The sequence below is a fragment of the Corynebacterium cystitidis genome, assembly GCF_900187295.1.
In the GTDB taxonomy this organism is placed as follows: Bacteria; Actinomycetota; Actinomycetes; order Mycobacteriales; family Mycobacteriaceae; genus Corynebacterium; species Corynebacterium cystitidis.
This window is the reverse complement of record NZ_LT906473.1, coordinates 230,685-288,355: the sequence shown is the minus strand read 5'-3', so window position 1 is coordinate 288,355 and position 57,671 is coordinate 230,685. Positions and strand designations below refer to the sequence as shown.

The window sequence follows — 57,671 nt, the reverse complement described above, 5'->3', positions numbered from 1 at the left end:
CCCGCGACCTGCGGATTAAAAGTCCGTAATCAAGTCGCGGAGGTTCGGTAACCACGGGAAACACGGGATAACAGATCGCGATAATCGCGACCGGTATAGACCGTGCCAGTCCACCGCCAGTCCATGCAGGGTATGTCTCCCGAAAATAGGAAGCCGCCACGCCTCGCGGTGTGACGGCTATCCGGGAGGGCATTCCCGATGTCAGCTTATCCAAGAGCAGCAACAGTAGGCCAGATCGCGCTCGCTTTTAGTGGGAGCGCTGGTGAGTGCAGGCCGGCCGGCGGGGGTCCGAGCACGGCGCCAGCCGCGCGCAGGGCCCCCAAAGGCCGGCAAGGCGCCCGCCAGGGCGCCGCCGTTCAGAGAGATACCAGTAATGCTTCCGCCCCAGGTCGGCGAGCAAATTCGCTAGGACTGTCTCATGAGCAGCTCATTGCGCTGAATGAAGACCAGAAACGCGGCTATGACAGAGTGGGGAAAAAGGAGCGAGTTAAGCAGTGCGGAACACAGCCCGTGGTCAATGGACAGGTTGCGCTAGGAATAACCGCAGCCGGGGGTATGCAGGTGGCGGGTCTGGCGCGATGTGGCTCACGATGGTGCCCTGATTGCTGGGGGAAGGTCGCGTCGTACCGCACTGGTGAAATTGAACAGGTTGCAGAGTGGGCACAGGATCAAGGACATCAGCTCGCGCTTGTCACCTTGACGGCAGCGCACGTTACCACTTCGGTTCTAGCATCTGCTGGATTCGATCAGCAAAAAGCACTGGAACAGCAATCCATTAAGGAGCTGTTTACGCGTCTTTCTGGTGCGTGGCGACGCATGAACGCAGGACGCCGAGGAAAAGCCTTAAAGGGCTCCCGCATCGGCTACGCGCGAGCGTTTGAGTTGACAGCGGATGCCATTGGAGCAAGTAGGTTGAGCGGAGTCCATGGGCATTTTCACGTCCTGCTTGTCCTAGATGAGGACGTCGATGCGGATGAGGTGCGAGGGCTGACGTGGGAGGGCTGGTCGGCAGGCTGCATGAAAGAAGACTTGGAAGCATCACCTGCAGGGTTCGACTTCAAGATTCTGCGGACGGGTAGCAGCCGCGATATTCGAGCCGCTGCAGCCTACCTCGTCAAGGGGGAAAAGCGGGACGCGGAAAAGCTGGGCCTAGAGCTGACTCGATCCGATGTAAAGGTGGCGCGTTTGCGAGTGTCGCCTGAGGGACTTCTCCGCGAGATCGGCGAGCTGGAAGACACAGAATTTTCTAGGCAAGCACCGCGATTATACGCGCGTTGGCGCGCGATTGAAGATGCGTGCGATGGCCGTAGATGGCTAACCTGGTCGCGTGACCTACGAAAGCTAGCGGGATTAACAGCGGAGCTGACCGATGAGGAGATCGCAAGACGCGAAGAGCACACGGTAGATAACGAAGTGCTGGTCGTGCGCTGGTCTGAAATTCGTGACCACGTCGAGGAGCTCCGAGCTGTGGTCCGCGAGGCGCGTACCAGCGAAAAGAGCGAGCACCTGCGGCTGGCGCTAAATGGCCTCGGCCTCGATTACGTCGAGACTTCCGAGGCGGAGTGGCGCGAGAGAGTGCGTGTCCACGTCCGAGCGCGGTACCAAAAGCAGTAGGTGTGACAAACATCATACTCCCTAGTTTGCGACAAAATGAAGCGTTGTCGGGCATCCATTTCGGCCGAGAAGTGAAATTCTCGTTGCCATGTCATCGTCTGCGGACAGTTTTGCTTGCGCCTACCGGGTAAAGCAGGCGAAAACGGCGTTTGAGGCATTTGAGGCATTGTGCAGGGGCAACGTAAATGGCACGTTGGCTAGTCGTTCATGTGTTCTATTTTCGGATTCCCGTTCATGTCCGGACAGTCCGCGACTGAGGCGCGTGTATGACAGTCATACAGCCATAGAGTCATACAGCCAAAGCGTCATACAGTCATACACAGTGCAGTTCACAGAGGTTTTTTCCCTTGCGTGATTTTCGCTGCGGTGCCATGCTGGACATCGTGATCGTGGTCATCGTGGGCGACGATCGCCGGGGTCACAGTCCGTGGCTTCGTACACCCGTTCGAAAGGATTTTTCCATGGCTGTTCAAAATCTCCCCTTGGGCTCCAGCGCCCTGCTGCTTCCCACTGGCCGCCCTTTTCCGATGACCGAATATGGCTCTGACCAGCGCATTTACACCGAATCCGGCGTGCCGCTTTCGCGCCTGGAGGGTTTTTTCATCAGCGCGGTGGGCGTCGCCGAGCTGGCGCGGGTGGAGGCCCCGGACGCCGTGCTGGAAGGCGCTTCCACCGGTGATGCCCTGGAGCTGACCGGCGAGCTCCGGATGACTGTGACCGCTGTGCGCAGGCGGGTGGGTGAGCGTCTGGAGGCGACCGGTGAGCTGCGATCGACGATCACGGGCGTGACTGGCGCACGGTCGCTAGGTCGGGCGGCGGAGCTGGTGGAGGCGATCACCGATGCGAGCTAGGAAAAAATCGCGCGCTGCCTGCGTCTTGGTGGGTACGGGTCTGACGCTTGTGGGCTGCTCGTCTGAGGCGGCGTCGGAGCGGCCTGTGGCGGTGGGGGCCTCGTGGGTCGCCCATCCCGAGCATGTTGGGAGCGACTACCTCCCTCCCGGTGAGGACTGCGAGTCTTTTCCGGTTGTCGTGCCGGATTCGGGCTGGTCAGAGGCGGGCGTGAGCTTCGTCTCGACGGCGGGCTGGTGCGTGCCGGGGTGGCCCAGCTCGCAGCCGTACGCAGCGCTGGTTGCCGGGGCTGTGTGGGTGCCTGCGGTGGAGGCGGGCGCGATCTCGCCTGCTGAGGCCGCGCTGCTGGCATCGGCGCCGGTGCTGCCTCGTGCTCTGCGATATGGGCAGGATCCGTATGGTACGGCGTGCGGCGACGTTGTGTTTGCGATCCACCACGAGACCGGCGACGTGGCCCTGGATGGGACCCTTCACGCCGCCTATGCGCGTGATCTCGAAGAAATTTTGGCGCGTGCGGTGCCCCACTCTCCTGCTGAGAGCCTGTGTCTGTCGGGAGGTGGTGGCGATGCATAGCGCTGCTTTTGGTACGATTTTAGCGAATCTCGTGACGGCACTGTGGCCGTTGTGGCTGGTCCTGGGCGTGATCGTGGTCCTGGTCGCGGGCCCGGGCTGGCTGCGCATCCTTGTGGCCCTGGCTGTGGTCGGTGCGGCGTTTTTCCTGCTGCGGGGCCGTCGGTCGGCGCGGACTTTGCTGGTTGATCTCCCGCGTGGTGCGCCGCTGATCGTCCTCTCGGTGTTTTTCCTGCTTGTCGGGCTTTTTTCGTCGGGTGCGCTCGCGTGGGCCACGGCTGCGGTGGGGGGCCTTGGGCTGGTGGTGGCGTGGGTGCGCCGTGCCGCGGTGCGCCGGCGCTGGGCTGCGCAGCGGCTTCGCTCGGCCTGGGTCAGCGTCGGCGATTCTGCCGGCTATGCTGCGCAGCTTGGTCTGGTGAGCCGCGAGGGGGCGGAGGCTACGCTAGATGAGATTATTTTTACTGATTATGGCGTTAACCTGCTGATTTCTTCCCCTATCGGGTTTCCCGCCAGGCGATTATCGATGCCGCGCCGGAAATCCGCGACCTCTTTGGCGCGTTTGAGGTCACTGCTGAGCAGGTGCGTGGTAGCGCCTGGGTGCTTGTGTCGGTGGTGTCGCGTGATGTGCTCGCGGAGGACGTTGCAGCCGATTGGGCTCCTGACCTAGACATTTCCGATGGGTCTTCTGTTCTTGATGCGGAGCTGGAGGGCCCTGCTTACTGGCAGCGCCCCGATTCCTCTGGTGGTGATGTCGATGGTTCGCGTGCGTGAGTGTGGGATTTCGGTGGGCCGGGCTCTGACGGGGCCGCTGGTGAAGCTGGATTTGATTTCGGAGGCGCATGCTATTGTTACTGGTCAGACGCGTTCGGGGAAAAGCGTGTGGAGCTATTCGTTCCTGTCCCAGCTTGCGACCGAGCCGTTTGTGCGCGTCGTTGGCGTTGATCTCACCGGGATTTTGCTGGGTCCGTTTCAGCAGCGTGGTTTGTCGGATCCGTGGATCGTTACCGACGGCGGGGACTTGGACGCGGTTTTGGTGTTCATGCGGCAGCTTGTTGAGGAAATGAATCGACGTAATCGCTTGTTGTCCGATATTGGCGCGGATAAGCTGGCGGAGTTTTCGGCGGGGTTTCCGCTGATCGTGGCTGTTTTTGAGGAGTTCCCGGGCATTGTGCAGCGTTTGAGGGCGGCTGATGCCGCGGAGACGGACCGCAAGAAGCCGAAAAAGGCGCCTGTGTTTTTGTCGTTGTTGTCGTCGTTGGTGGCGGAGTCTGCTAAGGCCGGCATTAGGTTGGTGCTGATTGCTCAGCGTGCTGATGCGGACATTATTGGTGGTGCTGCCAGGGAGAATATCCCGCTTAGGGTGACGTTTCGGCAGTCTTCGGGTGAGGCGTATCGCATGTTGTACCCGGATATTGAGCCTGGTGAGATTGAGACGGTCAAGGCTCAGCCTCCGGGTGTAGCGATGATTGAGACGCCGCGGATTCCTCGCACGGTTTTTAAGGGGCCGTATCTTGATTATGGCCGTTATCGGGCACATGTCCTTTCGTGTGACCTGGAGTTTCTGCTGAATCTTGATCGAATGGGGGAGTTTCACACTGTGGTTAGTGAGGAATTTCCGGAGCTCTACGGCAATCACGAGGACTAATGATTTGTTCCCAACCGCGCTTGCGCGGGCGGGAGTTTAAAACGAAAAGTTGAAAGGAGCTGGTCATGGCTGATCAGGTTGAAGACGAGTTTCTGAGGGTGTCAGAGGTCGCAAGGATGCTGGGGATACCGGATTCGACGTTTCGCGGCTGGGTGGCGTCTGGGACTGTGAGCGTGCCGCCACATTATCAGTTCGGTGGTGTAAAGCGTTTTCGGCGTTCAGAGGTCGAAAAGTGGGTTGAGGAGTCCCGTGTCGATTGATAAGCGTGGGAGCCGCTGGCGTGTCCGGATTTACAAGGACAACCGTGTGGTCGTGAGTCGGACCTTTTCGTCTCGTCGTGCTGCGGTTGCGTGGGAGGTGGAGCAGAAGAACGCTCTTTTCGGTGGTGCGGATTTGGAGGGTGGCCGACGTTTGTTCTCGGCGTGGGCCCAGACGTGGCAGTTGGTACGACCACACCGAGCAGCGGCGACTCATACTCGTCAGGATGGGATTTTGGCTAAGTATGTGTTGCCGCGTTGGGGTGCTACGCCGGTTAGTGAGATTCGTCGATCAGCTGTCCGTGCGTGGGCGAAAGAGCTCGGCAAGGATGCGTCTAGCTCAACTGTTCGATTATCTGTTGGGGTGTTGCGTCAGGTGTTGGAGGTGGCTTTTGAGGATCGCGCCATCCCCGTGAATCCTGCGGTTAAGCTGGGGCTTCCTGCTGATCGTCCTGGTGAGATTCGCCCGTTGACCCACGAGCAGTTATGGGAGTTGGCGTGGGCTATGCCTGATCAGCGTTACCGATTGATGGTGTTGGTGTCGGGGTACTGTGGTACGCGCGTCGGAGAGCTTGCCGGGCTGAATGTGGGGGACTTTGATGTATCGTCTCGCACTTTGGCTGTATCTAAGGCGTTCGCTCGTATCGGTAAGGGGGATCAGCGTGCGCTGTCGGATACGAAAACCCATGAGACACGCCTTTTACCAGTGCCCGCTACGGTGACAACGATGCTGGTAGAGTGGATAGAAACATTAGATGAAGAGCTCCGGGCACCGCATCAACCGCTATTTCACTTTTACGAGTACCCTCAGCATCGCCTCTCACAAGACCGATTTCGCACGCTGCTACGCGACGCCTGTGACCAGCTAGACCTGCCACACACCACCCCACATAATTTGCGAGACACGTGCGCGAGCTTGGCCGTTGCTGCCGGCGCATCGGTGGTGGAGGTGGCCAGACTGCTTGGCCATCGCAGTGCAGCAGTTACCCTAGATCATTACATCAGCGTTTTCCCATCAGGACTAGAAGGGGTGGCGTCGCGCTTGGACCTGGAGGCAGCACGAGCAAAGGTGGACCAAGAGGCAAGAAGAAAGACAGAAAACAGAACTGCGGACGGCGACTAAAAATGTGTCACCGTCCGCAGCCAGTCCAAAGCGGTGCTGCAACAGCGCTTTGGTGAGTTCATACAAACCAAATTTGAGACATGACCTGCATAAACTGTGGTGGGCCCTGCGGGGATCGAACCCGCGACCTGCGGATTAAAAGTCCGTAGCTCTACCAACTGAGCTAAAGGCCCAACGTGAAACATTTTAGCGCGTGGGAATAGCAACTACGAAATCGGGTCCAATTGACCCCTTTATAGGTTATTTACTACCCCCAGGAACTAATTAATGCCCTTTTCCGACTAAATATACGAGTGGAGCATTCTTGCTGACGCTATGACAGTTTTATTAGGGAGTTTTCCGATGGAACTCGACTTAGTCGATATTTCCAGATGGCAGTTCGGTATCACCACGGTGTACCACTACATCTTTGTTCCGCTCACCATTGGTTTGGCACCGATGGTGGCGATCATGCAAACCATTTGGCACAGGACAGGCAATGAAGCCTGGTACCGAGCCACCCGATTTTTCGGCAATCTTTTTCTTATCAACTTCGCCACTGGTGTGGTCACCGGCATTGTTCAGGAATTCCAGTTCGGCATGAACTGGTCAGAGTATTCTAGTTTCGTCGGCGATGTATTCGGCGCCCCGCTGGCCTTTGAGGGATTAGCAGCATTCTTCTTCGAATCGATTTTCCTTGGCGTTTGGATCTTCGGGTGGGGCCGCGTACCTCAATGGGCGCACCTCGCCTTGATCTGGATTGTGTCCGTCGCGGTGCACATGTCTGCGTATTTCATCATCGTGGCCAACTCGTTTATGCAGCACCCAGTGGGTGCGGTGTACAACCCAGAGACTGACCGTGCTGAGCTGGTCGATTTCTTCGCTCTGCTGACCAACCCCACTGCAATGCAGGGGTTCCCGCACGCTGTGTTTGGATCGTGGTTCCTAGCGGGCACCTTCGTGTGTGCCATTGCTGGGTGGTGGATGATCCGCGAGAAACGTCAGGGGGATCCACAGGGCCACGCTGCAACGATTTGGCGCGATTGCACCCGCTTCGGTTCTTGGGTGATTATGATCTCCGCCGTGGGAATCGCCCTGACCGGTGACTTCTTGGCCAAGTTGATGTTCACCCAGCAGCCGATGAAGATGGCCTCGGCCGAGGCTTTGTGCCACACCGAGATGGACCCGCATTTCTCTGTCCTGTCGATCTCGACGATGAATGACTGCGAATCTGCGGTTCAGCTGATTGGCGTTCCGTTCGTCCTCCCGTTCTTGGCCGAAGGCAAATTGAGCGGCGTTGAGCTGCAGGGTGTCATGGAGCTGCAGGCTCAGTATGAGATGCTGTATGGCCCGGGCAACTATACTCCGAACCTGTTTGTCACGTATTGGTCGTTCCGCCTCATGATTGGCTTCATGGTGATTCCGGTCATCATGGCACTGGTTGCGCTTTGGGTGACACGCAAGAATCGCGTGCCCGAGGCGAAGTGGATGGGAACCCTGGCGCTGTGGGCGTTGCCTGCACCCTGGCTGTCTAACTTCTCTGGTTGGGTGTTCACAGAGATGGGGCGCCAGCCGTGGATTGTGCATCCGAACCCGGCTTACCAGGGCACTAATTCGCCTGGCGGAGAGCACAAGATTCACATGATTGTGGATTTTGGCGTGTCCGATCACGCCACGTGGCAAGTGTGGTTCTCCTTGATCGCGTTTACGGCCCTCTACGGTATCTTGGCGATCATTTGGTTCTACCTGATGCGCATGTACGTCCGCAAGGGCATGGACCAGCCTGGCTTGGCCGAGGGCGATTCGAAACATCTCGCCGAGGTCACCTACGGCCCAGATGAGGATTCGGAGTTGGCTCCGCTGTCGTTTAGCACTACGCGTAACGACGCACAATCCAGTGGCGCTATGACCCCGGAGAGTTCTGGGAGCACTGGGAGCACCAGCCTGAAGGACCGTGAAAAGTAATGGAGCTCAACTCAATCTGGTTTTTCTTTATCGCGTTTTTCTTTATCGGTTATTTCATTCTTGAAGGCTTCGACTTTGGTGTGGGCATGCTTCTGCCGTTCGTGGGCGGTGCAACGGAAGAGGAAAATGATCGTCGCCGTACCGCGCAAGTCACCACTATTGGCCCTGTCTGGGACGGTAACGAAGTGTGGTTGATTACCGGTGGCGCTGCAATCTTCGCGGCATTCCCAGAGTGGTACGCCACGTTGTTCTCCGGTTTTTACCTCCCGCTGTTGCTTATCCTGCTGGCACTGATCGTGCGCGGCGTGGGAATTGAGTGGCGCGTGAAGGTAGACACCATCGCGTGGCGCAAGAAATGCGACATTGCCACCATCATCGGCTCCTACCTGCCTGCGATCCTGTGGGGTGTGGCGTTTACCAACATTGTGGCCGGTGTGCCTCTAAATGAAAACGGCCGCCTGAATTCGTTTACCGATGGTTTCTTAGGCCTGCTCAACCCGCAGGGCCTTCTCGGTGGTCTCGCCTTCGCCTTGGTCTTCGCTCTGCACGGTGCCCTCTTCGTGGGTTTCAAAGCCGAGGAGCCACTACGCAGGCGTATGCACTCGATCGCGCTGAAGGCCCTGGCACTGCCCACTGTGGTTGTCGCCGCCGCTTATTTGGTGTGGATGCAGCTGGACTACGGAAAGAGCTGGACTTGGATCCCACTGATTGTTGCGGCTGTTGCGCTGATCGCGGGGATCGTCGTCACGCGTGCCGAACACGATGGTTGGGCATTCACCTTGACCTGTTTTACCATCCTTGGGCTCGGCGTGCTCCTGTTCGGTTCTCTCTTCCCGGACGTCTTGCCGTCGACAAGCCAGTACCCTGGTTTGGATATCTATTCGGCGGCGTCAAACCCGTACACGCTCAAGGTCATGACATGGGCCGCGGTGCTCTTCCTGCCGCTGGTTCTGGTTGGACAAGGCTGGGCCTACTGGTCGTTCCGAAAGCGGGTGAGGGTTTAACCCGTGGCTTCACCGGTTGATCCCCGACTGATCCAACTCGTTCCGCCCGTGCGTCGCCTCCTGTGGCGCACGGGCGTCGCCCAAGGTCTTACTACGGCGCTTGTCATTGCCCGTGGCGTGCTCATCGGTGTGATCGCTGCCTCTGCGGTGACCGGCAGGGAGGTCAACGACCGTGGACTCGTTGCAGCACTCGCCGTTGTGGTCATCGCCCATGGCGTGGTCGCGTGGTGGGCCAAGCGCTCCTCCAATACCGCCGTGGGCGACACCGTCGACGTGCTGCGCGAGCAAGGACTGCGCGCCCTGTCCCGGCGCGACCCCCGCGAAGTCCAGGAAAATGCGGGCACGTGGCGTCACGTGCTCACCCAGGGGCTGGAAGATTTCCGCCCCTACCTCACCGATTTCTTGCCGTCGCTCATCGCGCTTGTGATCGCCACTCCCGCAGCGCTGATCACGGTATTCGTGTTTGACTGGGTGTCCGGCGTGTTCGCTCTGGTCACGCTGCCGCTGATACCGGCGTTTATGATTTTGATTGGCAAACTCACCGACTCCCATACGAAGCGTCGCCTCCGCGTCACCTCGGGTCTCGGCCAGCAATTGGCTGACCTGCTCGCTGGCGCGCCGACGTTAGGTGCGATGCACGCCACCGAACAGCCCGGCCGCCAGATCCGCGAGACCGGCCAGCGCCATGAAAAAGCCACAATGGGTGTGCTACGGCTGGCGTTTTTATCGTCGTTTGCCCTGGAGTTTCTGGCCACTTTGTCGGTGGCTCTTGTTGCCGTCAGTATCGGTCTGCGTTTGGTGTACGGCGAGATGGACTTAGTGGCAGGCCTGGTGGTGCTCATTATCGTGCCTGAGGTTTTTAACCCGGTGCGCCAAGTGGGGACGAATTATCACGCAGCTGTTGACGGGTTGGAAGCAGCCGAGCAGCTTCTCACGCTCATCGACGCCCAGCCAGCCGTCTCGGGTAGTTATCGCAGGCGTGCCAACGCCGGGGAGGGCCTGCGTGCCACCGACCTCACCGTGCAGGGCAGGGATGGGGCGCGGCCGGCGCATCTCTCATTCGAGGCCACCCCGGGTTCCATCACGGTACTGGCTGGGCCAAATGGTTCCGGCAAGTCCACCGTGTTTCTGGCGACCCTGGGCGTTTTACCCGACAGCAGCGTCAGTGGTTGCATCACTGTGGACGATGACATTGCCTACCTGCCAGCGCGCCCGGCGACTGTACCGGGCACGGTTGAAGACAATTTAGTTCTGCTGGGCTCGTCGACAAGCGATGATACCCGGGAAGCGGTGGCCTTGGATGTTCCTCTCGACCATCCAGTTGGGCCGCGGGGCGACGGGGTGTCGGCAGGCCAACTGCAGCGCATCGGTCTGAGTAGGACGTTGGCGAAGCCCTCCCGCGTGGTGCTTCTCGACGAGCCGACCGCGCACTTGTCCCCCGACCTTGTGCCCGTGGTACTAGATGCTGTGCGTGCGCGTGCCGACGATGGCTGTGCGATCGTGGTGGCAAGCCACGATCACCGAGTGCTTGAGATTGCTGATGAGGTGGTGTGGCTATGAGTGATGCTCGTTATCTTGTGCAGCTGGCTGGTGTGCGCCGCCGCGATATTGTGCTCAGTGTGTTGGCCGGTTCTATCACATTACTGGCGGCGCTGGCGCTGACTGTGTTGTCGGGCTGGCTGATCACACGTGCGTGGGAAATGCCCCCGGTATTGCACCTGTCGGTAGCAATTACTGCCGTCCGTGCTTTGGGTATTTCGCGGGCGGTGTTTCGCTATATCGACCGGTTGGTCTCCCACAAATTGGGCCTTCGTGCCCTGACGACGCTGCGGGCTCGCGTGTACGACGCGATGGCACATTCTGCGCACCCCGTCAGCCGTGGCGAAGGCCATATCCGGCTGGTGGCTGACACTGAACGGGTCACGGATTTCATCGTCCGCACGGTGATCCCGGTGGGTGTGGCACTTGTGTTGTCCGTTGCAGCCGTTGCGTTTACTGCGTGGCTGCACCCTCTCGCAGCTGTCGTGATGGCGTTGGCGATGGCTGCAACAGGGATCCTCATTCCATGGATTGCGGTGCGCGTGAACGCCCGCCGCAGCCACATCGACGCAGCCGATGATTTCCAGGTTCGCCTCGATGCTGTGCTGGAGCACCGCGTGGAGTACCAGGCTGCGGGGCGTGCCGACGCACAATTAGAAGCGGCTGTTGAAGCATCGCGCCGCTCCAGTGCTGAAATGGTAGCAGCACAACGCCCGGAGGCGCTGTCCGATGGGATTCAGGCCTGGGCTACCGGTATCGCAGCGCTGTTAGTCACCGTGATTGCGGTTACTGGCTACTCAGGGAATCCGGTGTGGTTAGGCATGCTCGTGATGATTCCTCTCGCGGCGTTTGAGGCTCACGGCCCCCTTGCTACGGCAGCCATTCACGGTGCGGACGCGTCCGTGTCGGTGCGCAGGCTGCGAGGGCTCGTCGATACGCGGAGCCAAGACCACCCCGAGCGGACTGAGACCTCTGCAGTGCACGCCCGCGACTTGCACACCGTTTATGGAGATACCGTGTGGAATTTCTGTCTACCCGCTGGTGACCGAATGCTGGTGCGCGGACCATCAGGCTGCGGCAAGACCACAATGCTGGAAACGGTGGCGGGCCTCGTACCTGTGGCTTCCGGACAGGTGACCCGGCCTGCATCTGCCCGTTTTTTCGCCGAAGACGGATGGCTCTTTTCCACCTCCGTGCGCGAAAATATTCATGTGGCGGCACCTGAAGCCACCGACGCACTCATGGCGGAAGTACTCGAGGCAGTCGGGTTCGAGTTCGACCTCGACTTCGTGCTTGCCGACGGTGCCGAGTCCCTATCCAGCGGGCAGCGTCGCCGCCTGTTGTTGGCGCGTGCATTATGCAGTGATGCTGACGTGCTGCTTCTCGACGAGCCAACCGAGCACCTCTCCCCCGATGCCGCAGACGCAGTGCTGGACATGCTGCTCCACCAGCCACTGCCAGGGGCCCGTGCGTGGCGCACCGTGATCGTGGTTGCGCACACCGACGGGCCGGTGGGGGTAGAGGTGTTCAAGCCTGTGGGTTAACGCACTCTGCGACGAGGGCTGGGGCATTTTAGGAGGTGGAATCCGTGGAGGCGGGCTTGGTTGGGCCCCTTTAAGCATCCTGGAGAAACAGCCCAAGTGAATCATGGCCGCCAAACCAGGCAGTTGCCACTAAAAACTCCGGCCTGCTAGGGGCTTATGCTGTCTCGGCGCGTTGTAGACCAGTGATGGTGGCCTGATGTGGCAGCGCAAGGATTTTGCGAATCACCCGACGATGGCCGACCAAGAACCCCAACGCGTCACGGGTGTAGCGACCTAGCAGACGGCGTGGCTCATGATAAATTCGCCATGCCCAGCCCAATCGAAGCCGGTGAACCCAGGCGGGGAAGTACTGCTGCTTGGCAGCAAACTGATCAATCCAGCCCCCGGCAGTACAGATAATGGCCTGGGGAAAATGCCTGTGAAATTCCACTGCCACTTCATCTTGGAGACCTGCCCCGAGCCCCAACACGATCACATCAGGAGCAAACTGGGCCAGCTCTTCTGGATTGTCTCTCAACGTGCCCAACTGCCCATAACCGTCGAAGCCACAAGCAACAAGACGATAGGTGTGTTGTAGTTTCTTGGCACTTCTCTGCGCAACTCCTGGTTTTGCACCAATCAATGCCACCCGGGTTCCAGGTTCTGCCACTTCACCGAAGAATACTGGGAGGACTAAGTCAGCCGAAGTGCGCGACAGGGGGAACCCATAGGTACGCAACAGCATTTGCAGCAAGGTTCCATCAACACCAATCAGATCGATCTGAGCCAGCGCGGACCAGCGAGCACGCTGCACAGACCAATGATTCAGCCATGTCGCTACAGTGCCGGGCTGGTTCATGCTCAAGGCAAAGGCCTTCACTGCGGGGGTAGCTGCCACCGCTGGGCTAGCCGTGGGGCTAGCCGAACGCTTCTTGGCGGATTCACGGCGTTTGCTCTCCACCGAATCATTCTCACGCATGAGGTACTACCTGCACATTCGTGTCGAAAGACATTGACGGCGTCCTGCGGTAATTCAGATGCGTTGATACAGCCAACCGGTTATTGCCTTCACGCAGGACAGACACAGGAAGCTCAATGACCAATAAATCTTCGAGAGCACGTCTCGCATTAACGGCAGCGTTGGCATAGGTTCTGTGGGTCACAGGCCCATCAGAAATCCGTTTCCGTCCAATCTCTTCACCGTTGAGATAAACCACGGCGCCATCGTCGGCACGCGTTGTTATCTGCACCGTGGCATTGAGCGGATCCGATACCTCAGTGGAGTCGAACTCAAAATCACGGACGAAGTAGCTCACCACTGGTCTTTGAGCCACCGGTGGGTTCAGCTCAGTTGCAAGCTGGTCATGCCCCCACCCCACCGGCGCCGTTGCCGTTTGCCACGAATTGAGCTGAGCTGAACTCATCCAATCATCAGCAGGGGCAGCAGACTGCGACCACATTGCCCAGTCATCCCCAGCAGGGACAAGATCAATCGGACGCGCTGGCGGTTGCGGTGCGGGGCCAAAGTCAGTCACCTCCAACTGTGCATCAAAGGTCAAGGAGCGGCTAGCCCGGTAGTTAAGATGTGATTCCACTGCGACAGTGTTTGTTCCTCGCTTAAGAAGGTAGGACGGAATCTCCACCTCAACCCGCTCCTCAGCAGCCCTAGCTGCTGAGATCGCGGCGTTTGCAAAAGTTGTCGGCGAAACAGGTCCTTCAGACATGCGGGTACGGTTGACCTCATGCCCGTTGACATATACCACTGCCCCATCATCAGCAATAAAACTCAAGGTTGCCTGCGAAAACGTTGTTGGATCTGGGACCTCAAATTGGTGAGCAAACCACGTGGTGATTGGTCGTTGCGCAGCAGCAGGAACATCAAACTCGGTGCCTAAATCAGTACCCCCGTAGCCTAAAGGAGCAGCGCCGATCTCCCACGCTCCGTAATCCGCTCCTGGTTGGGCCCAGTCATCCTGCGGTGTGCCAGCATTATAGGAATAGAACCAGTCTGCACCGACGGCGATCAGGACTGCTTCATCAACAACCTCGTCAAGATCTACCTCTGTGTGGAGCAACGGAGTCGAAGCTGAACGATTCCCCGCCTCATCAACAGCGCGGATAAAGAAGCGATTCTCACCACCGGGAGCAACGGTCAGTTCGGTGTTCGTCGTTGTCGCAATCACTCTGTCATCGCGGATGATTTCGTAGTGGGCTGCATCGTGGATGGGACTCCATTCCAGGATTACTCCCTCGCCGGTGACACCACGAATTGCGGCACCCTGTGGCGTTGCTGGAGCGACTGCGTCACGTGGCGGGTACTTCACAAAACCGCCGTTCCACTGTGCCCTGGTTGGTGAGGTGCGTGAGCCAGTAAAGTCACCGCCAGCCCACAGAGCACCATCGGAGTCGAGGAACAGGCTCCACGCACCAGCATTATTGGACCTCAAGAAGTAAGGGCTGAAATCCCCAAGCTGTTCGCCCGTTTGTGAATCCCAGGCACCAAACCATTGAATATTGTCTACTTGTTGCCAATCAGGGTTCATCGGCGGCCACGTGTAGGCACCCTGGTAAGTGTTGTCTGAGCAGTGACAACCCGCGTACGTGATGTCGTCATTACCTGCAATCGCCTGGAAGTCACCGCCGTCAAGCTTTGTGATGGACCCTGAGCGCCGCTCCAATGTATTGGTATCGTAACCAAACAACGCGTGCTGGGATCCACCGAAAAACAGCAGCCCACCGTTCTCCTGCACCGCCTGTTGGAAATTGTTGCTATAACGTGCAGAACCTTCAAACCGCCAATTCGGGTCCACCGGCGCGGCTCCGGGAGCAGTGGACAAGATAGCAGCTTTATGCGCAGTATTCTTATTTGATTCCGTAAAATAGCCGCCGGCATAGAACCGCTGGCCATCGGAAGAAGTATCAATATCGATCACAGAACCGTTAAATGCTGGATTCCAATCACGGTCTGGTGCACCGGTGTGGGAGACACGTGCAGCTGAACGCGCGTACACCCAATCCCGGTTCGCGTCTCGCAGGTGTGTAAAAGCACCGCCAATGTACACGTGCTCATCTGTCAGGGCGAAACTACGCACGGAAATAATGCCGTTGGACAAACGAGAGGTCACCTCTAAAGACCACGATTCATCCACCGCACCCGTCACCGGGTCAAGAAGAACAGTGCCTGCCCGGGGCTGTCCGTTCACCGTGGTGAACTCACCACCAACGAGGAGTTTCCCATTGGGCATGGCCAACAAAGCTTTGACTTGGTTATCAAACTGCACATTAAACTCGTGGCGCAGCTCACCGGTGTTTTTGTCAAACGCTGCCAAAGCGGTCCGGGGCACATTGGTTCGGGTTGATCGCTGAGTTGCTGCAGTAAAGTTACCGCCAACATAGATCGTGTCCCCGATCTGAGCAAAGGCCTGACCCTGGGAGTTTCCTTCTGCTGTGCGACCGGTGAGGTTACCAGTGACACCCCAGTCGGTCGGCGCAGCAAAGTTGGAAACCAGGGCGCGTTGCTCAATCGCCTCAGTACCGGCATCCGGCACCCGCTGAAACCCAGGGTCGTCGTTAGCAATCTCTGGACGCAGGTACACCTCGGAATAAGGCAGCGGATGCCTCCGGGTAGGAGTCCATAAGAAATTGTTGGCGTCAGTATTGCCACCAAAAACAAACGTTCCAAAACCAAACCCACCCTGGTAATTACGCTGCCGCGTCATCAGCAAGTCGATTCTTCCAGTCCCGTGGTTTCTGCCAAATGGTTGGTCCATCACATCAGTGCGGTACCAGCGGGAGCCATCAAATCGGAAACGAGCAGAATCCTCGCTCGGCAGTGCCCACGTCCACTCCTTCATACGGTCAGGAATGATATCTACCCTTTGCCATGGCCCACCAGATGTTCGGGTAGCACGCACCACCCGAAAACCATCGTTGAGGCTGTTGACCGCCCGGCCGGACAGCAGGCCGTTGATTGTTTTTTCAGGCAGTTGCACTGGCTTAAAGTCCGCAGGGGTCCTGCTGCGCTGGGTGAGCGCAGCGGGATCTCCCTGCCCCTGGGGGTAGGTGTCCCACCCCTCGCGGCCACGTCCGACCATGACCCAGCCGCCACCATCCATAGTTTGATCACAGAAGAATTCCTGCGGCTGCTCCATTCCTGGGGAAAGTAACCAATAGCTACCGTCGGGACTACCCGGGTTTTCTTGTTTGATCGCCCAGCATGAGGCAGCCGCTCGCTCCGGCGAGGACCCATCGCGTGGTGGGGCCTCAACATTGTTTTCTTGAGCCGTTGCCAGAGCGGCGGATTGGGAAGGTATCGCGGCGAGGCCCAGGGTAAGTGCGATGCCGAGAACGAGAGCAGAGACATAATTGTGCAACTTCACTAAAAACCGCCTTGGATGGTTAAATCGGCTGCCCAACAAGGACAGGACAAGCTTTCAATAGAAACTAAGCATAGCCTGAAATCCATCTAAGGCTAATTTCCGATTTAAGAGAATTTCCTACCCCCATCAAACCACCCTAGACAGCAGCGCTTATTATCTTTTCCTTAGCTTTCATTAGGTAGCCTACCCCGCGGTTGATTCTGTCTCGTTTGCGCCTATTTCCTCTTACTTACCATCGACGTTAAACCAGAGATCCGCAGTGGCTTACGCCACCACCAACACGCGGCGCAGTACAGAATGCCACCGGCAAGAACCGTAAAGAGCATCCCGGCAAGCGAATTGCCCACTTGCGACCGAACCAATAAAGCTGGTACCCCAAAAGAAATAACCACGATGAGAAAAGGCCGGACAACGTCAATCAAACTCGGAGTAATCCGGAGGAAGATCCTGACCTGGATCGAAGCAAGTGCTGCGTCCAAAGCCATACACAATGCCCACGCGATTGCGGCCCCCTCAATCCCGAAATGCGGGATCAACAGGAGGTTTCCGGTGACATTGACGATCAAAACAATGAACTTGTTTGTTGCAGCCCAGCCAGAACGGCCACTCATGATTAGCAGCGAGTGAATATTTCCGGCCAAAAAAGTAATCGCCATACCAACGGCCAGGATGCTCAGTGCTACTGAACCCTGCGTAAATTCGTCTCCCAATAGCTCCAGAAACACTGGGGAGAAAAAGGCAAGCAGAACATATGCCGGAGTGCCCAGCAACACCAGCCACGATGAAGCTGTGACATAGAGTGCTTGTACTTGTTTGCTAGCCCCCTGGTGCAGCAAAGCCGAAAAGCGGGGAGACACTATAACCCGCAATGCAGCATCAACCAGCAAACCGGCTTGGACAAATCGTGTCGCACCGCCATAGATACCCGCTGCATAATCGCTAGCCAGCCACCCCACCAGGAGAATATCAAACCAGACAATGGCCTGCTCGAGGCCGGCGGCTATTGTCCGCGGCACGGAGAATTTCCAGATCTCTACCCACCGCGGCCGCCCGGGAAAGATCGGGCCAGGTACACCTGCTTCGATAACACGCAACCGACGCAGTATCAGAAGCCCTGCTACCAGCGCCATCATGGCAAGCGGTACCGCCCACGCAACACTGACCGCCACCGCTGATCCAACAGCTACCGCCGCGATAGCGACAAGTGGAGGTCGGAGCACAGGAACCGCAATGTTGGACACCAGCACATACTCCACCACAGACCCCAGAGCGCGAAGTGATGCAGACAAAATGAGAAAAACAGCACCAAAGGGGACAAACAACACGATTGCCTGCACAGAGTGCAGTAATTCCTCGCGCTGGTCGCCCCACAGCCAAGGGGCAAGCAACTCAACTATTGCCACCAGCACCAACCCGAATCCCACCGCTATTGCCAGGCACGCATTAAGTGCGCCACGGACCTGGCGGGGATCGTCGACAAGCAATCGTGGTAGCAAGTACACCGAGGTGGAGTCCATTCCAAACTTCGCGAAAGCCATAACCACCGCGAACACACCTGTGGCCTGAAAAACTATTCCGGCTCCGTCAGCACCCAAAAGGCGCGTAATCACGATAGTGAGCACAAAACCAAGCACCGCACTTGTAACAGAACCAACAAAGCTCAAAGCACTTCCGCGCGCCAGTTCACGTCGCTCGACATCTTCCTTGCCTGTGCCCACCGCGGCCCCTCCCCTTCTGTTCATCGAACGTTTCACGAGTGTGCCTCACTCTCACAGGTTTCTTAAAATATTCTTTATAGTGATACAGTATTCAACAGTGAAACTAAACTATTGCTAAGTCCTACTTAGTTGATAGCTCCTTTTGCCATTCGGCACCTCATTTTTTCTTAGGAAAGTGGGCATTATGAAACGTGGTCCTATCCGCTCGCTCGGTTCGCTTGCAGCTCTAGCTCTCGCTCTCAGCGTCGCATCGTGTGCGCAACCCAACGAAGAATTCTCGGGTGCGTCCACACAGCAAGACAGCGCTGTCACAGCTGATTCGGCCTCAAAGGATGGCCAAGAAGTTGTAGGACGAGAGACACACCCACAGGACGAACAGCCGGATATCACCACTGGGGCCCCAGTCCCCGCAGTGGAGACGTCTGCACGAGTAGACCAAGCCTTTATCGAAGATACGCTGAATGCGATCCACACCGTTTTGAAAGAACCCACCGTGGTGCGCGACATGTCTCAAGTCCTCTCCGGGCAGGCCACTGAAGACATCGACAACCAACGCATTGAACTTGAAACTACCGGACTACGTCTTGACGGTGATGTATCCGTAACAAGCACGCGGGAAGTGGAGTCCCCCCAGCCTGACACCGTGACCCATGATGTGTGCGTAGACAACTCTGATGTGCGAACCCTCGACGAAAACAATAACGTGATTAGTTCCTCGGAAGACCAGGGCCGGTCACGCATGCTGCTCACCTTCACCCGAAACGGCCAGCTGTGGACCTTGTCCGAGTTAACTTTCCCGGACGATCCGAACTGTTAACGATTGTGTCTGCCCGCAGCCCAAGACCAACTGCAACCATCGTGATAAAGATACCGGTCATCATTCCGTAAAATATGGTTTCAACCAGTGTTGCGGCAACAATACCACCGAGTACCGCACCAACAGGGTCCTGGCGCTTCCACATCAGCGCCAGGACGCAGACAAGGAATCCGAGGAAAAGGCCTAGGCCGATAAAGCCGTGCGAGTACATTACCGTCCACAGCTGGCCCTGAGTACCGACAGAAGGCAGCCACGACTCTGCAGCAGGCCGTGGTGAACCGAAGCCGAACAGGGGCGATTCCATCGTCCCTGCGATGGTGTCTCTGTACAACACGCGACGGTCTTGCGTCGACTCGGTCTGTGTTACCCGGGCAATCAGATTGAACCCGAACGGGGATGCTACCCATCCTCCGAGCGCGAGGGCGCCCACTGCCGCCCACATACCTGTGATTAGGAACGCTCCACGACGCAGGGCCTGCACCGCGACCCACACACCCACCACTGCAAGACCGATGAACATGCCACGATTAAGCGTACTAAGCGCAGGAAGCACACTGAGCAGTATCACAGCGATAATCCACCATCGTTGGCGGGTATGCCACATCACCCACAGGTGGATGAGCACCAGCGGAAGCAGCAGCGAGTACACATTTCCCCATGTATTGGCGTAGAGAAACGGGGCGACAGGCCGCACAGCCTGTTCAATCCACGCGTCCGGATTCCAGTGCGTGGTATGGCGAATCACCATGTCTGCGATCAATTCATTCTGTTGCAGTGAGTTCGGAATGAGGTATGACATGGGGGTGCGTATTGTTAAGGTCGGGAAAGCGAGTGCCAGGTAGCCAGCCGCTGTCATGCCAACAAGAAACCACACCATTGCATTCCCCATGCGCCGCACAGTCACTGTCGTTCGCGCATTAAAGATATGGAGTGCAAATAGGCCAGCGCTGGCATAAAGAAGAAACCGATAGATCGCTCCGAGTGCTCTTCCTGTGGTGTCATTCATGGCTAGCGATGCCACTACCCAGATCAAGTAGACCAACCACAACCACATCACCACCGGAAAGCGCATGTTTTTTCGTCCGGCCCAGGTCAGCACCATCAGTGCTGCGGCAATAATCCAAATGAAATCCCCGACTCCGACAAGCCACCAAACAACATAGGCTGCAAACGGTAACGTGACCGGCCATGCGGGAAGAACAGACCGCGTCAACTGCGACATGGAGGGCATGGTTATCGCCTTCCACAGCTCTGACGCGCGACTGTACACAAGAAAAGGCCAGGTCCGCTCACGAACCCGCAGACCTCATGTCGCGCCAGTTCTGGAGGGACCCCTGGTTCAGATCCTCTCATCCTTTGCGAGCCCGGTGCAACGCGGCGCAGCACAGCCGGGATGCGCCGCGCGAGGGTCAACACGGTTGCCGGGTTTTGCATCACTGACTTTGTTAATAAAGCTGCCATTCCTGCTCCATCGCCATAAGCCTGAGCTTTCAGCCCTGCTAGGTCCACGCGGTGACTGTGGTACATCACCGCATCTGGTGTGGTCACGATAGCGTAGCCGAGCCGCAGGATGCGTGCGAAGGCATCGAGGTCTTCTGCCCCGCGCGCTTTTGTTCCAGCGCCAAGGCAGATGTCGAAAGAGCCCATTTCAGATAGTGCTTGACGACGAAAAGCCATAGATACTCCAGCCCCGATCCGGGCCGTGGTCATCGGGTACAGGGGTCCCCCTTCGCCGGGATCGCCGAAGATACTAACTTGATCAAGCAGATCGCCTAAGGCCCACACCGTGGGACTCAGGGTTTTCGGGAAGCCGCCCCTGGCTTCGAAGTAGCGCTGCGCCTCGGTCACAAGTTCAGCTGGAAAAACAGGTCCAGTGACTGCTCCAATCGCGCGGCCCGGATCGGCAGCGAACACGTCGATAAGCGCCCCTAACCAGCCTGGGTGAGCAAGTGCATCATCATCTGTGAAGGCGACAAGGTCAGCGCGTGCATGTGCCACTCCTGTGTTGCGGGCACGCGATAGTCCCGCCTGTGGCTCGTCAACAATCCGGAGCCGCGGATCATCAATCGACGATAACACCTTGCGCACATTTCCAGTCTGAGGTGCGTTGTCTACAACGATAAGTTCAAAATCTTGGTGTTGTTGTTCTAAAACTGCAGCCACCGCACGAAGCAGGAGTTGGTTAGTTCCCGTCGTGCAGATGATCACCGTGGCAAAATGTCCTTCACCCTGCCCTGCCGTCCACGGCCTGCGACGAGGTTGATCAACACTGGCTGCACTTGCTTCCTCAATCAGTTCTTCTTGCGATTGATATCCGGTGAGGCGCTGATAGCCCACAGTTTTATCGTGTGAGCGGACAACAACATAAGCTTCCTGTGCTTGAGGCGAACCAGAGATTACTGTCAGAGTTCGATCTTCTGCATTGACCACCCCGATCAACGGTTGGTTTTCAGCCGTACTCATTATCTCCGCCCTATTTCCCAACCGGCTCTGGTTTCGCATCAGCGACCACAACGCCCACCACGTTCGCGTCCACCTTGTCTAGATCAGCCCGCAGACGTCGGATGGCGTCTTTCGTCCAGGTTGAAGCTAAAATAATCACAACCGCGTCAACAACACCTGCAAATTTTATCGCGTCGATCCAGCTGTCTTTTACCCCGTACAAATCAGCGCCAAGGCTATTGGCCATTGTCTTTGCTGCATTACTGGAAGCGTCGTTGCGGTCGTCGAAAAGCAACGCTGCTTTTTTCCCCTGACCGATTGCGTGGCCTGCGAAGATTGTCGCTAAATTCCACCGAGTATCAGTATCATCTCCTGCTGTGGCCGTTGGGCGGAAGATTGGCGCACCGACGATCCTTGCTATTTCTGCGCTATCTGCGGGTCTGCGAGAAGTAGCATGAGCAATGAGGGCAAGGACAACACCAAGGGCAAGACCTCCTATTAGCCCGAGGAACAACGCCTGAAGCACAGAGAGACCCGAAGTAACTGGGTTCGCTTCAGCCCCGGTAATAATCTCCCGGTTCAAATCTCCCGTTGTTTCAAGCTCGATGCGACGCTCTTGGAGATCAGTAATAAAGTCGCGCAAGGAACCAGCCTGAGACTGCTCAACTTCGGTAAGCCAGGTAGTAGAGTTCTGCAGAGCGCCCAGTGCCTCTTGTTGCTGCTTAATTTGCTCATCGATTGCTGCTACGGCAGTGTTGTGTTGTTTTTTGGCGGAATCAGCCCCGACCTGGATAAAGGCCTGCGCCATTCCTGTCGCACCTTCCACTGCGCGTTCAGCAGATTCAGCAGTAAAAGACACGCTCATGATGGTGCTTTCTGTATCACCTCCGACTTCGACCCCGTCGAGAAGCTCCCTGCTGGTCCATGAACCACCAAGCTTGTCGGCTGCAGCGTTTGCCGTCTTTTCTGACCCAGCTAACTCCCGCTGCGAATCCATATCGATCGCGTTTTTCGATGACTTTCCTGAGCCTTGGGCGTCTTTTGGTGCGCTTATGTGCACATGTGCTGTTGCGGTGTACTGCCGTGGCACAAGCTGAGTAAACACCAATGCAGCCAGCAGGCCCAAGATTACCCCGGCCGCCACCCAGGCTTTTCGACGACGCAGAATTGCCCCTATGCCATCAAAGCCTTCAGATGCGTGTTCGATATAGTTCTCCGTTTTCATCAGTGACCTCTGTTTTGATCCGTGTACGTAGTTTCGTGAGTATAGCTGCGGGCCCACGCCAGGCGAGCATGCAGCTTGTTTTTCACAATGAGTCGCTGCGGGCCTGTCAGCTCGTTGATGGCTGACAGAACAGCATCTTCGAAGTGTCGCAGTTGTGCATCTTTTTCCTCTGGGGGTGCAAGTGCAATAGACACAAGGCGTTCGAGTGTGACCCCGGTGATTTTTTTGCTCAGCTGAGCAAAGGTTTCAGCCTGCTGCGGATCGCGCCATGAAGCGTGCCTCCATGTGGGCGAGGCGGTGATCTGTTCTGGGTGGACCCGGTACAACAGCCCCCAACTTGCTACCCTGCGGAGGCGAGCGCCGTGCAGCGCTGCCCGCATCCACAGGTCATAGTCTTCCGCTGGGACTTCGCGATAGCCACCAAGAGTTTCTAAGGTTGACCTTTGCGCCACCATCGCTGGGTGCGAGACAGGGTTAGTAAGCAAGAGATGAACCGGAAAAGCATCCGGCGGGATAGGCACGGGAGCTGCCGGTTTCAACTTCCGCCCAGTAAAGTTGTTCACTTGTGAAAAGACGACATCATCACCGCATTCAAGGGCGCGAACTGGAGTATGAAACCGCCACGGCAAGCAGATATCATCGGCGTCCATCCGCGCTACAAAGTCCGAGTCAGTATGGTGCAGCAGCCAGTTAAGCGCAGTGGCTATCCCTCCTGAACCGTCACGTCTTTCTACTCGAAGTCGCTTATCGACGACACCTTTTCGGGTCCCTCCAGCTCGGGCACTGGCTGCCGTGTGATCAGTTGAGCCATCATCAAGAACGACAAGTTCTGCGTCTGACGGTAATGCCCGCAGGGTTGAGGACACAGCCCGTGCGACGGTGCTGGCAGCATTCTGGGCGGGGAGGATGACGCTAAGCTTAGGCAAGGCGCGCCTCCTGCCCAGCAACGTCTAGGGCCCGCAAATCCCGATAGCGCCGTCTCATGGATACCAGTGCGTGGGCAACGGCCACTGCCGCTAGTAGCCCGTATCCGACAGAAAACAGCGAAGCGCTGCCCCACAGAATGAACGTCCAACACAGAACGCCCGGGTCAGTAGGTAATAGAATCCACGATCTGAGATTTCCCCCGCGGGTTTGAGCTCTGCCAGCTTTGCGGATCAGGGCCTCAGCCAAAATCTGGCTCAGAAACTGCCCACTTGTCACTATCGAGTATCCGACTGCAACGACAGCAAGCCAGGCATAATCAGGCCGGTGCAGCACTATGGCGAACGCTACTGCAACATGGATTGCTGGAGACCGAAAAGCATCAACAACGTGGTCCACCCATTCACCAGTTGCCGAGGATGTTGCGCTGACACGCGCCAGCTGCCCATCTGCCGAGTCAAAAAGATACCCAGCGGCGAAGAAGATCGCGGCGACTATCCCCGTCCACCCTACCGGTGGGGCAAAAATGATAACTACCATTCCGATCAGCGACAATGTCGCAGAAATAACGGTGACCATATTCGGTGTCCACCCCAACGCATAAGCAAAGGCCGCGACTACACGTGCGCCGCGACGATTGACCCAACGGGTGTACGCCGGCACCCCTTGCGCTGGTTTCTGTGCCGCCGAAAGAGAACGTATCGCCCACCGGTACCGCTGTTTGGCAGTCCCATTAACTGGAGGGCGTAGATGATTGCTCCTCGGGTTTTTCGATCTTGTTTCCTTGCTCATCTAGATGTTCTTTCTCAAACCGTGAGAAGAGGAGATGTTGTTACCGTGGGCGATACCAGCCTTGTTTTCTTCGCTAACTTCTCGAGTGAGAAACTGTCGCAACAGCGTTGATGATGTAGTTGGCGTATAGGGCAAGTACTCCACCCGCGCGCCGACGGCAGCGAGTTCTTCCTCTAAGCGGTGTCCTTTGTCTGTACCTTTCCAATCATCGCCTTTAAAGAGCACATCGAACGGTCGGCGCCGCCAGGCAACCTGTTTGTTCAGGTCAATATCAGTGACCACCTCATCGACAAAGCGCAGACTAGAAATAATTTCTATTCTTTCTGCTAGAGGCACAACCGGTGGTCGGCCTTTCATCCTGGCAAGGGATTCGTCGGTAGCAACACCGACCACAAGATATTCACAACGCTCTCGTGCTTTGCGAAGGATATTCAGGTGACCGATATGGAACATATCAAACCCACCAGGCACATAGCCGACTGCTGCGCACTTATCTTTGCTGTCACTCGCGTTTTCTTTCTGCACTTTTCCTTCATCCGACGGACGCTGTTGCATTAGTAGGCTCCATCTCGAGATAGAACAGCTTTGAAAGTCTTCAGGAAAATTCGAAAATCTAACAAAGAGTTGTGATTGTCGACATAGTAGAGGTCGCGTTTGATAGTTTCCTCCCAGGTCAAATTGGAGCGCCCTGATACCTGCCACAGACCGGTCATTCCCGGTTTGACGCTCAAACGGCGCTTTTCCTCATCGCAGTACTGATCAACTTCACGAACCAGCGGTGGCCGTGGACCAATCAAGCTCATGTCTCCGACAAGCACATTGAAAAACTGTGGCAGCTCATCCAAGCTGAACTGGCGCAACAAAGTACCGGAGCGAATAATTCGGGGATCCTTTTTAAGCTTGAATAGCTTCGGATCGTTTTTTAGTTCTCCTTCTGCTTGGGCGTAGGTGACCTCTGGCAGCAGCTCCTCCGCATCGGTTCTCATCGTACGAAATTTCAGCATGGTGAACTCTTTTCCGTTATGCCCCACTCGGCGCTGGTGGAAAAGAACAGGGCCACCATCATCAAGTTTGACAATAAGGGCAATCACTAACATCACTGGGCTCAGCAGGATCAGAGCCGCAGAAGAAATTGTTATATCCACACATCTTTTCAAAGGCCGATATAGAACAGTCCGTTGCCTTCCCCTGGAGGTTGGGCTCCAGGGCGAAAGGTCCCGCAATACCATCGCCATATTTCATTCCTTGTTCGCAGCATTGGCAATGACTCACACTTCGCCCGGAGAACTTTCTCTGAGACGATCCTGAATCGTGGCAAAGCAAAAATTCATTACCTAAGAAACCCTTAGTTTAATGAAACTGAGATTAGAAGCAAGTAAGCTTTAACTAATTATCGAACATATAATGAAAACGCTTCATTGAGCATGAATGGAATAAACCCCCCAAAATCCAACTTGATATCTCTACATCCATCATGGTCAGCACATTTTCAGAAGTTGAAAGACCGATAACAATCTTTTATATCTCCTTGAAGGTGGGCCCAGTGCGCTCCAGTTAAGGCTGATAAAGAGGTATAGATTAGTTTAATATTCGATAAGCGCAACTCGTAACATTAGGCTAACCTTAGCCACTGAAGCACGCGAAGAATTAGAGAGTTTGACCTTCTTTCATCATGATGATGTGATTAAACTCACTCTTAACGCGTAGCTCTGAGGGCCTGGTGTGGGGGTAACTTGCCCAGCGGAATCGACGGTTCAAGCGCGTCAACCAATTCAGAAGGAGCAGTCTGGGCAAGTAAAAACCCGGCGGCGTGATCTCCTTGTACGGAGTCACACAGCCGGGTGAATTCTGAAAGTAGCTTGGCTACTTTCTTCGAGCACTACTTCTTCATGGTGCCGGTTTCTGCAAGGCGAGTATGGAACTCGAACGCAGTTGGCAAGTCCACTGGGGTGTGTCCACCATTGGCCTCGCCGCGCTCAAGGTACTCCTCCAGCAACGGGCGGTAGTCAGGGTGTGCAATCTCAATCATCTTGCGTGCGCGTTGGCGTGGTGCCAGGCCACGCAGGTCTGCGTAACCCTGCTCAGTCACAATCACCATCACATCATGCTCGGTGTGGTCGATGTGGGAGGAGAAGGGGACGATGCAGGAGATTGCGCCGTCCTTCGCCACGGATGGGGTGATGAAAGACGAGATGTAGGCGTTGCGGGTGAAGTCGCCAGAGCCACCGATACCGTTCATCACCTTCGCACCCGAGACGTTGGTGGAGTTGACGTTACCGAACAGATCCGCCTCGATCAGGCCATTAGTGGCGATCAGACCAACACGACGGATGATCTCTGGGTGGTTCGAAATTGCCTGTGGGCGCAGGATGATGTGCTTGTTGTAGAAGTCAGCGTTTTCGTTCATGCGCTGCGCTGCCCCAGGAGACAGGGAGAACGAAGTTGCCGATGCCGTAGACATCTTGCCGGCGTCGATCAGGTCGAGCATGCCATCCTGGATGACCTCGGTATAGGCGGTAATGTTCTCGAACTTGGAGTCCAACAGGCCTGCCATCACAGCGTTAGGGACATTGCCCACGCCGGACTGCATGATGTAGTTGTCGTAGGTTAGGCGGCCTGCTGCTACCTCATCCTCGAGGAACTGGAGGAAGTTTGCTGCAATCTTCTCGGAAACCTCGTCTGGCGCCTTAAAAGGTGCATTGCGGTCCGCTTCGTTGGTCTCAACCACAGCGACGATCTTGGATGGGTCAATGCGATGGACGGTCTCGCCGATGCGGTCGCCCACGTTGGTGATCTCGAATGGCTTGCGGTCCCACAGACGCTCAGGGACGTAGATATCGTGCATGCCCTCAAGGTCCTCCGACTGCCAGGAGTTAACCTCGATGATGACCTTGTCTGCAGCCTCTACGTATTCAACGTTGTTACCTACGGCCGACGACGGCACAATGGCGCCGTCTTCCTTAATCTTCGTGGCCTCGATGATCGCTACCTGCATGTCACCGAAGAAGCCCTGGACAACCTGCTGGCCCAAATGAGATAGGTGAACGTCCGAGTAGAACGCCTCACCAGAATTGAACTGACCACGCAGCGTCTTGTCAGAGTTGTACGGGGTACGGAAGTTGATCGCATTTGCTTCTGCGAGCACACCATCGCAATCATCAGCGGTGGAGGCACCAGAAAAGACGTTGATCTTGAATTCTTCGCCACGACCGTGAGCTTCCTTCGCCTTTTCGGCGATCGCCTTTGGTAGGGCCTTCGGGTAGCCGGCGCCGGTGAAGCCGGAGATACCGACGTTGTCACCGTTATTGATAAATTGTGCTGCTTCTTCTGCGGACATCACCTTGCCGCGGAGCTGGTCATTGAGAATTCGATCGCTCATAGTATGAAGTCACCTCTGTGCTCGTAGGGAGTGTCAGTTAATACATTCCAGCATATTGTGACCCAGGTTTCATCTCCACGCCACAGCATGTGCCGATTCCCCCCACCAGTACCCCCGTACTGTTAGTGCGACCTTTCACGCGTGACAACGAACACCGAAAAACCACGTTTGGAAATTGGGACCCTCCTTGGGACAATGGCCAGCGTGACTCTCTCTACTGCCCAGCCCACACTGCGTATTGGCACGCTCAACCTCGACTCGCCTGTCATCCTTGCCCCGATGGCAGGCGTGACAAACATGCCGTTTCGCGTGCTGTGCCGAGAGATTGAGGAAGAGCTTACCGGGACATCGTCTGGGTTATATGTGTGTGAGATGATTACCGCCCGCGCCCTTGTGGAGGGCAATGAGAAAACACTGCATATGACCAAGTTCGCGGACGTGGAGACCCCTCGGTCCATGCAGTTATATACAGTCGACCCCGAATACACCTACAAAGCCGTTCGCCAGATCGTGGAACAAGACATGGCCGACCACGTCGATATGAACTTTGGGTGCCCTGTACCTAAGGTCACCCGGCGCGGTGGTGGATCAGCGATCCCTTATAAACGCCGCCTCTACGGCAATATCGTCTCGGCCGCTGTCCGCGCCGCCGAAGGATCGGGAATTCCTATCACCGTGAAGTTCCGAATTGGGATCGACGAAGAAACACATACGCATTTCGACGCCGGACGCATCGCCGCCGAAGAAGGCGCTGCAGCCGTTACCCTCCATGCGCGCACCGCTGCCGAGCGCTACTCGGGCCAGGCACACTGGGATGAGATTACCCGCCTTGTTGAGCACATGGAGGGCACCAACGTCCCGGTCCTTGGCAACGGCGACATCTTCGCCGCCGACGACGCCGCACGGATGATGGCCCACACCGGCTGCGCCGGCGTGGAAGTAGGGCGCGGCTGCCTTGGACGCCCGTGGCTCTTCGCCCAGTTGGGCGCCCAACTGCGGGGCGAGCCCATCCCCGACGACCCCACGCTGGGCACAGTCACACACATCATCTATCGCCACGCCGAGCTCCTTGCTGAGCACTCTGGGCAACACCATGCCTGCCGCGATATTCGTAAGCATATTGGCTGGTATTTGCGTGGCTATCCCGTGGGAGGTGAGGTGCGGAAAGAATTAGCGCACGTTTCGTCGTTAAGCGAACTGCGTGACAAGCTCGCACCCTGGGCCGAATCCGATGCCCGAGCCGAGGACGCCGATGGTGCACGCGGGCGCCAAGGGTCCCCGTCGAAAGTCGCGCTGCCCGACGGATGGCTTGATGATCCAGAAGATGAGACAGTACCCGAAGGCGCAGAAATTGAGAATAACGGCGGCTAGAGTGCTCGTTTACTCCGTGGCCACCTTGCTGTAACAAACATGTAATTTCACTCAACGCGCAATTTTACGGAAGATACCATAAGATATGGCCCATGCGTACTGTCTACCGTGAACACCTCGACGCTTTCGCCCATGACCTGCTGGTTATGTGCGACACCGTGCGAGCAATCATGGATAAGGCGTCGGAGGCGCTTCTCAACACATCACTGGAGAAGGCCGAGGACGCCTTGTCCATCGCCGACCCGTTGGAAGAGATTCGAATCCGCTGCGAGGAACGCGCAGTAGAACTCCTAGCGCTAGAAAACCCCGTTGCATCCGACCTGCGCCAAGTAGTCTCCTCAATCTATATCGTGGAGGACTTCTCTCGCATGGCGGCCCTAGCCATGCACATCGCGAAAACGGCCCGCCGCCGCCACCCTGACCCCGTATTACCTGCACCAATTGTAGGCTACGTCGAAGAAATGGTACGCCTCGTACGAGAAATGGGCGAGAAAACACACGACCTGCTGGTAGACCCAGATGCGGACGTGGCGTTGGTCTTAAGCCAAGACGATGATGCCGTCGACGACCTAAATGACTTCCTTCTCAACCTCCTGACCCAACGACAGTGGGAGCACAGCACCCGCGAAGCAGTTGATTTAGCACTGCTGACTCGTTTCTATGAACGCTACGCTGACCACTGCGTCAACGTAGCCGCACGAATCGTGTACCTGATCACCGGCCTGATGCCCACAGAGTACAAACAGCAAATGGAGTCTGACCGCGCTGACCAAGAACTCAGCGAGCGCTTCGAAGCCCTCGAACGCCAATTCCGTCGCGGTTACCGCACCAAGTAGCTGATCCATCAGCCCGTTCAAAAACAAAAACAGCCCGGCACCTCCTGCTGAATTCAGCGGATGCGCCGGGCTACTTCTTGCCGGGGACAAACTAGTGCTTAGCCGAAGCGGCCAGCGATATAATCTTCGGTTTCCTTACGACTTGGGTTTTCAAAGATGGTCTTGGTGTCATCGAATTCGATGAGCTGACCAGGCTTGCCAGTTGCTTCGAGGGAGTAGAAAGCAGTCTTATCGGACACACGCGCAGCCTGCTGCATGTTGTGGGTCACGATAACGATGGTGAACTCTTCTTTCAGCTCGTGGATGAGATCCTCCACTGCAAGAGTTGAGATCGGGTCAAGAGCGGAGCATGGCTCGTCCATCAACAGCACCTCTGGCTGGACAGCAATCGCGCGAGCGATGCAGAGACGCTGCTGCTGACCACCAGAAAGGCCACCACCTGGCTTGTCTAGACGGTCCTTGACCTCATCCCACAGGTTAGCGCCACGCAGAGACCTCTCCGCCACTTCCTTAAGCTTCTGCTTGTCCTTCTCGCCAGACAGCTTCAGGCCAGCTACCACGTTGTCCTCGATGGACATGGTTGGGAATGGGTTTGCCTTCTGGAACACCATGCCGATGGTGTTACGCACCGACACCGGGTCAACATCTTTGTCGTAGATGTTCTTCCCGTCGAGTAAGATTTCACCCTTGACGTGAGCGCCCGGGATAACCTCGTGCATGCGGTTAAGGGTGCGCAGCACGGTGGATTTGCCACAGCCGGATGGGCCGATGAAGGCGGTCACAGCCTGGGCTGGGATCCGTAGGTTGACGTTCTGTACGGCGTGGAAGTCGCCGTAGTAAATGTCGACGTCATTAAGTACAAGCTTAGACATCTTATTCTCCTAAAGTTTGATTTACTTCGGCGTTTACTTCTTAACCGAGAACTTGGCTGCGATCAAGCGGGCGACCAGGTTGATCGACACCACCAAGATCACAAGCGTGAGAGCAGCGCCCCACAGCTTGTCCATCAACACATCGGTCGTACCAGCCTTGTACATCTCCAGCATCATCAGCGGAAGCGAGGACTGCGGGCCACCGAATGGGTTCCAGGACAGAGTTGAAGTAGAGCCCACCAAGACCAGCACTGGTGCGGATTCACCCATCACGCGGGCAACAGCCAGCATGACACCGGTGACGATGCCGGACAATGCGGTTGGCAACACGATGCGCACGATGGTCTTCCACTTCGGAACACCCAAGGCGTACGACGCCTCGCGCAGATCCATGGGAACAACACGCAGCATTTCTTCGGTATTGCGCACGACGATCGGAAGCATCAGCAGGATCAGCGACAGTGCCACTGCGAAACCGGAACGCTGCTGACCGAGAACGGTGATCCACAGCGTGTAGATGAATAGTGCAGCGACGATGGAAGGAACGCCCGAGAGAATGTCCACCATGAAGGTGGTCAGACGTCCCAGCCAGCCACCCTGCGCGTACTCGACGAGGTAGATCGCGGTGAAGATACCCAATGGAATGGACACGATCGATGCGATGAAGGTTTGCACGAGCGTACCGACAATCGCGTGCAGCGCACCGCCACCGGGCAGGATACGGATGGTGCCCGTTTGGTCCTTGGTCCACCAGTCGATATCGGTGACGGCACCGATGCCGTTTGACAACACAGTCCACAGCACCCACGCCAGTGGGATCAAAGCTACGATCATACATGCCCACATGATGAAGGTCATGAAGGTGTTCATAGTCTTACGGCCAGATGAGATCTCAGTAAAAGTCGGGCCAGACGCCCCGGAGATCTGCTTGTCAGTAGGGGTTACGGTACTCATAGTATTATCTTCTTTCCCCTTAGCTCTTAGCCACGAGCGTACGAGCGATCGAGTTGACGATGAATGTCAGCAAGAACAGAACAAGGCCGGCTGCAATATAGGCGCCCGCACTGACTGGGTTACTGAACTCTGCTGCCGCGGATGCAATAGCTGTTGCGAATGTGGTACCGCCATCGAACAAGGAACCACGGAACGCGGTCGAAGGGGACACCACCATGTACAGCGCCATGGTTTCACCCAGTGCACGACCCAAGCCCAGCATGGAACCGGAAATGTAGCCGGACAGACCAAATGGAATCACAGTCATCCGGACAACTTCCCACCGGGTAGCGCCCAGGGCCAGTGCCGCTTCAATATGTCCCTTCGGAGTCTGCACGAAGACTTCGCGTGCAGTTGCTGCGATAACGGGCAAAATCATCACTGCTAGGACGACGCCACCGGTGAGCATGTTACGGCCAGTGGCAAAGGAGGGCGTGTTGGCATAAGTTGCGAAAAGGAAGAAATTTCCGGCCCAGCTGTAAATCCACTCATAGAACCCGGACAAAGCAGGGCCTAACACCTGCCAGCCCCACAGGCCGTACACGATAGAGGGGACCGCTGCGAGCATGTCCACCAAGGTTGCGAGAGGACGGACCAGATTCGCAGGTGCGTAGTTTGACAGGAACAACGCCACGCCCAAGGCAACAGGCATTGCAATGATCAACGCAATGAGAGAAATGGTGACCGTAGACAGGAACATGTTCGGGATACCGAACTGCATGTTCTCCAAGTCATTAGTCTGCCAAGGGCCCGAGTACGTGAAGAAGCCGATCAGGCCACCCTCGTTACGGGACAGTGGCTCGATTGCTTGCAGTAGCAGGAAGATGCCAATGGCGGCAATGATCACCGTGATCAGGGAAGCCGATGCAACAGAAAGAAACTCGAAAATACGGTCGCCGGGGCGCTTAACTCCCGCGCCTGAGGCCTGAATACCGTCGGCATCATCACCGGAGGGCGTTACGCCCGCGTTCAATGTGCCGGTTGAGTTCATCACAGTTGGATCGGATTCAGTGGCCACTCGGCCGGCGCGGACTTCGTCCTCACGCCCTTCATTCAGAGGCTCATTATTGTTAGCCATAATCTGTGAATCCTTCGAAGAATAAGGTGTTCGAGAAAGGGATCAATCCCATTCAAGGCGGTTCCCAAGCCTTCAGGCTGGGCCCCATGTACAAAGTGAAACCCCCCGGCATGAAACTAGAATCGGGGGGAAGCCTGTGCATGGCACTCCACCGAGCGCCGCGCCATGACAGCTTTACACTACTTGATGCTTAAGCAATCGCGTCGACAGCGGCCTGTAGACGGTCTGCATGGGAACCAGTAACCGGGATGAAGCCCAGCTGCTCCAGAACGGAATCCTGGGACTGCAGAACAACGTTCAGGAAGTCCTTGACCTGGTTCTTCGTCTCTTCGTCGTACCCTGCGGAGCAGACGATCTCGTAGGTGGTCAGAATCAGTGGGTAAGAACCCTCGCCGTCCTGGGAGAACAGGGCCTCTGCGTCAACAACCATGTCGTGCTCACCACCGGCACCAGCGAACTCCAAGCCGTCCAGAGCCTTGGTGACGCTCTCGGCGTTCAGCTCAACGGGGCCTGCACCGAAGTCGATCTTCGCGATACCCAGACCCTGCTGCTCAGCGTAGCCAGACTCAACGTAGGTGATGCCACCGTCGATGCCGGAAGTCTGGGTGGACACGCCACCCGACCCCTCAGCACCCTCCCCCACAGCGCGTGGGAACTGCTGGCCCTCGGTGTCCCAGTAACCATCGGTTGCGGCAGACAGGAACTTCTGGAAGTTGTCAGAAGTACCAGACTCATCGGTGCGGTAGACGACAGAGATTTTGGTGTCAGGCAGCTCAACACCCTCGTTCTCAGCAGCGATCTGCTCGTCGTTCCACTTGGTGATCTCGCCCTTGAAGATCTTGGCGATGGAGTCGACGGAAAGGTTCAGGTCATCAACACCCTCAAGGTTGTAGGCGATAGCAACTGGGCCGATAACCATCGGCAAGTGCCAGGCATCGTTACCCTCACAACGCTCCTTGGCAGGCTCAATCTGATCATCGGAGAGCGGGGAATCAGAACCAGCGAAAGCGGTCTGGCCAGCGATGAAGTTACGACGGCCAGAGCCGGAGCCCGAAGCGGTATACGCCAGGGATGCGCCGTCAACAGCCTCGGAGTAACGCTGACCGAAGTAGTCCATAGCGTTAGCCTGGGAGGAAGCACCCTCACCAACCAGCTCGCCAGCAGTGCCGGACAGGCCTTCAGTGTTGACCTCGGATGGCTGCTCAGCGGTGCCCTCTGCGGAGGAGGTGTCACCTCCGGAGCTGGAGTCACCACAAGCAACGAGGCCTGCGGAGGTTGCGGCAATAACGCCTGCGATTGCGAAAGTGCGCTTAATGTTACGGATCACGGGAAACCTTTCCGGTGCAGATTCAGATGGAAGACCGAGCATTGGTCCCCGGCAAGGGAGGAGGGCAAATCCATCGAAGAAATGATGGACACACCCGTCCGAATGCTCACATCGTGAAAACCTACGGGGCGCATGTTAACCGAACATGTCTTAAAAGGTGAACAACTGGTTAATTTTCATTCAGCCCCTGCGAAAATGACTCGTTCCTCCACAAAGATAAGGTAGTTGGCACCGGATTCGCGGACAGCAGTTTTACAGATTCTCAGCATCCCGTTAGAAAGTGGGGGTGATTTACGGGGGTAAAACAACTGCTATGCGCCCCATCCACCACTTGCTTAACAGCGCTACGCTTCCTGATAGACCACATGGTCCTCCACGGTGGAAAACCCTAAGTCTTCATACCGAGCCACTGCCGGCTGGTTATCCGCCTCTACGTAGAGGATGACCCGCCGGACCCCTTGCTCCACAAGGTACCTGAGCCCAATACGCAACAGCGGATCACCCAAGCCCTGCCCACGGAATGCGGATGCAAGACCAACCACGTAAACCTCCCCATCCCCTTGTGGGTGCACCTTTGTCCAGTGGAAACCTGCCAGTTGCTCGCCGTGGTACAGCAATAGCACACCAGCCGGATCAAACCAGTCTGCCTCCATGCCCTGGTGGAGCTGGCTCAAAGTCCAGCCGCCTTGCTCCGGGTGCCACGAGAAGGCATCATTGTTGGCCTCCAGCCAGGCCTGCTCCACGGTTTCGCGGCCAAACCTTTCCACCGCCTGGGTGTAGTTCAACGCCGCAAAACCGTGTGGGAGATCAACTTGCGAGGCCTCTAACAGCGGGCTGCCCTCCACCCCCATCACCAGCAGCCTCCGAGTGACCTTCATGGAACGGGATTCCGCGAGAGCGCGCGCTGCCGGAAGATTGCCATGGGCCCAGAATTGTGCAGCTGATTCCTCGGCGAGGACTTCATTAATCAGCGCAGAACCTCGCCCTTCTCGGCGCCACTGCGGGTCAACAACCAGCTCTACCCCACCGTCAGGCGCAAGTGCAGCAACAGCACTGTCAGCAATAAGCAGGTGCCGATGGCGCAGTCGATCGTCGTTAAGCCCCTGAAGGAAAACTTCGGAAAAAGGTGCGACACCATCGTGGGCCTCCGCCTTGGCAATTAGCGATTTCACCCACGCTTGCTGGGTGGGTACTGCCGGAAGCTGGACTGAAGTGATCTGAAAGTTCGTCATGCTCACAGGTTACGGTAGAAATAGAGATGTGAATACCGATTCATTCTTGGCCAGGTTCTCCTTGACCAGGTTTTCACGGCCGCTGGCAGTTCTGGCCACGATCGTGATTCTTGTCGCATCCTTTGGCCTCGTCGATAGCCTGACTGCGGCGCACGTCGAACATCGACTCTCGCAAACGGTCAAAGAAAACTCGCGCTTAGCGACGACCCCTGCGGTATACGTCGGCGGAGTCCCCTTCGCCCAGGTGCTTGTCACTGAAAATATCCCGCACCTCAGCGTCAACGCCCTCGACGTGGATATCGAAGATCTCGGTATCGTGAATGCTTCGACAGATATATATAACGTGGAACTACCTGCGAGCGCAGCCTACTCAGGTGACGTGGTCGGGCATGTCGCGGAATTAATGAAACGCCGAGTCAGCCTCGACGGAGTCGCCCTCGGCCAGTTTCTGGGGATGACCGACTTAGACATCGCGAACCCCTACGATATTTCCCCCGGCGGTGGCGTCGCCAGCGAGGCCCAGTTGACAGGAACTTTACCCGGCATGAGCGAGAAAACGTCTGTCATTGTGTCCTTAAGGCTCGACGGGCCAATGTTTCGGATGGATCCCATTGAGATTATTACCTCCGGCGAAGAACCGGGCATTGTCCAGGCCGGCTATAGCCTCGAGTTTGATACCCGCGAACTGCCGTTGGCTGCACAAGCAAACCTGGTCCAATTGTCCGGCGGATCCATTATCTTCGAGGCAGAGCGGCGCAATATCACTCTGCGCCCCAGTGACTTAACGCCGGTGGAAACAGGTGATTCAGAGTTCACTGACTACCCTGGTTCCCATGAGCAATAGTGATAACGAAACACCCGAACAATCAGCTTCCCAGCCATTGGACGGAAACGAGGCGATTAACCTCGCGGAGCAGCAGGCGAAAAGCACAGCGCATCGCAATATCCCACCACTTGACCTGGACGAAATCCCGCTTGCCGACGACACCGCCAACCTACGCCAAGGCCCAAGCCTGCATGACGGTCTCCTGGCACTTCTTCCACTAGTTGGGGTGTGGCAGGGCTTCGGCCAGGCCAACAATGACGGCGAGGAGTATGCTTTCGGCCAGCGCCTCGTCATTTTCCATGATGGGGAGAACTACCTACGCTTCGAGTCCCAGATGTGGCGCGTCGATTCGGACGGTAATTCCACAGGGGCAGATCAACGCGAGACCGGGTTCTGGCGCATCAGCCTGAAAGACGAGATCGAGGTCACCCTAAATAGTTCCCGCGGCCTCGTAGAAATCATGTACGGCGAACCCGTCAATGACCGTGCCTGGCAGCTCGAAAGCGCATCGACGATCGTCACCGCTACAGGCCCTGACACCCACGGACCTGGTAAGCGCCTCTATGGCCTGATGCCTGACAACTCTTTGGGCTGGGTTGACGAACGCATGAAAGACGGCCAGCTTGTACCCTACATGTCGGCACAGCTCACCCGTATTGTCGGCTAGCCTTCTAGGCTCGCGTTGATCGCTTTCTCAAACAATGCCCGGATCTCGGCTTCATTGGCAGGAGCGGGCATTTTTTCGTCGTTAAGCTTGGTTACCCGCGTGGCCACCCGGGTCGAGCTCACCAACCAGACCGATTCAGCTTTGCGCAGCTCATCGACGGTGAGAGCGGAGGTTTTACAGCGCCACCCGTCGGCCTGAGCAGTCTCGAAAATGGCTTGTTGAGTCGTGCCCGCAAGCACGTTCCTACCATGGTGTGGAGTGCGGATCTTCCCGCCTTTTTTAAACACCAGCACCGTGGACGTCGCACCCTCAAGCACCCGGGCATCGCCTAATTTCTCCGCAGGTTCGATATAAATCACATCGTCATAGCCCTGTGCCCGGGCCCACCGCATGGCCGCCATATTCGCCACATAGTTCAGGGTCTTCGCCCCCACCGCAAGCCAAGGCGCAGAAACTTCTGAATCAGGAAGGTCAGGTGTGATGGTGTATCCGCGCGGAGCTGTCATCACTTTCACACCCATGTCGCGTTGGGCAATCACGCTGGCTGGTAATTCCCGCAACGTGATCCACGCCGATGGCACCCCCGTTGATTCGCGCCCCCGCGTAAACGTCCAGGTGCATGTAGCCTCGAATGGCCCGCCGCTGCGCTCCCGAGCGAAATCGGCGACTGCTTCTCGCGTTGCGCGCACCCAGCTGTCTTCGTTGACCTCCGGCAGATCCAGAAGTTGCGCCGAGCGAGCAAAACGCGCACTATGCGCCCGGAGATTCACCACCTGCGAGTTGCGCACCAGAATAGATTCAAACACACCATCGCCTCGAGTGACAGCCGCATCGTCCCAGAACACGTGTGGCAGGTTAGGGTTTTGCCTACGCACTGAGCCCCCAAACGGCTCAACAATATAGATGACGGGCTGCGGGGACACACTCACTGGGCTCATGGCCCTCTATTATGCCCGGTTTGTTCAGGCTACGATCGAAGTGTGACAAATCTTGATACTTATTCGTCCCCGTTACTCGCCCGCCCATCGGCACGAAAGCATGTCGATGACTCTCTCATTGATGCCGCCGGGGTTGCTTGGCACTACGGCGAGCCACTGGCCGAACAACGCAGAATTGACACCGGCCCGGTCGTCGTCGACCGTTCCCACCGTCGCGTCATCAAAGTTACAGGCGAAGACGCCGCAGAATTTTTGAACAATTTGCTCACCCAGAAGCTTGACGACGCCAGCGCCGGATTCTCCGCCGCCTGCCTGGACCTCGACATCCAAGGCCGCATCCTCCACCAGGGATATGTCACCCGCACCGATGACGCGTTTTACCTGGACACGCCGTCATACTGCTACCCTACATTCGTCGATTTCCTGCAGAAGATGATCTTCTGGTCCAAGGTCGAGATCACAGAAGCTAACCTCGGGATTCTCACCCTGCTCGGTGATTTAAGCACGCTTGACGACGACGCGTTGTCCGATCTGCCGACAGTTTTTGAGCGCCACGTGGATTGGGATGGTGTCCCACGCCACGACGTGGCTGTGCCGCGAGATCAGCTGGAGGCGGTCGTCGAAAAGCTCGAAGCACGCGGTGTAGTGCTGGCGGGCTTAATGGCATTTACTGCTGAACGGGTCCGTGCTGGTGAGCCCGAAATGCGCGCGGATCTCGACGAAAAATCCATCCCTCATGAAGCTCCGCGGCTAATTAACCGACCTGGTCGCGTGCGCGCGGTCCACCTCGAAAAGGGGTGCTACCGCGGGCAGGAAACTGTGGGACGCGTGGAGAATCTTGGGCGCTCTCCTCGCCTGCTCGTGCTGCTACAGCTTGATGGCTCGGTGCCCGAAGACCCAGTTCCCGGTTCGCACATTCTGGCGAATGGCAGGAAGTCGGGCCGGCTGGGAACCGTGGTGCACGACTGCGATTATGGCCCGATTGCCCTTGCCCTGCTGAAACGCAACGCTGTACAAGCCGACGAGCTGATCATCGAGGGCGAATCCACCGTCAGCGCCACTGTGGACCGCGACTACATTCCTGAAGAAGAAACAACGAAGCCGGGAAGGGAAGCTATCGCAAAATTACGTGGCCAAAACTAACCCTAATTACCCTGCTTGGGCGCGGGGGAGGAATTTTTTCGGAATTCACGCTATTGTATGGGACAGGAATACATACTGAATCGAAAAGCTGATGGGGCCACCCGAATACCCTGGGTCGCCCTAAACACACCTCAAGGGGGTCACGCCATGGGCCGCGGACGCGCCAAAGCAAAGCAGACCAAGGTTGCACGCCAATTAAAGTACAACACGCCCGAGATGGATTTGGAGTCCCTCCAGCGGGAGCTAGCAGGCCAAGCGCCAACTCGCAGCTGGGATGACGACGATGAGTACGAGGTCGACGAACAGTACGCGGAATACGCGGACTGGGAGCCTGAAGAGGACGACGACCGCCACTAAGCAATCTGCACTACTTTGAATGTGTGCACCCTGCCCCGCCCCCGTGATTCCTGGGGGCGGGGGCTACTGCTTTCCTACCCCGCTGCTTTCCTACCCCCCACGGCAGTTAACACCTAAGTCATTCCTTCAATTAATACTTAGGATTGTTGCCCTCAAGAGTTGCGCGGGCAGTCTCACCCTCCTGCGCAGAGCGGACCTCACCCAACTCCCAGCACTCAACGTGGCGCGCGGTAAGCATGGCCAAGGTGCGTTCCTTATCCTTTGCGGACACGATCGCCACCATGCCTACGCCCATATTGAAGGTCTTTTCCATCTCTTCACGGCTGACCTTGCCCAGCGACGCAATGGTGCGGAAGATTTGCTGCGGAGTCCAGGTAGTCCTGTACATTTCTGCAACCATGCCCTCCGGAATAATACGTTCCATGTTGCCCACCAATCCACCGCCGGTGACGTGACAGAACGTGCGCACGTCACACTCAGACATCAGCGCCAGGCAATCCTGCGCATAGATGCGGGTGGGAACCAATAGTTCTTCACCTAGGTTGCGGCCCAGCTCATCCATAAAGGAGTCCACTGTCAGACCCGCTTTGTCGAAGAGGACGTGGCGGGCCAGGGAGTAGCCGTTGGAGTGGAGGCCTGACGAGCCCATGGCGATGATGGCATCGCCCACGCGCACTTTGTCGGGACCAAGTAGGTCATCAGCTTCAACAACACCTACCGCGGTGGCGGAAACGTCGTAGTCGTTTTCATCCATCACGCCTGGGTGCTCAGCCGTCTCACCGCCCAGAAGTGCCGCGCCTGCTTGCACGCAACCTTCAGCGATGCCGCCGACAATAGCGGCGATCTTTTCGGGCACCACCTTGCCGGTGGCGATATAGTCCTGCAAGAACAGGGGTTCGGCACCACAAACCACAAGATCATCCACGCACATCGCGACCAAATCAATACCGATGGTGTCGTGCTTATCCATTGCTTGGGCCACAACCAGCTTGGTGCCTACTCCGTCGGAGCCAGCAGCCAGCAGCGGGTTGCGGTACTTGCCCAGTTCGAAAAGTCCAGCGAAGCCGCCGATTCCGCCACGCACCTCGGGCCGGGTGGCCCGCTTCGCGTGCTGTGCCAGCAGTTCAACGGCACGGTCGCCTTCCTCGATGGACACACCTGCTGCGGCGTAGGACGCACCGGAATCGGTTGTGTTCTGGTCGGTCATTTATCTGGTCCCTTCTTGGAGTTCGCGCACGATGTCTGCTTGGGCGTTACCGGCAGGTAAGCCCAACGGATAGTGGCCGCTGAAGCACGCCGTGCATAGTTCGCGTCCTGGTTGTTGTGTTACCGCAATCATGTCTTCTTCGCTGACAAAGGCCAGCGAATCTGCGCCGATCGTTTCACAGATATAGTCCACTGTGTCTGCTTCAGTGCGCGATGCGGTGCGCGCTGCGGCGAAACCCTCGAGGCCGTCCTGGTTAGCAATCAGCTCGTCCGGATCTGCGAAGTCGATGCCGTAGAAGCATGGCCACTTCACTGGTGGTGAAGCAATGCGCACGTGGACTTCGGCGGCTCCCGCTTCACGCAACATGCGGATCAACGCGATTTGGGTATTGCCACGTACGATCGAGTCATCCACGACGACCAATCGCTTCCCATCAATCATGGCGCGCACCGGATTCAGCTTGAGGCGAATACCTAACTTCCGCAGGGTTTGCGAAGGTTGAATGAAAGTACGCCCCACATACGCATTTTTCATCAACCCACGACCATAAGGAATATCGCAAGCAGAGGCGTACCCGATGGCTGCTGGAACCCCTGACTCGGGAACAGGCATAACCAGATCGGCGTCCACAGGATCCGCCCGGGCTAGGCGCTTACCAATCTCGATGCGGGTGGTGTTGATGGTTTCACCGTTAATCACGGAATCCGGACGCGCGAGATACACATACTCAAAGACACAGCCAGCGAGCTTGGGCTTAGCAAACTTCTCGGAATGCACGCCGTTGCCATCAATAGCTATCAGCTCGCCAGGTTCAATATCGCGCACAAATCTCGCGCCCACGATGTCCAGTGCGGCGGTTTCACTGGCAACAACCCAGCCGCCGTCGAGTTGGCCGAGCGATAGTGGTCGAACACCGTGGCGATCGCGCGCCGCATAGACCTTCTCACCGTCAGTAAACACAAGGCAGAACGCCCCCTCAAGACGCGGCAACAACTCGCGTGCGGCTTCCAGAGGCGTGGTTTCATCATTGATTGCGTCGGCAAGAAAAGCCGCCATCACGGCGCTATCCGACGACGAGCCCTGCCCGTCAATGGTCTCCTCGCGGATCAGACGACGTGCAATAGCTTCGTCGCGCAACTCCTGGTAGTTGACAAGGTTACCGTTGTGGCCGAGCGCTAAGTCAGTATTAGCTGAGGTGGCCCGAAAGATTGGCTGCACATTTTCCCAGCTCGTTGATCCCGCGGTGGAGTAGCGTGTATGCCCGATAGCAACATCACCCTGGAGCGCCTCCAGGGTAGGTTCATCAAAGACTTGGGAGACAAGCCCCATATCTTTGAATACGACGATTCGCTGGGCATCACCTGCCGCAATTCCTGCACCTTCTTGTCCGCGGTGCTGGAGGGCAAAGAGCCCAAAGTACGTAAGCTTTGCAACTTCTTCCCCTGGGGCCCAGACTCCGAACACTCCGCATTCTTCACGCGGTTCGTCCTCCGGGGTATCAAAGGGGCGTCCGTCACTATCGTTGACGTCAGTGGTGAACACGTCCTATAGAGTATCCTATTTCGTCTCATCTATTAAGCCCGTTACGGGAAGCCCAGCTACAATCTCAGTGGCGCGCAACCCCGAAGCATCGACATTGCCCGCGGTGATCTCGTCGTCAAGCGTGCTGATGCCGGTAGCAAGACGCAGCCACGTGATCGGGTCTGTTTCCACAACGTTGGGCGGCGTTCCACGCGTATGCTTTGGCCCTTCAACACATTGAACAGCTACAAACGGGGGTATACGCACTTCGACGGTATGGCCGGGCAGTTCCGCAGCCAGGGCGCGGGCGGTGCGGCGGACAGCCTCAGCGAGCGCGCTGCGAGCAGGCTTTTCGTGATCTTCCGGCGCTCGGATCCATGACGCGATTTCCATCACGGCGGCACGGGTTAAGGCAGGATCATTTTTTGGTGGCATGCAGACCATCTTAATTTCGCGCGGTTCCCGCTACCCTTATCGGTACCTCACCTGCGTTGATGCATCCACCTCACGCAACGCGCAGGTATTATTATTGATTGACGAAAGGTCCAGCGAATATGTCATCGACTCCAGTCCCCGCCACTAAATCCCCATCCGTCACCCTGCGTTTTATGGCATCACCGACAGACATCATCGTGGCCGGCGCACAAGGCGTCTCCGGTGGCCGCGTTCTGGAATGGATCGATAAGGCCGCCTACGCGTGTGCCGTGCAGTGGTCCTCGACCTACTGTGTCACCGCATATGTGGGGCACATCCACTTCACCCGCCCTATCCCCTCCGGCCATCTGGTAGAGGTGCGCTCCAAGATTGCCATGACGGGCCGCTCATCGATGCACATCGTCAACGAAGTGCTTTCCGCCGACCCACGCGAAGGTATTTTTACCCGCGCCTGCGACTGCCTAGTCATTTTTGTTGCGAAGGATCCAGAAACCGGCAAGTCCACCCCGGTGCCCACCTTCGTGCCGGAAACAGCGGAAGAAAAGCGCATGGAAGCCGCCGCGCAGTCGCGCATCCAACTGCGCAAAGACATCGAAACTGAAATGCTGAAGCAGACCTATGACGGTAAGTCCGACGCACCGCGTATCGTCCACCGCTTCCTTGCCAAACCCACCGACATCAACTGGGGCGGCAATGTACACGGTGGTACCGCCATGGAGTGGATCGATGAGGCCGGAATGAACTGCACCATGGAATGGTCCGGGGAGCGCACCGTAGCCGTCTACGCCGGCGGCATCCGCTTCTACAAACCTATCTCCATCGGCGACCTGATCCAGGTAGATGCCCGTTTAACACGTACCGACGCCCGCTCCATGCACGTCACCGTCCACGTGGAGTCCGGCAATCCGCGCGACGGCCAGGACAGGCTCGAAACCGCAATCCACGCAACCTTTACCTATATCGGCATTGACATCGACGGTGAGCCTTTAGCGGCACGCCAGTTCATTCCGCGTACCGACGAAGACCTCGCGCTGGCTGAACACGTGGAGACGTTAAAGGCACTGCGCGCCAACTACCAACCCACCCCGATCGTGCAGCCACGGGAAGCAAGCCAACTGGTGGACTAGTTCGCTGCGGTTGTAGTTCCGCCAACACGCGCAGGCTCGGTTTTAACAACCGAGTCCGTGCAGACGGTTGTTAGCGGTTGGTTGTTAGCGGTCGGTGCGGGGTTCTCGTACCCATGCGCCGATGACACCGGGGATGACTTCGGGGCCTTCACCAAGCAGGGCTTTTAAATTGCCTTCACGTTCTACGGCACTGGTTTTAATCCCACGCACAGACCCCGCCCCGTGATTACCACGGCGACCACCTGCCGCGCCGGCTGCACCACGGCCTGCGCCCATCATCCCACCAACGGGTGTGCCACCATGAGCAGCGTGTGCTGATGAACCTGCCACACCCCCAGTAGGCACGCCACTAGTCAATGGTCCCCTGCCAAGGCCTCCGGCACCGGAACCGGCGCCGGACGGTGGTTTACCTCCACCAGCGTGTGGCACAGCCGACGAACCACCGCCAGAACCACCGACTCCACCACCAGCGCGCCCACCACTATCGGTGCCGACGACGGTTCGACCGCCGATACCGGTGTTCAAGGGGCGAACCCCAGAACCTGGCCCGCTTCCCGGCCGTACTACCCCTGCTGCACCCGGTGCACCCACACCCGCACCTGGGCCGGTTGTTCCCAGGCGTGTGCCAGGCCGGGTGTGCGCCATAGCAGTCCCAGAAGGAGGCAGCGCCCCAAACTGACCGGCAGCAGGAGTTGTCGCAGCTGTAGTCGCAGGTGGCGTTGGTGATGCAAGTGCACCAGAAGGCACCCCCGGGTGAAGTGGTGGTGGCAACACAGGCGCAGCAGCCGAAGCTGCAGCCGTAGAAGTCGGCACATGCCCGGCCATCACCGCATCTAACGTGTCAGCCCCGCTGCGCTGAAACTCAGCAGCAAGTTCCTGCGGATCACGCATCCGTGCCGCCTCCCCCATCCCATAATGCTCCATCGCCTCTTGAACAACCGCAGGCAACGCAGTATCCTCCCACACCGGCAGCGACCCACCAGGATGTCGGCCACTTGGTGTAACTTCTCCTGCCGAACCACCATGGGGATCATCCATCGATGGTAATAACTGGCCAACACTGGGCAACGCCGGGCCCAAAGTAGTCGTCATCGCAGGCGGAAACGACTCGAGATACGACTGCTCAATCGTGCGCGCCAACACAGGACTTGTCGCATTCGCCAGCCCATAGACATAAGCAACCTGGGCCGCCTGCTGCGCCTGAGCCTGGCCTGCTGTTGCCAAACTCGTGGTATTAGTGGCCAAGCTATCCGCATTTGATGCAAACGTATACCCCGTCGACTGGATCGTGCGGATCGTAGCCATCGCCAACTGGATCGCTTCAGTCTCAGCCGAGCTCTCCAGATCGCCCAGTACTTCATCAAGACTATCGGCAGCAGAACGGACTTTTGATGCCAGACTCGTCCAGTCACCAGCCATCGAGGATGGAACACCGTGATTCGTACTCGCGAACTGCCCCGCCAAAACCACAAGTGACGGTGGGCGAACAACCACAGGGGGGACCACCACCAACGGTTGGGTATCCGTGTTGGTGATACTGCCAACAGGGATATCAGCAAGTGGCGAACTGGTCAACCCCCGCATACCAAGCTGAGCACCTACAGAAACACTATGCTGATACGCCTCCAGCGCGGCAGCAAACGCCTCATCCCCATTGACCACATCAGCAACATTGCGGCGTAACGTCGTTGCAGCATTAACAAACCGATCAGTAAACGCCGTCATTGACTCTTGCTTGTTGGTCGACAAAAAGGTGGAATGCATTTGACCCACCTCTGACAACCCCGACACCGAAGAATAGCTTATGGTTAGAAAACTTTCCTCGCTGTCTGTGGTACCAACTGGAAATTGCCCGGATGTCTCGAGTTTCTGTGCGGCGGCCAAGACCTCCACTGGATCAAAGTTCAGCATCATATCCCCCTCGTTAAATGTGATTTATGTGATTATTGTGTGAATGATTCAAGTAACTGCAGTGCACTTGCACACGCTTGTTCCTTTGGTGTTCCGTCATACTCGCCGCCAGCGATGACTCCGATGGTTCCGCGTTCAGTTTCAATCCCAATACGACACACAAGCGGGTTGTCCGCCTCCATGACGTACTCGAACACACCGTCCAAGACATCGGATTCCACCTCATGGGAATACACCCCACCATCAATATGTTCTTGTTTTGTGGCAAGGTTTCCATAGACAGTGAGGACCAACTTTGGATCCAGTACATCTGGTAAAAAGGTGCAGCCGAGAAGTGTTCCAGCCCCAAACGACATGGTGATTCCGTCTGTGATGAAGCCTCGCTCCTCAATCTCTTCCACCGAGATCTCCTGGCATGGATCAAACACATCCGGATACAACTCATCAGGATCAAACGGGCCGATCTGAATCGTGCCGGAATCAAAATAGAACGCATCAGCTTTCGGTGCCACCGGCGATGATGCTTCACCCACGGCCCCAGCAGCACCGGCTTCTGTCCCAGCACCGTGTTCTGTCGTTCCTTGCTCGGGCACTGTGACCGTACCCGGCCCACCCAACACACCAGAACATGCTGACAACACACCAGCACAAACAACACTAGCTACAACAAATAAACCTCTACGTTGCAATAGGTCCTCCCCCGAGTTGAAACACCAACGCCCACCATCCTGCCACACCCGCCACCACCACGCAGCACTTGAACCAACAACACAAGAATTAGCCCCACCAGCTCTGTCTGATTCTGTTGATGTGTGATTATTGTGCGAAAGACTCCAGTAACTGCAAAGCACTAGAACACGCTTGTTCCTTTGGTATTCCGTCATACTCGCCGTTAGCGATGACTCCGATGGTTCCGCGTTCAGTTTCGATCCCAATACGGCACATACGTGGACCGTCAGTCTCCATGACGTACTCAAAAACACCGTCCAAGACGTCGGATTCCACCTCATGGGAATACACCCCACCATCAATGTGTTTTTTCTTACTCGCAAGGTTTCCATACACTGTGAAGACTATTGTTGGGTCTTGTACATCTGGCAGAAAAGTACAACCGAGAAGCGAGCCAGCCCCACGCGACATGGTGATTCCGTTTGTGATGAAGCCTCGTTCCTCGATCTCTTCCGTCGAGATCTCCTGACACGGATCAAACACATCCGGATACAACTCATCAGGATCAAACGGTCCGATCCTTATGCTGCCCGAATCAAAATGGAACGCATCAGCTTTCGCTGCCACCGGCGATGATGCTTCACCCACGGCCCCAGCAGCACCGGCTTCTGTTCCAGCACCGAGTTCTGTCGTCGCCTCCTGCCCGGCCACAGTGGACCTATCAGGCTCACCCATGACAGAAGAACACCCCGCCACCAGCACACCAGCACACCAGCACTTACAGCTGCTATCGCGGTCACAATAATCATACGTTGCAATAGGTCCTCCCCCGAGTTGAAACACCAACGCCCACCATCCTGCCACACCCGCCACCACCACGCAGCACTTGATCGCTGCAACAATCGCAGGCGACCATGTTGGTTGAACGCCTTGAGGCTCACGACGATTCGGCAGGCCGACCAGTTTAGCGGGCAGCCTATTTTTAGCCACGCGATGGGCAATGGCGAAATTAAGGAGTAGGTTGTCGATACAGGCGTGCGGAAAACTAACAGCAAAAACTAACAGCAAAAACTAACCCAGTCGACTTAGTCCGCCGTACCCGGTTCCACTGCCCGCCAACAGTCCGTGTTCATCTCCGGGAAGCTTGGGGCACGGCAGCATAGATAATTTGCTGACGCGGATCCAGGAATCTTGGCTCGACCATGCTGGAAACAGCTCCCTAGGCACAGAAACGCTCTACCTGGTACTTTAAGGCTGGTACCGCTAGGTTGGATCCTACTAGCCCGGATTTTTCATTGGGGGTTAGGGTGTGGTGTTGGTGGTGTGGGGTTGGCTAGGTCCCCAACAACCTTGGGTGGTTTTGGGGTCTGTCCGTGTGGTGTGTTGCGGTTAGGGTCTTCGTGTCGTGCGTGTTGGTGGTGTGTGCCCGGTGTGGTGAGGTTTAGCGTGATGGGGGTTGGGCGTGGTTTCTGATGATTGCAAGGATACGTTTGAGTAGGTTGGTGTAGCGGTTGTAGGTATCAAATCTGATGGTTATTGTCCTAGCGTGTGTGCTGATACTGGCTGCGGTACTCAGGACTCTGGCCCGGAGTGTTTTCGGTTGCCATGACCAGATGTTATGCCAGTGTGGGTCGGTGGGGTTGGTGCTGGTGGTGGCGTGGTGGAAACTGAGCAGTTTGATCCAGGACAAAAGACTATGGGCTAGGCCTACTACGTGTGCCCATATGGTGTTGATCGCAAAGGATGCTGATGGCATGGAGGTCAGTGAGAGTTCTTTAGCTTCACTGATGCGTTGTTCGCATCTGGCGCGTTGGTAGTACAATCGGTCACGTTCTGCTGGTGTTAAGTCCAGGTTGGTGCCACAGATTTGAAGGCGTCGGCCTTTATGATCCAAGGTCGTGGGACGAGCCCCGGACTGTGGGTAGGATACCCGCATGATCACACGCATATCTGGTGGGTAATCGTCTGTGGCCAGGCGAGTGTTATACCCACCAAGCTTCAGCAGCGGGGTGATATCGGCAATGTATTCATCGGGAAGATGATCGTTATTAAGCAGCAAGCACAACGCATCAATGATCCCGGCTGGTGCGCTGGCCTGACCATCGCTATCAGCACTGTCCTGCGTGGTGTTTGTGGTGCTGTCCTGCGTGGTGTTTGTGGTGCTGGTAGTGGTGGGATCCGACCCCTTGGTGGTGTGGTTGGTGGTGTCGAAGAGTGTGGTGATGGCATCAACGGTGATTTCAGAGACTGGTCGTAGTGGTTAGACACCGGATTGCGTGAGATCGTGGGTCAGGGCAACAATGGCGTGTGTGGTGGGTAAACCCACGATAAACCCCAGTTTTTGGTCGTGAAGATGCTGTAAGAATTGTTTCGTTCCTCCTGCTCCATCCACCCGGATAGCCAGACGTTTGCCCCACGGGGTGCCATCGCCATGACTATGTCCTACCGCGTCAAGGATGGAGCTGAGCATGGTGATGTGATCTGTTGCGGTGTTTGCGCCAGCGTTTCCGGCCCGGCACATAATGCGCAGGATTTCCCCGCCGAGTTGATCCCCGTAATCAACTGCTGCTACCAGGGGATGGTATCCATAGTTACGATGGTGTCAGATGGTTTGTGTGTGGGATACCGATCCTGCATGAGGAGATGAACCACAATGACGACTATGACGCGACGTGATCCAGAGGATAAAGCTCGGATTGATGCTATTGAGGAGAAACTGCTTGCCAATCCTGAGGTAGCTAAAATCATCAAGGAGCTTGCAACCTCTACTACGGATGCCAATGAACTGGTCAGGGGCATGCTGCAAGCCTCGCTATCGGCAGCATTGCAGGCGGAAATGGATGTCCACCTCGGCTATCAGTCTGGTGACAGGGCAGCCAAAAACGCTGCTCGGGCTGATAACCACCGCAATGGCAGCTATCCAAAGACCGTGGATTCTAACTATGGGCCTGTCACCATTGATGTGCCCCGTGATCGGCAGGGGACGTTTGTTCCGACGATGGTGCCTAAAGGAGTACGTCGCCTGACCGATGTCGATGACATGATCGTTAGTTTGTATGCCGGTGGGATGACCATCCGTGATATCCAACACCACCTAGCCACAGCCTTGAAGATCGATGTGTCGCATGAGACGATCTCTGCGGTTACTGATGCAGTGCTCGACGAAGTACTGCAGTGGCAAAGCCGCCAGCTAGATGAGTTCTACCCCGTGGTGTTCCTCGATGCACTGCGTATCAAAGTCCGTGATGGTGGGCGAGTGGTCAACAAGTCTGCTTATCTGGCTATCGGGGTGGATATGGACGGTATTAAGCACATCCTGGGTATTTGGATTGCCAAAGAAGAAGGAGCCTCGTTCTGGGCACAGGTCTGTTCCCACCTGGCTAACCGGGGTGTTAAAGACGTTTTCATCGTGTGCTGTGATGGGTTGAAAGGCCTGCCAGAAGCAGTCGAAGCGACCTGGCCGAACTCGATGGTTCAAACCTGTATCGTCCACCTGATCAGGGCAGCCAACCGGTGGGTTGCGTACGGGGACCGTAAAGCAGTATCAGCGGCTTTAAAGCAGATCTACACCGCTGCTGATGAGGACCAGGCAGCGCAAGCGTTAGAACACTTTGCTGCAACTGAGCTGGGGCAGAAATATCCGCAATCAGTGAAAGTGTGGCGCGATGCGTGGGATCGGTTTATACCGTTTCTACAGTTCCCGCCAGCAGCGAGGAAGGTGATCTACACGACGAATTCGATTGAATCGTTTAACAATCAACTACGTAAAGCCACCCGTAATAGGGTGCAGTTCACTAACGATGAATCCGCAGTCAAGACGCTGTGGTTGATGATCTGCAATATCGAAGATCGCCGTGCCGCCAAACGAGCCAAAGAAGGCAAAAAGGTTGCTGCCACAGCCGGACGCCTCATAGAAGGTGCACGCGTGGCAGGGTGGAAACAAGCCATCAACCAAATGTCCGTAGCCTACCCCGACCGCTTCCAAAACTACCTATAAAATCAACCCCACACACAAACAACTTGACACCCTCATAGTTACCGCGGTTCGCTCTGGCCTGCTCTTTATCGGAATGCACCGCAATTAACGTGGCATCAATATCAACAACCATGGGGTTATCGATACTGGCCACACACGCGGGATTACAGTCTTCTAGCTGTGCCCACACTCGGTGACGAGCCCGAGCAATCGCTGTGTTTAACCGCGTGCTGGCGGCCTCATCATCCCCGACAGCTTTGAGTTTGCGATACATCGTGGCAACAGACAGACCACGAGTGTTGTCTGCCCTGGTGGTCGGGGCAACCAATTGACACTCTTTGATGTCATCGCCACCTAAACACAAGGCGTGAGCCATCGTGACCAAGGAGATACCAACAAAAGTGGTGACGCCACGGAGGTTGATCAACAAATTCAGCGTCAATACACTCATCAATCCTGGTCAAAGCACACATCTCACTTACTAACAACCCCCCGGCAGACGAAATAACGTTGTTGCTATCCGACCCAATGCGATAAGTGGTTTTCACCATAAGGGTGAACCTTTCTGCTTGATGATTTTAGTGTCGTAACTTCAAATCATACCCGGTCAGAAAGCTCACCCGCCTACATTTTCGGCTCTAACACCCTAACCCCCCCATGAAAAATCCGGGCTAGATTGCAACCTACCGAGGCAGATTTTCTTCCAGGGCCTGTATTACAAGCGGGTCATCCGGGGCGGTCATCGGGCGTACACGGGCAACAACATCACCATTGGGTGCGATAATGAATTTCTCAAAGTTCCACTGCACATCGCCCGCTTCACCATCCTCGTCGGCTACCTTTACCAGCTCCTGGTAAATCGGGTGAGCGCCTCCACCGTTGACCTCCAGCTTGGCCAGCAGCGGAAAGTTTACGTTGTACTCGTCTTGGTACTTAGTGGCTATTTCAGCATCACTTAAAGGTTCCTGGCCTTTGAACTGGTTCGAAGGTGTCCCAATTACGGTTAGCCCGCGACTACCGTAGGTGTCCTGCAGGTTGGCTAGTTGCTCAAACTGGGTTTTCAAGCCACACTCGGAGGCGGTATTAACCAGCAAAATTAGGTTATCGCCTGCAATCTCGTTCAAGGTGGTGTCGGTTCCGTCATTCAGGGTTACTTGGGTGTCACGAATTGTCATGGCACCACCCTACCGAAATCAACGATTGAGCAGCTGGTAGTCAGACGGAGTCGCACCAGCATCAGCGGCAGCAACGGCAGCAGCAATAAAATCCCACGTCACTTTCTTCTCCGCCAAGGTACGCCCTGAAATGGAAAGCCGCACGGAGTTACCACGGTTAGCACCACGCTCAGCAGCCTTGATCACACTGCGCCGCCACCACTTCGCAGCACCATAGCCCTCACCCACCGACAGGGTGCGCGCCTTGAGCACCCGCCCAGATTCCAGGTGGACCAGCCCACTAGTTGAGGCAGCAATGCTAAACCCAAACTCCGGGAGTACCTCCAGCGTGCCAGCCGACAGTCGCCACCGTGGTGGCGCAAAAATATCGGTTTCAAACCCGTTGAGGATCAGCGTTCGCCCAGCATTCCGCTGTTCGGCGAGAAACACACGGGTGGACTTATCTTTAGCCAGATGCCAGTTGCCGTCGATATGCGGGGGCGACCAATAAAGAAACCGGGACCCCTTCGTCGTCAAGGCGCTTTATTAACGTCTCCACGTCCTTTCACGTTTCATCAAAGATCGATCGATTATCCCACAGCGCGCAGGTTTGTGCGCACTCAACTAGATCCGCTTATCGACGATTACCTTCGCCTAACTCTCCGCCGCACCAGAAGTCCGCAACGTCCACGCGTATTCGAAAGCGGTCTGGCGCCAACGCGCATAACGCCCGGAAACACCACCGTGGCCGGCACTCATCTCGCACTTGAGCAAAAATTCTCCGCCAGTCGCGGTGGCGCGCAGCTGGGCAATCCATTTCGCGGGCTCAACATAGAGCACGCGTGTATCGTTCAGGCTGGTCACCGCCAAAATATTCGGGTAGTTCTTCGCCTCAATATTCTCATACGGTGCATACGAAGCCATATAGTCGTAGACGTCTGGATCATGGTAGGGGTCGCCCCACTCCTCCCATTCTGTCACCGTCAGGGGCAGCTCCGGCATCAAAATAGAAGTCAGTGGATCGACGAACGGGACGATGGCTTGGATTCCGGCGAATTTCTCCGGTGCCATATTTGCCACAGCTCCCATCAGCATGCCACCGGCGGATCCTCCCTCGGCGACCAACTGCCTAGGTGTGGTCAGGCCCTCGTCGATAAGCATGTCAGCCACCGCAATGAAGTCGGTGAACGTGTTTTTCTTGTGTAGTAGTTTGCCCTGGTTATACCACTCACGCCCCATTTCGCCGCCACCGCGGACGTGGGCGACGGCAAAAATCATGCCACGGTCCATCAAACTCAACCGTGCAATAGAAAACCCAGGATCAATCGAGGATTCGTACGACCCATAACCATACAACAAGGTCGGCTGCGGCTTGCTGCGGTCCAGGTCGGCGCGATGCACCACACTCACGGGGATCTCGGTGCCGTCGTCGGCACGCACCCACAGACGATACGCAGTATAGTCCGCTGGGTTGAAACCGCCCACAACCTCTTGCTGCTTCAACAGGGTGCGCTCGCCCGTGTCCACACGGTAATCAAAAAGCTGCGCAGGCTGGGTAAAAGAGACGTACGACAACCGCACCACCGGCGCATCCCACTCCGGGTTACCACCTACACCAACGGTGTACAGCTCCTCGTCAAACTCAAGTTCACGGAACGCACCAAAGTCCTCACCTTGCAAATTCATAAACGCCACTCGTCCGATACCACCACGGCGGTACGCCAGCACCATGAAATCGCGGTAGGTGTCCACACCCTCGATGCGGCGCTCGTCGTCATGTTCCACCAGCTCATCCAGCTCGCGCAGGCCGAGCCCCGTCGCTGGCGCGACGGCGCACTGGCCCACCGAGAAATTCGGGCCCAGCGCGTTGTGGGTAACCACCCAATGCTCCACGCCGTCCACATCAGCCAGATCCACGGAGTACTCCACGCCCTGCTCACGTGGCCACAACACCTGGAACTCGCCTTCCGGGTCATCCATCGGCAGCACGCGGATCTCGGTGGTGACCTTCGAACCGGACTCGATCAGCAGGTAGCGCTCGGAGCGCTCCCCGCCCACACCCACGTTGAACCGTTCATCGTCTTCACGGTAAACCAGCACATCCGCGTCCATAGAGGTGCCAATCTTGTGGCGCCACACAGAATCTGGCCGCCATGCCTCGTCCACACGCTGGTAGAAGATATAGTCCTCGCCCGCCCAGGTGGCCCCGTAAAAGATACCATCGAGGCGGTCGTCAAGCAGCTCCCCAGTTTCCAAGTCTTTCACATAGAGAGTGAAACGCTCATCACCCGCCGTGTCCACGGAATAGGCAAGGAAACGGCCGCTCGTCGTCACGCTCGAAGCGCCTACCGCGAAAAACTCGTGGCCTTCGGCCAACTCGTTGAAGTCCAGCAACACCTGCTCACCCGGTAGTGCCGAGCCGTCTTCGGGAAGGACGGGAGGAACCCACGGATCCGCCTCTTCAGACACCGCCACACGGCACGATATCCCGTAGTCTTTACCTTCGATGGTGCGTCCGTAATACCACCAGTTGCCGGCGCGCTGCGGAATCGACATGTCCGTCTGCTTGGTGCGCGCCTTAATCTCCTCGTAGACCTGCTCGGTTAATTCGTCGAGGTCAGCGGTACGCGCCTTGGTGTAGGCGTTCTCCGCTTCTAAGTACTCGATGGTCTCGGGTGCGGTCTTATTGCGGAGCCATTCATAATTGTCCACAAAGTCGCGCCCGTGGAAAGAGCGCGTCACTGGATGGGTCGGCGCGACGGGCGCAACCGGGGCGACTGGCGTCGCCGACGAGTGTGCAAGGGTGGTCTGTGCGGAATCGGTCATAACCACCCATGCTAGCAACCTGCCTACTTGGCGCAGTCACCCAACCAGTTGTGAAACTTTTCGCCACTGAGACGCTCGTAGGCTTCGATATATCGCTCGCGCGTGGCTTCCACCACAGAGCCCGGCAGAGCAGGCGGGGCCACCTCACCCCCGGGCTCCCACCCAGACTTCGGGCTGGTCAGCCAGTTGCGCACGTACTGCTTATCAAAGCTGGGCTGCACCTCACCCTCTTTGTACGAGTCCGCCGGCCAGTAGCGCGAGGAGTCTGGGGTGAGCACCTCGTCGGCAAGCACGAGGGTGCCGTCTTTATCCAGGCCAAATTCAAACTTGGTATCCGCCAAGATGATCCCCTTTGACTCCGCTAAGCGCGCGGCCTGCGAGTAAATCTTTAAGGTTGCGTCACGCATTTCGGTGGCGCGAGCTTCGCCGAGCTTATCGACGACCACCTCAAAGGTGACGTTTTCATCGTGGTCGCCCTGCTCAGCTTTGGTGGCTGGGGTGAAAATCGGCTCGGGTAGTTTCGATGCTTCCACTAAACCATCAGGCAGTGCGATACCACACACGGTGCCGCTCTCTTTGTATTCCTTCAGCCCGGAGCCGGTGAGGTAGCCGCGCGCCACACACTCAAACGGCAGCATATTCAGGCGCTTGACGACGAGCGCCCGGCCGAGCACTTCTTCCGGAATCCGCTCGTCATCAATTGGTCCGGCAAGGTGGTTCGGGAAATCAATCTGGTTGAAGAAAAACACGCTGGTCGCGGTGAGCACCCGCCCTTTATCAGGGATTGCCGGCTCCAGTGAGAAGTCGAATGCCGAAATTCGGTCGGTGGCAACCATCAAAAGGGTGTCAGCATCAATCTCGTAGATTTCGCGGACTTTACCTGCAGAAAGATGGGTGTACTCAGACAATTCTGGTCGCATGAATTCACAGTGTAGACCTCTGCGGGCCACTGCGGTAGTTAAACCGGTGGTCAAACTTTTAGCTGATTTCACTCACTGGTTGGGGGGTTATCTGCACCGCAGGCTTTTTAAGAATATGCTTAATACCATGTTTATTTCACAGAAGCTACGTAGCACCGTGGCCGCAGCCATCATCCTCCCAGCTCTGGCCATCACCGCATGCTCCTCTGAAGATTCTGACACCGAGGCTGGCAGCACCGGTGCAAGCGCGCCGGAGTCGTCGGCAAGCGAAAGCACAGACGCAACCGACAGCGCGACTGGTGGTGCGCCAGCCAACTTTACGGCAACCGAGCCCGACACCATCGTCCCATTTGGCGAGGCCGCCTACATCACTACCAGCGACCGCTCTGGTACCTCGCTGTACTGGAAGGTCACCGCAACCGGCACCGCAGACATCGACTCAGCCGAGGCCGTAGCCGCATACGCAGAAGCCGGACAGACAGAGCCCGCCCTCGACCAGACGCAGTGTGTGACCTACGAGGTAGAATTCCTTGGTGCTGAAGGCAGCCCAGACTCTGCCACCTCCCACCAACTGCATTTCTCCCCGGCACCATTCCCCACAGAAACCGTGGCCAACTCCAATGGCTTTGTCGATCAAACCGGCCTCTGCGCCCCCGACGAAGCGACCGCACTGCCCGAAACCATGGGCGATATCAAGCCCGAAACCGTCTACACCGGTGGCGTGTTCAACTACGCCAACGAGCGTGGCACCGGCTGGGCAACTGGCCTTGAGGTACGCGCAGGTTCCGACGAATACACTTTCCAGCCGCAAGACGTCATCGACGAGTACGAGGCGCTCCAGCAAGAAGAAGGCGCTGATGGTGCCGCCGAATCTCAAGACCATGATGGCGAAAACCACCAGCACTAGCACCAAACAAACACAAGCCACCACAATTAGCCATGTTTCCTATGCCGCGGTCAAACTGGTCGGGAACATGTGTTAGGTGCCCACATTTGTTGAGTGCACACAGAACGCTTCGATCATCACTTTTCCTGAAAGGACAATCAACCATGACACTGCGCAAGACTTTGCTGGCCACCCTGGTAACCCCGACCCTGCTGCTAGCAGCCTGCTCCGGCTCAGACGCTGATACCACAGCGACTGATACCGAAGTCAGCGAGGACACTGCCACCGTGGAGGATACAACCACGGAGAAAACCACCGAAGAGACCACGGAGGAAACCACCACGGAAGAAGCCGAAATCCCCGGCCCGCCAGCAGATTTCCAGGCCACCCCTGAAGGGACCGTGCTTGCCTTCGGTGAACCGGCCTATTTTGCTATCGACGATGCACACGGGCCTGCCTACTGGAAGATCACCGCAACTGGTATTGAAGACCGCACCGTTGATGAATTAATGCAAGCTACCGGCGGAGAATTCGAGGTAGCCAATGACCCAAACTTCGAGGTCACACAGGTGAAATGCATCACCTATGACATAGAATTCCTTGGTGCCGACTTTGACGATATGGGCAAGTACGCCAGCATCTCGGCCTTCCGTGAGCAACCGATCCTTGCTGACGGCACTCGTGCTAATACCTGGCAGCTATTTGCCTCCGATGATTTCTGCACCCCTAAAGACGGCGAGGCAACCCCACGACGGATATCCGAAATGGAGCCAGGCAAAATCTACTCCGCCGGCACCATGACCTTCGGCGATGATTCCGGCTTAGGGATCGGCACTGGTTTGCGTATGAGCCCCGCCTCACTAGACGGCTCCGGTCATGGCATCGAGGTGCAGTGGCACTAGCTTCCCGCTAGAGGGCACCTCACTAGCCGTTCACTAGCGGATCACTAGAGGATCTCGCCCGGGGTGTAGGCAGCAGCCTCCGGGTGCTGGTTAACCAGGTCGTGGATGTTGTGCAACACGTGGTCGATCTGTGTTTCGGTCGCGCCGATGAAGGCTTCGCGGTCTTCCAGCGCCTTTTCCAGCTCGGCCTGGTTCAGGCCGAGACGACCATCGTTGGCCAGCCGCTCGGTGAGGTTTTGCTCTGCACCCTTTTGGCGCATATCCAGGGCCATGGACACAGCATTTTCCTTGATTACCTCGTGGGCGGTCTCGCGGCCCACACCCTTGCGCACCGCGGCCATGAGGATACGGGTGGTGGCTAAGAAAGGCAGGTAGCGGTCCAGCTCGCGGGTGATCATGGCGGGGAATGCGCCGAACTCGCTCAGCACGGTCAGGAAGGTTTCCATCATGCCGTCAAAGGCGAAGAACGCATCCGGAAGAGCGACGCGACGCACCACCGAGTCCGACACGTCACCCTCGTTCCACTGCGAGCCAGCCAGATCGGCCACCATGGTGAGGTAGCCGCGCAGAATCACCTGGAAACCGTTGACGCGCTCACACGAGCGCGCATTCATCTTGTGGGGCATTGCCGACGAGCCGACCTGGCCTTCCTTAAAGCCCTCCGTCACCGTTTCATTGCCAGCCATCAAGCGGATCGTGGTGGCCAGCGATGATGGGCCAGAGCCCAGCTGCACCAGCGCGGAAATCGCGTCG

The 57,671-nt window shown here is 56.9% G+C and carries 53 protein-coding genes, 1 tRNA gene and 1 pseudogene (1 of these 55 only partly in view); 24 read left to right on the top strand and 31 right to left on the bottom strand.

From position 1 onward, the window contains the following. Positions 1–510: 510 nt before the first annotated feature. The 7 genes from CKV99_RS01340 (at position 511) to CKV99_RS01310 (ending at position 6,058) form a co-directional block, all read left to right on the top strand. Complete coding sequence (locus CKV99_RS01340; protein WP_143063480.1) at positions 511–1,614, top strand: protein rep; 1,104 nt, start codon at positions 511–513, stop codon at positions 1,612–1,614. 347 nt (positions 1,615–1,961) lie between these two features. Next, positions 1,962–2,465: a hypothetical protein gene (locus CKV99_RS01335; protein WP_143063479.1), complete on the top strand. Its 504-nt coding sequence runs from the start codon at positions 1,962–1,964 to the stop codon at positions 2,463–2,465. Beyond that, positions 2,455–3,036 carry a hypothetical protein gene (locus tag CKV99_RS01330; RefSeq protein WP_095114649.1) on the top strand — a complete coding sequence of 194 codons (582 nt, stop codon included), beginning with the start codon at positions 2,455–2,457 and terminating at the stop codon, positions 3,034–3,036. Before CKV99_RS01335 ends, CKV99_RS01330 begins: the two co-directional genes overlap by 11 nt. Beyond that, on the top strand, positions 3,029–3,700 hold the full coding sequence (locus CKV99_RS01325; protein WP_092260670.1) for a hypothetical protein: 672 nt from the start codon (positions 3,029–3,031) through the stop codon (positions 3,698–3,700). Before CKV99_RS01330 ends, CKV99_RS01325 begins: the two co-directional genes overlap by 8 nt. A gap of 9 nt (positions 3,701–3,709) precedes the next feature. Beyond that, the gene (locus CKV99_RS01320) at positions 3,710–4,678 is read left to right on the top strand and encodes an FtsK/SpoIIIE domain-containing protein (protein WP_092260668.1); all 969 of its coding nucleotides are present in this window, start codon (positions 3,710–3,712) and stop codon (positions 4,676–4,678) included. Between the two features lie 65 nt (positions 4,679–4,743). Beyond that, positions 4,744–4,938, top strand: coding sequence for a helix-turn-helix transcriptional regulator (locus CKV99_RS01315; protein WP_092260666.1), 195 nt, complete (start codon positions 4,744–4,746; stop codon positions 4,936–4,938). Between the two features lie 52 nt (positions 4,939–4,990). Further along, the gene (locus tag CKV99_RS01310; RefSeq protein ID WP_143063478.1) at positions 4,991–6,058 is read left to right on the top strand and encodes a tyrosine-type recombinase/integrase; all 1,068 of its coding nucleotides are present in this window, start codon (positions 4,991–4,993) and stop codon (positions 6,056–6,058) included. A 97-nt stretch (positions 6,059–6,155) separates the two neighbouring features. On the opposite strand, the gene CKV99_RS01305 is transcribed toward CKV99_RS01310, so the two are convergent. Continuing rightward, positions 6,156–6,231: transfer RNA gene (locus CKV99_RS01305), tRNA-Lys, on the bottom strand. Between the two features lie 169 nt (positions 6,232–6,400). Here CKV99_RS01305 and CKV99_RS01300 point away from each other — a divergent pair. From CKV99_RS01300 to cydC, 4 genes are read left to right on the top strand one after another with little or no spacing between them, the layout of a single operon-like run. Then, positions 6,401–8,002, top strand: a complete 1,602-nt coding sequence (locus tag CKV99_RS01300; protein ID WP_092260662.1) for a cytochrome ubiquinol oxidase subunit I — start codon at positions 6,401–6,403, stop codon at positions 8,000–8,002. Next, positions 8,002–9,006: a cytochrome d ubiquinol oxidase subunit II gene (gene cydB, locus CKV99_RS01295; RefSeq protein WP_092260660.1), complete on the top strand. Its 1,005-nt coding sequence runs from the start codon at positions 8,002–8,004 to the stop codon at positions 9,004–9,006. The genes CKV99_RS01300 and cydB overlap by 1 nt, the downstream gene beginning before the upstream one ends. Before the next feature lie 3 nt (positions 9,007–9,009). Continuing rightward, complete coding sequence (locus tag CKV99_RS01290) at positions 9,010–10,566, top strand: ABC transporter ATP-binding protein/permease (RefSeq protein WP_169872591.1); 1,557 nt, start codon at positions 9,010–9,012, stop codon at positions 10,564–10,566. Continuing rightward, positions 10,563–12,089, top strand: coding sequence for a thiol reductant ABC exporter subunit CydC (cydC, locus tag CKV99_RS01285; RefSeq protein WP_092260658.1), 1,527 nt, complete (start codon positions 10,563–10,565; stop codon positions 12,087–12,089). Before CKV99_RS01290 ends, cydC begins: the two co-directional genes overlap by 4 nt. 154 nt (positions 12,090–12,243) lie before the next feature. Here the strand turns inward: cydC and CKV99_RS01280 are convergent, their stop codons facing one another. The 3 genes from CKV99_RS01280 to CKV99_RS01270 all read right to left on the bottom strand — a co-directional run bounded on the left by CKV99_RS01280 (position 12,244) and on the right by CKV99_RS01270 (position 18,201). Continuing rightward, complete coding sequence (locus CKV99_RS01280) at positions 12,244–13,047, bottom strand: WecB/TagA/CpsF family glycosyltransferase (protein ID WP_092260656.1); 804 nt, start codon at positions 13,045–13,047, stop codon at positions 12,244–12,246. Beyond that, on the bottom strand, positions 13,040–16,447 hold the full coding sequence (locus CKV99_RS01275; protein ID WP_092260654.1) for a fibrinogen-like YCDxxxxGGGW domain-containing protein: 3,408 nt from the start codon (positions 16,445–16,447) through the stop codon (positions 13,040–13,042). Before CKV99_RS01275 ends, CKV99_RS01280 begins: the two co-directional genes overlap by 8 nt. A 215-nt stretch (positions 16,448–16,662) precedes the next feature. Next, positions 16,663–18,201, bottom strand: a complete 1,539-nt coding sequence (locus tag CKV99_RS01270; protein WP_231910126.1) for a flippase — start codon at positions 18,199–18,201, stop codon at positions 16,663–16,665. Positions 18,202–18,349: 148 nt separating this feature from the next. Between CKV99_RS01270 and CKV99_RS01265 the strand changes: the two genes are divergently transcribed. Further along, positions 18,350–18,982: a hypothetical protein gene (locus tag CKV99_RS01265; RefSeq protein WP_092260650.1), complete on the top strand. Its 633-nt coding sequence runs from the start codon at positions 18,350–18,352 to the stop codon at positions 18,980–18,982. On the opposite strand, the gene CKV99_RS01260 is transcribed toward CKV99_RS01265, so the two are convergent. The 8 genes from CKV99_RS01260 to CKV99_RS01225 all read right to left on the bottom strand — a co-directional run bounded on the left by CKV99_RS01260 (position 18,918) and on the right by CKV99_RS01225 (position 27,744). After that, complete coding sequence (locus CKV99_RS01260) at positions 18,918–20,204, bottom strand: O-antigen ligase family protein (RefSeq protein ID WP_092260694.1); 1,287 nt, start codon at positions 20,202–20,204, stop codon at positions 18,918–18,920. The two genes, CKV99_RS01265 and CKV99_RS01260, sit on opposite strands and share 65 nt — an antisense overlap. Positions 20,205–20,215: 11 nt before the next feature. Further along, positions 20,216–21,445 carry a glycosyltransferase family 2 protein gene (locus tag CKV99_RS01255; RefSeq protein WP_092260648.1) on the bottom strand — a complete coding sequence of 410 codons (1,230 nt, stop codon included), beginning with the start codon at positions 21,443–21,445 and terminating at the stop codon, positions 20,216–20,218. A gap of 10 nt (positions 21,446–21,455) precedes the next feature. Then, a complete protein-coding gene (locus CKV99_RS01250; RefSeq protein ID WP_092260646.1) occupies positions 21,456–22,649 on the bottom strand; it encodes a Wzz/FepE/Etk N-terminal domain-containing protein in 1,194 nt (397 codons plus the stop codon). Continuing rightward, positions 22,649–23,575 (bottom strand): glycosyltransferase family 2 protein, encoded by a 927-nt coding sequence (locus tag CKV99_RS01245; RefSeq protein WP_092260644.1) that lies wholly within the window; start codon positions 23,573–23,575, stop codon positions 22,649–22,651. Before CKV99_RS01245 ends, CKV99_RS01250 begins: the two co-directional genes overlap by 1 nt. Then, positions 23,568–24,236 (bottom strand): CDP-alcohol phosphatidyltransferase family protein, encoded by a 669-nt coding sequence (locus CKV99_RS01240; RefSeq protein ID WP_231910125.1) that lies wholly within the window; start codon positions 24,234–24,236, stop codon positions 23,568–23,570. The genes CKV99_RS01245 and CKV99_RS01240 overlap by 8 nt, the downstream gene beginning before the upstream one ends. Before the next feature lie 129 nt (positions 24,237–24,365). Further along, positions 24,366–24,920, bottom strand: a complete 555-nt coding sequence (locus tag CKV99_RS01235) for an adenylyltransferase/cytidyltransferase family protein (protein ID WP_092260640.1) — start codon at positions 24,918–24,920, stop codon at positions 24,366–24,368. After that, complete coding sequence (locus CKV99_RS01230; RefSeq protein WP_092260638.1) at positions 24,920–25,600, bottom strand: sugar transferase; 681 nt, start codon at positions 25,598–25,600, stop codon at positions 24,920–24,922. Before CKV99_RS01230 ends, CKV99_RS01235 begins: the two co-directional genes overlap by 1 nt. 644 nt (positions 25,601–26,244) lie before the next feature. Further along, a complete protein-coding gene (locus tag CKV99_RS01225) occupies positions 26,245–27,744 on the bottom strand; it encodes an acetyl-CoA hydrolase/transferase family protein (RefSeq protein ID WP_092260636.1) in 1,500 nt (499 codons plus the stop codon). Positions 27,745–27,939: 195 nt separating this feature from the next. On the opposite strand from CKV99_RS01225, the gene dusB reads away from it, so the two are divergent. Further along, entirely contained in the window at positions 27,940–29,115 is a 1,176-nt protein-coding gene (gene dusB, locus CKV99_RS01220) for a tRNA dihydrouridine synthase DusB (RefSeq protein ID WP_177178141.1), read from the top strand. Between the two features lie 92 nt (positions 29,116–29,207). Next, positions 29,208–29,951, top strand: a complete 744-nt coding sequence (gene phoU, locus CKV99_RS01215; RefSeq protein WP_092260634.1) for a phosphate signaling complex protein PhoU — start codon at positions 29,208–29,210, stop codon at positions 29,949–29,951. A gap of 98 nt (positions 29,952–30,049) precedes the next feature. On the opposite strand, the gene pstB is transcribed toward phoU, so the two are convergent. The 5 genes from pstB to mshD form a co-directional block, all read right to left on the bottom strand. Then, positions 30,050–30,823 (bottom strand): phosphate ABC transporter ATP-binding protein PstB, encoded by a 774-nt coding sequence (pstB, locus tag CKV99_RS01210; RefSeq protein WP_092260632.1) that lies wholly within the window; start codon positions 30,821–30,823, stop codon positions 30,050–30,052. Positions 30,824–30,856: 33 nt separating this feature from the next. Beyond that, a complete protein-coding gene (pstA, locus tag CKV99_RS01205; protein WP_092260630.1) occupies positions 30,857–31,777 on the bottom strand; it encodes a phosphate ABC transporter permease PstA in 921 nt (306 codons plus the stop codon). Between the two features lie 19 nt (positions 31,778–31,796). Further along, entirely contained in the window at positions 31,797–32,894 is a 1,098-nt protein-coding gene (gene pstC, locus CKV99_RS01200) for a phosphate ABC transporter permease subunit PstC (RefSeq protein WP_092260628.1), read from the bottom strand. A gap of 190 nt (positions 32,895–33,084) precedes the next feature. Next, on the bottom strand, positions 33,085–34,263 hold the full coding sequence (gene pstS, locus CKV99_RS01195; protein WP_169872590.1) for a phosphate ABC transporter substrate-binding protein PstS: 1,179 nt from the start codon (positions 34,261–34,263) through the stop codon (positions 33,085–33,087). A gap of 302 nt (positions 34,264–34,565) precedes the next feature. Continuing rightward, positions 34,566–35,453 (bottom strand): mycothiol synthase, encoded by an 888-nt coding sequence (gene mshD / locus CKV99_RS01190; protein WP_092260626.1) that lies wholly within the window; start codon positions 35,451–35,453, stop codon positions 34,566–34,568. Between the two features lie 28 nt (positions 35,454–35,481). Between mshD and CKV99_RS01185 the strand changes: the two genes are divergently transcribed. Further along, the gene (locus tag CKV99_RS01185) at positions 35,482–36,297 is read left to right on the top strand and encodes an LmeA family phospholipid-binding protein (protein ID WP_092260624.1); all 816 of its coding nucleotides are present in this window, start codon (positions 35,482–35,484) and stop codon (positions 36,295–36,297) included. Next, positions 36,287–36,946 carry an FABP family protein gene (locus tag CKV99_RS01180; RefSeq protein ID WP_092260622.1) on the top strand — a complete coding sequence of 220 codons (660 nt, stop codon included), beginning with the start codon at positions 36,287–36,289 and terminating at the stop codon, positions 36,944–36,946. Before CKV99_RS01185 ends, CKV99_RS01180 begins: the two co-directional genes overlap by 11 nt. Here the strand turns inward: CKV99_RS01180 and CKV99_RS01175 are convergent. Next, positions 36,943–37,884, bottom strand: a complete 942-nt coding sequence (locus CKV99_RS01175) for an aminodeoxychorismate lyase (protein WP_092260621.1) — start codon at positions 37,882–37,884, stop codon at positions 36,943–36,945. The genes CKV99_RS01180 and CKV99_RS01175 overlap by 4 nt on opposite strands. A 42-nt stretch (positions 37,885–37,926) precedes the next feature. On the opposite strand from CKV99_RS01175, the gene ygfZ reads away from it, so the two are divergent. Both ygfZ and CKV99_RS01165 read left to right on the top strand, forming a co-directional pair. After that, positions 37,927–39,027 carry a CAF17-like 4Fe-4S cluster assembly/insertion protein YgfZ gene (ygfZ, locus tag CKV99_RS01170; RefSeq protein WP_092260619.1) on the top strand — a complete coding sequence of 367 codons (1,101 nt, stop codon included), beginning with the start codon at positions 37,927–37,929 and terminating at the stop codon, positions 39,025–39,027. Between the two features lie 147 nt (positions 39,028–39,174). Then, positions 39,175–39,384: a DUF3073 domain-containing protein gene (locus CKV99_RS01165; protein ID WP_092260617.1), complete on the top strand. Its 210-nt coding sequence runs from the start codon at positions 39,175–39,177 to the stop codon at positions 39,382–39,384. A gap of 130 nt (positions 39,385–39,514) precedes the next feature. Here CKV99_RS01165 and purM read toward each other — a convergent pair whose 3' ends face one another. Genes purM through CKV99_RS01150 form a run of 3 tightly spaced genes read right to left on the bottom strand, consistent with a single transcriptional unit; the run spans position 39,515 to position 42,547 of the window. Then, positions 39,515–40,591 (bottom strand): phosphoribosylformylglycinamidine cyclo-ligase, encoded by a 1,077-nt coding sequence (gene purM / locus CKV99_RS01160; RefSeq protein WP_092260615.1) that lies wholly within the window; start codon positions 40,589–40,591, stop codon positions 39,515–39,517. Then, a complete protein-coding gene (purF, locus tag CKV99_RS01155) occupies positions 40,592–42,133 on the bottom strand; it encodes an amidophosphoribosyltransferase (RefSeq protein ID WP_092260613.1) in 1,542 nt (513 codons plus the stop codon). Between the two features lie 15 nt (positions 42,134–42,148). Beyond that, a complete protein-coding gene (locus tag CKV99_RS01150) occupies positions 42,149–42,547 on the bottom strand; it encodes a sterol carrier family protein (protein WP_092260611.1) in 399 nt (132 codons plus the stop codon). On the opposite strand from CKV99_RS01150, the gene CKV99_RS14445 reads away from it, so the two are divergent. Both CKV99_RS14445 and CKV99_RS01145 read left to right on the top strand, forming a co-directional pair. Further along, the gene (locus tag CKV99_RS14445) at positions 42,546–42,695 is read left to right on the top strand and encodes a hypothetical protein (protein ID WP_169872589.1); all 150 of its coding nucleotides are present in this window, start codon (positions 42,546–42,548) and stop codon (positions 42,693–42,695) included. The genes CKV99_RS01150 and CKV99_RS14445 overlap by 2 nt on opposite strands. Continuing rightward, the gene (locus CKV99_RS01145) at positions 42,667–43,674 is read left to right on the top strand and encodes an acyl-CoA thioesterase (protein ID WP_092260609.1); all 1,008 of its coding nucleotides are present in this window, start codon (positions 42,667–42,669) and stop codon (positions 43,672–43,674) included. The genes CKV99_RS14445 and CKV99_RS01145 overlap by 29 nt, the downstream gene beginning before the upstream one ends. An 84-nt stretch (positions 43,675–43,758) precedes the next feature. Here CKV99_RS01145 and CKV99_RS01140 read toward each other — a convergent pair whose 3' ends face one another. The 4 genes from CKV99_RS01140 to CKV99_RS15035 all read right to left on the bottom strand — a co-directional run bounded on the left by CKV99_RS01140 (position 43,759) and on the right by CKV99_RS15035 (position 48,190). Further along, entirely contained in the window at positions 43,759–45,438 is a 1,680-nt protein-coding gene (locus CKV99_RS01140) for a hypothetical protein (RefSeq protein ID WP_157728329.1), read from the bottom strand. A 179-nt stretch (positions 45,439–45,617) separates the two neighbouring features. Next, entirely contained in the window at positions 45,618–46,226 is a 609-nt protein-coding gene (locus CKV99_RS01135; RefSeq protein WP_157728327.1) for a DUF3558 family protein, read from the bottom strand. Between the two features lie 175 nt (positions 46,227–46,401). Further along, complete coding sequence (locus CKV99_RS01130) at positions 46,402–47,244, bottom strand: DUF3558 family protein (protein WP_143063514.1); 843 nt, start codon at positions 47,242–47,244, stop codon at positions 46,402–46,404. Between the two features lie 451 nt (positions 47,245–47,695). Continuing rightward, positions 47,696–48,190 carry a transposase gene (locus tag CKV99_RS15035; RefSeq protein ID WP_353959371.1) on the bottom strand — a complete coding sequence of 165 codons (495 nt, stop codon included), beginning with the start codon at positions 48,188–48,190 and terminating at the stop codon, positions 47,696–47,698. Between CKV99_RS15035 and CKV99_RS14630 the strand changes: the two genes are divergently transcribed. Then, a complete protein-coding gene (locus CKV99_RS14630) occupies positions 48,140–48,511 on the top strand; it encodes a hypothetical protein (RefSeq protein ID WP_231910124.1) in 372 nt (123 codons plus the stop codon). The two genes, CKV99_RS15035 and CKV99_RS14630, sit on opposite strands and share 51 nt — an antisense overlap. Before the next feature lie 3 nt (positions 48,512–48,514). On the opposite strand, the gene CKV99_RS01120 is transcribed toward CKV99_RS14630, so the two are convergent. Next, the gene (locus CKV99_RS01120) at positions 48,515–48,829 is read right to left on the bottom strand and encodes a hypothetical protein (RefSeq protein WP_157728501.1); all 315 of its coding nucleotides are present in this window, start codon (positions 48,827–48,829) and stop codon (positions 48,515–48,517) included. An 87-nt stretch (positions 48,830–48,916) separates the two neighbouring features. On the opposite strand from CKV99_RS01120, the gene CKV99_RS01115 reads away from it, so the two are divergent. Further along, positions 48,917–50,251 (top strand): IS256 family transposase, encoded by a 1,335-nt coding sequence (locus CKV99_RS01115; RefSeq protein WP_197697175.1) that lies wholly within the window; start codon positions 48,917–48,919, stop codon positions 50,249–50,251. Between the two features lie 662 nt (positions 50,252–50,913). Here CKV99_RS01115 and CKV99_RS01105 read toward each other — a convergent pair. From CKV99_RS01105 to CKV99_RS01090, 4 genes and pseudogenes are all read right to left on the bottom strand, one after another. After that, entirely contained in the window at positions 50,914–51,405 is a 492-nt protein-coding gene (locus tag CKV99_RS01105) for a glutathione peroxidase (RefSeq protein WP_092260832.1), read from the bottom strand. Between the two features lie 18 nt (positions 51,406–51,423). Beyond that, a pseudogene (locus tag CKV99_RS01100) lies at positions 51,424–51,943 on the bottom strand (DUF2334 domain-containing protein). A gap of 95 nt (positions 51,944–52,038) precedes the next feature. Beyond that, on the bottom strand, positions 52,039–54,210 hold the full coding sequence (locus CKV99_RS01095) for a S9 family peptidase (RefSeq protein WP_092260830.1): 2,172 nt from the start codon (positions 54,208–54,210) through the stop codon (positions 52,039–52,041). 23 nt (positions 54,211–54,233) lie between these two features. Next, complete coding sequence (locus CKV99_RS01090; RefSeq protein ID WP_092260829.1) at positions 54,234–55,130, bottom strand: phosphoribosylaminoimidazolesuccinocarboxamide synthase; 897 nt, start codon at positions 55,128–55,130, stop codon at positions 54,234–54,236. Positions 55,131–55,257: 127 nt separating this feature from the next. On the opposite strand from CKV99_RS01090, the gene CKV99_RS01085 reads away from it, so the two are divergent. Further along, entirely contained in the window at positions 55,258–56,037 is a 780-nt protein-coding gene (locus tag CKV99_RS01085; RefSeq protein ID WP_092260827.1) for a hypothetical protein, read from the top strand. A gap of 143 nt (positions 56,038–56,180) precedes the next feature. Then, complete coding sequence (locus tag CKV99_RS01080) at positions 56,181–56,918, top strand: hypothetical protein (RefSeq protein ID WP_092260825.1); 738 nt, start codon at positions 56,181–56,183, stop codon at positions 56,916–56,918. Between the two features lie 44 nt (positions 56,919–56,962). On the opposite strand, the gene purB is transcribed toward CKV99_RS01080, so the two are convergent. Next, a protein-coding gene (gene purB / locus CKV99_RS01075) for an adenylosuccinate lyase (protein ID WP_092260823.1) crosses the window boundary here: on the bottom strand, positions 56,963–57,671 show its 3' end. 722 nt of this gene lie beyond the right edge of the window; the window shows 709 of its 1,431 coding nt (coding positions 723–1,431); its start codon lies off the right edge, out of view — the gene reads right to left on this strand; the stop codon is at positions 56,963–56,965.

Excerpts from the sequence above, each read along its gene's own strand:
- CKV99_RS01165 (WP_092260617.1), top strand. The coding sequence starts at position 39,175 with ATGGGCCGCGGACGCGCCAAAGCAAAGCAGACCAAGGTTGCACGCCAA.
- CKV99_RS01265 (WP_092260650.1), top strand. The coding sequence starts at position 18,350 with ATGAAACGTGGTCCTATCCGCTCGCTCGGTTCGCTTGCAGCTCTAGCT.
- phoU (WP_092260634.1), top strand. The coding sequence starts at position 29,208 with ATGCGTACTGTCTACCGTGAACACCTCGACGCTTTCGCCCATGACCTG.
- pstC (WP_092260628.1), bottom strand. The coding sequence starts at position 32,894 with ATGGCTAACAATAATGAGCCTCTGAATGAAGGGCGTGAGGACGAAGTC.
- cydC (WP_092260658.1), top strand. The coding sequence starts at position 10,563 with ATGAGTGATGCTCGTTATCTTGTGCAGCTGGCTGGTGTGCGCCGCCGC.
- CKV99_RS01150 (WP_092260611.1), bottom strand. The coding sequence starts at position 42,547 with ATGCCACCAAAAAATGATCCTGCCTTAACCCGTGCCGCCGTGATGGAA.
- CKV99_RS15035 (WP_353959371.1), bottom strand. The coding sequence starts at position 48,190 with ATGCGGGTATCCTACCCACAGTCCGGGGCTCGTCCCACGACCTTGGAT.
- CKV99_RS01090 (WP_092260829.1), bottom strand. The coding sequence starts at position 55,130 with ATGCGACCAGAATTGTCTGAGTACACCCATCTTTCTGCAGGTAAAGTC.
- CKV99_RS01180 (WP_092260622.1), top strand. The coding sequence starts at position 36,287 with ATGAGCAATAGTGATAACGAAACACCCGAACAATCAGCTTCCCAGCCA.
- purM (WP_092260615.1), bottom strand. The coding sequence starts at position 40,591 with ATGACCGACCAGAACACAACCGATTCCGGTGCGTCCTACGCCGCAGCA.
- CKV99_RS01175 (WP_092260621.1), bottom strand. The coding sequence starts at position 37,884 with ATGAGCCCAGTGAGTGTGTCCCCGCAGCCCGTCATCTATATTGTTGAG.
- pstB (WP_092260632.1), bottom strand. The coding sequence starts at position 30,823 with ATGTCTAAGCTTGTACTTAATGACGTCGACATTTACTACGGCGACTTC.
- CKV99_RS01105 (WP_092260832.1), bottom strand. The coding sequence starts at position 51,405 with ATGACAATTCGTGACACCCAAGTAACCCTGAATGACGGAACCGACACC.
- dusB (WP_177178141.1), top strand. The coding sequence starts at position 27,940 with ATGGCCAGCGTGACTCTCTCTACTGCCCAGCCCACACTGCGTATTGGC.
- CKV99_RS01145 (WP_092260609.1), top strand. The coding sequence starts at position 42,667 with ATGTCATCGACTCCAGTCCCCGCCACTAAATCCCCATCCGTCACCCTG.
- CKV99_RS01315 (WP_092260666.1), top strand. The coding sequence starts at position 4,744 with ATGGCTGATCAGGTTGAAGACGAGTTTCTGAGGGTGTCAGAGGTCGCA.
- CKV99_RS01325 (WP_092260670.1), top strand. The coding sequence starts at position 3,029 with ATGCATAGCGCTGCTTTTGGTACGATTTTAGCGAATCTCGTGACGGCA.
- CKV99_RS01235 (WP_092260640.1), bottom strand. The coding sequence starts at position 24,920 with ATGCAACAGCGTCCGTCGGATGAAGGAAAAGTGCAGAAAGAAAACGCG.
- CKV99_RS01115 (WP_197697175.1), top strand. The coding sequence starts at position 48,917 with ATGACGCGACGTGATCCAGAGGATAAAGCTCGGATTGATGCTATTGAG.
- CKV99_RS14445 (WP_169872589.1), top strand. The coding sequence starts at position 42,546 with ATGCAGACCATCTTAATTTCGCGCGGTTCCCGCTACCCTTATCGGTAC.
- mshD (WP_092260626.1), bottom strand. The coding sequence starts at position 35,453 with ATGACGAACTTTCAGATCACTTCAGTCCAGCTTCCGGCAGTACCCACC.
- CKV99_RS01140 (WP_157728329.1), bottom strand. The coding sequence starts at position 45,438 with ATGCATTCCACCTTTTTGTCGACCAACAAGCAAGAGTCAATGACGGCG.
- CKV99_RS01085 (WP_092260827.1), top strand. The coding sequence starts at position 55,258 with ATGTTTATTTCACAGAAGCTACGTAGCACCGTGGCCGCAGCCATCATC.
- CKV99_RS01095 (WP_092260830.1), bottom strand. The coding sequence starts at position 54,210 with ATGACCGATTCCGCACAGACCACCCTTGCACACTCGTCGGCGACGCCA.
- cydB (WP_092260660.1), top strand. The coding sequence starts at position 8,002 with ATGGAGCTCAACTCAATCTGGTTTTTCTTTATCGCGTTTTTCTTTATC.
- CKV99_RS01260 (WP_092260694.1), bottom strand. The coding sequence starts at position 20,204 with ATGTCGCAGTTGACGCGGTCTGTTCTTCCCGCATGGCCGGTCACGTTA.
- pstS (WP_169872590.1), bottom strand. The coding sequence starts at position 34,263 with ATGCTCGGTCTTCCATCTGAATCTGCACCGGAAAGGTTTCCCGTGATC.
- CKV99_RS01320 (WP_092260668.1), top strand. The coding sequence starts at position 3,710 with ATGGGTCTTCTGTTCTTGATGCGGAGCTGGAGGGCCCTGCTTACTGGC.
- CKV99_RS01230 (WP_092260638.1), bottom strand. The coding sequence starts at position 25,600 with ATGGCGATGGTATTGCGGGACCTTTCGCCCTGGAGCCCAACCTCCAGG.
- CKV99_RS01255 (WP_092260648.1), bottom strand. The coding sequence starts at position 21,445 with ATGAGTACGGCTGAAAACCAACCGTTGATCGGGGTGGTCAATGCAGAA.
- CKV99_RS01080 (WP_092260825.1), top strand. The coding sequence starts at position 56,181 with ATGACACTGCGCAAGACTTTGCTGGCCACCCTGGTAACCCCGACCCTG.
- CKV99_RS01225 (WP_092260636.1), bottom strand. The coding sequence starts at position 27,744 with ATGAGCGATCGAATTCTCAATGACCAGCTCCGCGGCAAGGTGATGTCC.
- CKV99_RS01330 (WP_095114649.1), top strand. The coding sequence starts at position 2,455 with ATGCGAGCTAGGAAAAAATCGCGCGCTGCCTGCGTCTTGGTGGGTACG.
- pstA (WP_092260630.1), bottom strand. The coding sequence starts at position 31,777 with ATGAGTACCGTAACCCCTACTGACAAGCAGATCTCCGGGGCGTCTGGC.
- CKV99_RS01250 (WP_092260646.1), bottom strand. The coding sequence starts at position 22,649 with ATGAAAACGGAGAACTATATCGAACACGCATCTGAAGGCTTTGATGGC.
- CKV99_RS01280 (WP_092260656.1), bottom strand. The coding sequence starts at position 13,047 with ATGCGTGAGAATGATTCGGTGGAGAGCAAACGCCGTGAATCCGCCAAG.
- CKV99_RS14630 (WP_231910124.1), top strand. The coding sequence starts at position 48,140 with ATGATCCAAGGTCGTGGGACGAGCCCCGGACTGTGGGTAGGATACCCG.
- CKV99_RS01300 (WP_092260662.1), top strand. The coding sequence starts at position 6,401 with ATGGAACTCGACTTAGTCGATATTTCCAGATGGCAGTTCGGTATCACC.